Below are 55111 nucleotides of genomic sequence, written 5' to 3' on the forward strand. Positions count from 1 at the left end.
AGATGAAATCGGCCAAGTTAGCCTGCGTTGTCGCCAAGAGCGGACGCACTTCCAACTGCCCATCAGCGCTTAGCCACGCTTCTTCACCGACCTGGAGCGCCCGGGCAAGGTCAATCTTCAAGTCGCGCTCAACAAGCATTCGAATCACGCCCAGCGCGTGACGACGGAGCGCGAACGGGTCCTTGTCGCCGGTAGGCAACTGGCCGATGCCGAACAGGCCGACCAGGGTCTCCAGCTTGTCGGCCAGCGCGACGACCACGCCGACGTCATTGCGCGGCAGTTCGTCACCGGCGAAGCGCGGCTTGTAGTGGTCTTCGATGGCGTTGGCCACCACGTCGCCGAGGCCATCGTGCCGCGCATAGTAGCCGCCCATGATGCCCTGCAACTCCGGGAACTCGCCGACCATGTCGGTCAAAAGGTCCGCTTTCGACAATGTCGCAGCTTCCACTACCCGTGGAACATCAATTCCCAGCTCATACGCAAGCGTGGCAGCGATCCATTTCACGCGCTCGATACGCTCGCCCTGGGTGCCCAGCTTGTTGTGATACACCACCTTGGCGAGGCCGCCGACGCGGTCCTGCAGCGTCTTCTTGCGGTCCTGGTCGAAGAAGAACTTGGCGTCGGCCAGACGCGGGCGCACCACGCGCTCGTTGCCACCCACCACCGCGCTGGCATCGGCCGGGCTGATGTTGGAGACGATCAGGAACTTGCTGGTGAGCTTCCCGGCTGCATCCAGCAGCGGGAAGTACTTCTGGTTGGCCTTCATCGTGAGGATGAGGCATTCCTGCGGCACGGCGAGGAAGGCGTCCTCGAACTGGCCGGTCAGCACATTGGGGCGCTCGACCAGTGCGGTCACTTCGTCCAGCAGGGCTTCGTCGTCGATCGGCTTGAGACCGGCCTTCGCGGCAGCGGCCTGCAGTTGCGCGACGATGTCGGCGCGACGTTCGGCGAAGCTGGCGATCACCGCACCCTCGTCGCGCAGTTGCGCGGCGTAGCTGTCGGCGTCACGCACGGACACCACCGGCGTCTTCGCTTCGAAGCGATGGCCCAGGGTCTCGCGACCGGCAGTGAGGCCCAGCGTGGCGATGGGCACGACGTCGGCGCCGTGCAGGGCGATGAGCTTGTGGGCGGGGCGCACGAAGTTGACGGTGCTCCAGCCGTCCTGCAGCTGGTAGCCCATCACCTTGGGGATCGGCAGTTTGGCGAGCGATTCGTCCAGCGCCTTCTGCAGGCCTTCGGCGAGGGTCGCACCCTTGACGACGGAATCCAGCATCAGCACGTCGGCCTTGCCGTCGGACTGGCGCTTCAGGCCCGGCACGACGCTGGCATCCGCACCCAGCGCGGCGAGTTTCTTCAGCAGCGCCGGCGTGGCATTGCCACTGGCGTCGAGGCCGACGGCCACCGGCATCAGTTTCTGCTGCACGGCTTTGTCGGCCGCTTGCGCAGCCACGCCAGTGACGTGCACGGCAAGGCGACGCGGCGAGGCGTAGGCAGTCACGGCGGCTTCAGCCGTAGCCAGGCCCTGCGCGCGCAGGCTATCGGCCAATACGCCGGAAAAGGCTTCGCCCAGCTTCTTCAGCGCCTTGGGCGGCAGTTCTTCGACGAAGAGTTCGACGAGGAGATTCTTGTTGCTCATGCTCACGCGGCCTTCTTTTCTTTTTCGAGTTGGGCCAGCACTTCCTCGGCCCATTCACGCGGCGCCATCGGGAAGCCCAGGCGGGCGCGGCTGTCGCGGTAGCTCTGCGCGACGCTGCGCGCGAGGTTGCGGATGCGGCCGATGTAGGCGGCGCGCTCGGTCACCGAGATGGCGCCACGCGCGTCCAGCAGGTTGAAGGTGTGCGCGGCCTTCAGCACCTGTTCATAGGCCGGCAGCGCGAGCTGCTGTTCCATCAGGTGCTTCGCGCTGCCTTCGTAGTCACTGAAGTGACGGAATAGCGCTTCCGCATTGCTGTGCTCGAAGTTGTAGGTGGACTGCTCCACCTCGTTCTGGTGGAAAACGTCACCATACTTCAGCACACGGGTGGCACCGTTTTCTTCCCAGGTCGTCCACACCAGGTCGAAGACGTTCTCGACGCCCTGCAGGTACATGGCCAGGCGTTCCAGGCCGTAGGTGATCTCGCCAGTGATCGGCTTGCAGTCGATGCCGCCGACCTGCTGGAAGTAGGTGAACTGCGTGACTTCCATGCCGTTGAGCCATACCTCCCAGCCGAGACCCCAAGCGCCGAGCGTGGGGTTTTCCCAGTCGTCCTCGACGAAGCGCACGTCGTTCTTCTTCAGGTCGAAACCGAGGGCTTCGAGCGAGCCGAGGTACAGCTCCAGGATGTTGTCCGGCGCGGGCTTGAGCACCACCTGGTACTGGTAGTAGTGCTGCATGCGGTTGGGGTTCTCGCCGTAGCGGCCATCCTTGGGACGGCGGCTGGGCTGCACGTAGGCGGCGCGCCAGGGTTCCGGGCCGATGGCGCGCAGAAAGGTGGCGGTGTGGCTGGTGCCGGCGCCGACTTCCATGTCGTAGGGCTGCAGCAGCGCGCAGCCTTGCGCGGCCCAGTAGCGCTGCAGGCGCAGGATGACGTCCTGGAAGCTCGGGACGTCGGCATTGGTACGGGAGGTGTCCGTCATGATGGGTGGTACGAGGTCGACGAAGGCCGGTGGGCGGCACGAAACGCGCCATTTTACAGGGAGTTGCGCGGCTGACACGGTGTGCTGCCACAAGCCGCCCGGGTCTACCCGCAGAGCCGCGCAAACGCCCGGCTTTGTGTGCTACAAACCAGCACCCACATCTATAACAAAGGTTTAGGTCATGGCACGCCGCATCCTCCTCGGGCTGTTGCTGTTGTGCGCCTCATCCTGGGCCCTGGCCCAGACCAGTCCGGCCGTGCGTTTCACCTATCCGCCGCCGGAAACCGCCAACGACCAGCGCCACCTGTATTACTGGCAGGTGCTGGAAGCCGCATTGGCCAGCAATCGCGACAAGTACGGCGATTTCGCGGTGGAGCCCTACGCGACGCCGATGACTTTCCAGCGCGCCGCCGCCGAGGTGGAAACCGGCAAGGGCCGCGTGAACATCGTGGCGCGCGCCACCAATCTCGACCTCGAAACCCGCCTGCGGCCGATCCGCCTGCCGCTGGACAAGGGCCTGCTCGGCGCCCGCCTGTTCCTGGTCACGCAGGACACGGCGGCGAAACTGGAGAAGGTGCGCACCCTGGAGGAGCTGCAGCAATACACCATCGGCCAGAATTCGGCCTGGACCGATGTGAAGATCCTGCAGAACGCCGGTTTCAAGGTGGTGATCGCCGACGACTACGAGGGCCTGTTCCAGATGCTGTCGGCGAAGCGCTTCGACCTGTTCTCGCGCGGCGCCATCGAGATCGACGCGGAATGGAAGGCGCACCGCGACACCTTGCCGAACCTGGTGATCGACCGGAGCTTCATGCTCTATTACCCCTTGCCCCGCTACTTCTTCGTGCCGCGCACGGCCGAGGGCGAGAAGATGGCCGAGCGCATCGAGGACGGCCTGCGACGCCTGCAGAAGAGCGGCGAATTCGAGCGCCGCTACCAGGACTACAAGCGCCTGGTGCTGAAGGACGTGAGCCTCGCCGGCCGTCGCGTGTTCCGCCTGACCAACACCCAGCTGTCCCCGGAGACGCCGCTCTCCGACAAGTACTGGTGGGACGACCTGTCCGCCGAGCTGAACGCCAGAAGCAAACCCTGAGCGTTCTGCACGCACGAAGACAAAGGGCCGCGAAGCAAGCTTCGCGGCCCTTTGTCTTCGTGGCGCGCCTCAGATCATGAAGCCGAGGTTGGCGTTGAAGTTGCCGATGTTGGGCGCCACGTCCACCAGGTCCGTGTTCGATACGCCGAACCAGGTCGCCAGCGTGGCGGCGAGCTGATCCACCGAGGTGGTGGGGATCAGTCGCCCCGAGCCGGAATCCTGCTCGTTGGCCGTCGTCGTGGTGTGCAAGCGGGTCAGCGGCATGGTGCCGTAGATGTCGCCGCCCTTCACCGCGCCGCCGACGACGAAGTGATGCGCCCCCCAGCCGTGGTCGGTGCCGTCGCCGTTGGAGGTCAGCGTGCGGCCGAAGTCGGAGGCGGTGAACAGCGTGACGTTGTTCTGCATGCCCATCGCCGCGGTGGCGTTGTAGAAATACTCGATGGCGCGCGACACCTGGCCGTGCAGCCCTTGGCGACCGGCGGCCGCATCGTCCTGCAGCGCCATCACTTCGTTGTCGTGCGTATCGAAACCACCGATGCTGACGAAGAACACCTGCCGGCGCGCACCGGTGAAGGCGCGCGCCTCGGGGCTGATCAGCCTTGCCACCGCCTGCAGCTGCTGGGCCACCCGGTTGTTGGTGGACGCCGCCGGCAGGGCGATGCCGGTGCTGCTGACGGGCTTGGCGTTGAGCGCATTGGTCACGAGGCCCGCTGCGTTGACGGAGCGCTTCACGACGTCGACGTGATCGCGCTCCAGGTGCAGCGTGCTGGTGCTGCTGGCGTCGGTGATGATGCTGCGCAGGGCGTCCTGGCTGGTCGTGCCGGTGTTGCTCGGGATGCTGTACGGCCGCGAGGCCAGCGCGGCGATGCTGGTCGCGCCGGAGTTGCTGATCTGGTACTGGAAGATGCTGTCGCCCGCCAGGAAAACCGCATTGCCGGAGGCGGAGATGGCGGTGAAGATGGTGTTGCCGTTCTGGCTCGCCAGCAGGTCGCCCATGCGGCCGCCCCAGCCGGTGCGCACGCCTTCCGAGGCATAGGCCTGCCACACCGATTGCTGGTCGTTGTGCGAGAACAGCTTGGGCGGCAGCGCCACGCTGTTGTTGCGGTACTGGGTGCGGTTGGTCGGCGCGATCAGCGGGCCGATGTTGGCCAGCACCGCGGCATGGCCCTGCGCGTACAGGCCGCTCAAGGCCGACATGCTGGGGCAGAAGGCGAACTGCGTGCCGTGGGCCTGCGGCGTCAACGTATTGAACGAGGTCGCCCCCAGCTGCGCGCGCGTGTAGCCGATGCCGCCGGCATCCTGCCCGCCACGCACGGCGAGGTACTCGCCATGCGGCCCCACGTCGTAGGGCATGACCATGTTGAAGTGGTCGTTGCCGCCGAACATGAACAGGCAGACGATGGCCTTGTAGTCGGCGCTCTGCGCGCTGGCCGCGCCGATGCCGGCGAGGTTCAGCGCGAACGGTGCGGCGGTGCCCAGCGAAGACAGTGCGCCCAGGCGCTTGAGGAATTCGCGGCGGGTCTGACGGGTGGGTTGTCTCATGTCGTCGCGCTCACTTCTGGGTCAGGTATTCAGGGGCGGCCATCGCGAGATACACCGCGATGTAGACCCGCTGGCGCCGCGCGGTGTCGGCATTGGTCGCATTGGTGGTGGAGATGGCGATCGGATCCACCGCGGTCTTGATGGCGGTGCGCGTGGAAGGCTTCATCGCCCCGCGCATCAGCAGCAGGTTCACCCGGTCGATCAGCGCGTCGCTGTTGCCGGCCAGGGCGATCTCCGCGCTGTAGTCAGGCCGCACGTCGCGGGCATTGGACACCGTGGCGCCCACGCCGCGGTCCACCACGTCGCGCATGAAATTCAGGTAACCCGCCACCGACGACTCGTGGGTGATCTGCATCTCGGGGGCCACCAGGCCGGCGGTGCCCATGTTGGTGTTGGGCGGCAGGTAGCCGGGGCGGTAGTAATTGAAGACGGAGGGCGAGCGCATCGGCGTCTGGCCGAGGCTGCCGGTCACGCTGTCGGTGTTGCCGATGCGCCAGGAGCCGGACGCGGAGCCGGCGTTGAAGGCCCGCGCCCAGTTGGCCAGACGCAGCACCGGCTCACGCAGCTTGCCCTCACCGGCGGCAGGCGACGCGGGGCGCGCCTCCGGGTCGAGCAGCACGGCGGCGATCACCGCCTTCATGTCGCCGCGCACGCCGTTGCCGAAGCCATGCGCGGTGCCGGTGTTGAAAGCCGCCGCCACGCGGCCGACATACGCCGCCGACGGATTGCTGGTCACCAGCCGCTGGATCATCTGGCGGCCGATGAACGGGCCGACGTTGGGATGGTTGTACAGGCGGTCCAGCGCGGTCTTCAGGTCGCTCTGCATGCTGGCCACCGAGGCCGAGCCCTGCGCGGCAATCGTCGTGCCGAGGAAGCTCTTCTGCGAGATCGAGTGGTATTGCGGATAGCCCTGCATCGGCAGCACGTGGCGATCGGGATCGCGCGCGCTGTTGTTCTCGGTGAAGCGTGCGTTGCTGTTGTCCGGGCCGGCCCAGCTGTAGCCGGTGAACACCCTGGCGAGCCCTGACACGTCGTCGTTGGTGTAGGTCTCGATCGGCCGGCCGCCACTCATCTTGACGGTGCCGTCGGTGTTCAGCTCGTAGAGGCCGATGGAGAACAGCTGCATCACCTCGCGGGCGTAGTTCTCGTCCGGCACGCGGCCCCGGGCCGGGTCTTCCTTCTGGTTGCGCAGGTGGGACAGGTACATGCCCATCGCCGGGTGCAGCGACACGCCCTCCAGCAACTGGCGGTAGTTGCCGAAGGCGTTGCGGCCCAGCATGTCGTAGTAGGACGCGACCGAGCGGTACTTGTCGGAGAGGTTGCCCTCGAAGGACACCACGAAGATCTGCGACAGGGCGAAGGCCACGCGCTGGCGCAACTGGTCGGGACCGGTGACGGCCTGCCCCCACCAGCTCTGGAAGAAGAAGTCCTGGTTACCGCCCTGGCCCGCCGCCGCGGCGCGCGCCAGCTCCATGTCCACGCAGGTGAGGTGCGCGCTGGGCTGCAGCGCGAACTGGTGGTTCAACCAGGAGGCATAGCTGCTCTGGGTCAGGGCATTGATGGAGGCCTCGCGCGGGCCGAAGCTGGCCTGTGCGAGGAAGCGCGCGGCTTCCTGCGCCGTCGGATGGCTGCCGTTGTCGTTGATGGCCGGCTCGGCGCCGGCAACGTAGGTGCAGTTGGGCGGCGGCGGCGCCTGGGGCGCGGCCGTGCCGTCATTGCTGCTGCTGGTTCCGCTGCCTCCACCACCGCCGCCGCATGCCGCCAGCAAGGACATCAGCCCCGCTGCCGCAAGGTTCCTGAACCACATGCCCGCCTCCCCCTCGTCCGCCCTGTTCGTATGTGTCCGACGCGGGTGCCGGAGAGGCACCACGTATTTATCGGTTCTGGGAGTTTAGGAGTTGCGCGGAACGCCGCTGGACCATTGGACCAGAGGCCAGCGCCGATGCCTCAGCGGGCCTGCCGCAAGGATGAACGGCGCCGTATGGTCACTGCTGCAACGAGGATGCAGGCAACCATGGCCAGGAAGGGGGTGTTGCCCCACAAGGCGTAGGGGGTCAGGCCGCGATGGCCCTGCACTTCCACCTCCAGCGCGCCGCGCGTGAAGGCGGGCAACACGGCGCTGACGCTGCCGTCCGGCGCCACCAGTGCGGTCATGCCGGTGTTGGTGGCGCGCAGCATCGGCCGGCCGGTTTCCAGCGCGCGCCACTGGGCGATCTGCAGATGCTGCGGCTGGGCGTGGCTGTTGCCGTACCAGGCCAGGTTGGAGATGTTGAGCATCAGCGTCGCCTCCGGCAACGCGTGCAGCAGCTCCTCGCCGAAGACGTCCTCGTAGCAAATGTTCATCGCGATGCGCTGGTCGCCCAGCTGCAGCGGAGGCTGGGTTGCGCCGCCACGGCTCTGGTCCGCCATCGGGATCTTCGCCAGCGAGAAGAACCAGCGGAAACCCGGCGGCTGGAATTCGCCGAAGGGCACGAGGTGGTTCTTGCCGTAGTGCTGCGCCGGGCTCGAACCGCGCGAGATCGCGCTGTTGAACACGCGCCCCTGCTCGTCGCGGGTAAAGATGCCGAGCACCACGTCGCCCCCCGCCGCACGCGCCAGCGCGCCCAGGTGATCGAGGTAGCCGGCGGGCAACTGCTCGTCGAACATCGGCAAGGTGGTTTCCGGCAGCACCACCAGGCTGCGCGCGTGCTGGCGCACCATGTCGGCGTTGAGTGCCAGCCAGTCCTGCACGCGGGCCATGTCCCACTTCTGGTCCTGCGGGATGTTGGTCTGCAGCAGGGCAACCTTGAGCGGGGCGCCTTCCGGCTGGGTCCAGGCCACGCCGCGCAGGACGACGCCGCCCGCCAGCACGGTGACCACCGCGGCGGCGGCCAGCGGCCAGCGCAGGCGGCCGCGCAGGGTCTGCCCGACCAGCGCCACCACGAACACCAGCAGCATGCTGACGCCATACACGCCGAGTACCGGCGCCCAGCCGGCCAGCGGGCTGGGGGGCGCCTGGGTGTAGCCGATCATCAGCCAGGGAAGCCCGGTGAACAGGTTGCCGCGCAACCACTCGCCCAGCATGTAGGCAGCGGCGGCGAGCGCCGCATCCCACACCGGCCGGCCGCTGCGCAGGCGCAGCATCAGCCACCCGGCCAGCGCGGTGAACAGCGAAAGGTAGGCGCACAGCAGCAGGATGGACAGCGCGGCCAGCGGCGGCGCCATGCCGCCATAGACGTTGAGGGCGACGTACATCCAGCCCAGGCCCGCCGCAAAGAAACCCAGGCCCCATGCGAAACCGGCGGCAGCGGCGCGGCGCGCCGTGCTGCTGCCATCGCACAGGCCCCACAGCACCAGCCAGCCCAGCGGTGCCAGCCAGCTCTGGCCGAAGGGTGCGTAGGCGAACACCATCGCCACGCCGCTGCCGAGTGCCAGCAGCAGCCGGCCTTTCTCGCTACGGGGCCAGAACCGGCTCAGGCGGCCGGCAATCGGAAGAACGGAGGACATGCGAAAAGTATGGACGGGACGGATGACACGCCGATGCAGCGGGTGGCTCAGCCAGCGCCGGTGCCGTCAGTTCTGCGCATCGACGATCACCAGGGGGGCCAGCTGGCGATAGCGGCCGCCGTAGTACAGCAGCGGCTCGCGGTCGCTGCGGCTGCAGCGCTCCACCTCGCCGATGAACACGAGGTGGTCGCCGCCGGCATGGCGGATGGCGTTGCGCACCTCGAAGCTCGCCGCGCAGCCCGGCAGCAGCGGCGCCCCACCGAGGCCCGGCGTCCACTCGACACCGGCAAAGCGGTCCGGCTGCTTGCTGGCGAAGCGCCGCGACACGGCCTCCTGGTCGGCGGCCAGCACGTTGATGGCGTAGTACTCGCAGGCTTCCAGCAGCGGGCGCTGGGCCAGGTGCAGCGACAGGCTCCACACCACCAGCGGCGGCTCCAGCGACACCGAGTTGAAGGAATTGATGGTCATGCCCACGAGGGTGCCGTCGGCAAGCTGCGTCGTCACCACGGTGATGCCGGTGGCGAACTGGCCGAGGCAGCGGCGGAAGGCCAGCGGGTCGCGGGGATCTTCGGGAATGAAGGTGGAGGCGGTCACGGTGTCGGGGGCTTGGCCGGTGCGGCGGGCAGGTACGCCGCACGGTATCGGCGATGTCCCCGGAATCGGGGAAAAGCGGCATTATCCGTGCGCGCCCCGCTTCCGTCGAGGCGGGTTTCAGTTCGAGCGCGCCACCACGCCCGCCCCACATCGCGTCACTCGCGTTACATGAGCAAGTTCGCCGACACCCTCGTTTCCTGGCAACGCCAGCACGGTCGCCACGACCTTCCCTGGCAGCAGACCCGCGACCCGTACCGGGTGTGGCTGTCGGAGATCATGCTGCAGCAGACCCAGGTCGACACCGTCATTCCGTACTACAACCGCTTCCTGCAGCACTTTCCGGACATCGCCAGCCTGGCTGCCGCGCCGCAGGACGCGGTGCTGGCACAGTGGAGCGGCCTCGGTTACTACGCCCGCGCCCGCAACCTGCACAAGGCCGCGCAGATCGTCATGGCGGAGCATGGCGGCCGGTTTCCGCAGACGGCAGCCGGGCTGGTGGAGCTGCCCGGCATCGGCCGCAGCACGGCGGCGGCGATCGCCAGCTTCTGCTTCGGCGAGCGCGCCGCCATCCTCGATGGCAACGTCAAGCGCGTGCTGTGCCGCCATCGCGGCGTGGACGGCTTCCCCGGCGAGCGCGCGGTGGAAACCCATTTGTGGGCACTGGCCGAGGCGCTGCTGCCGGCCGAGGGCATCGACACCTACACCCAGGCGCTGATGGATCTCGGCGCCACGCTGTGCACCCGCAGCCGCCCCACCTGTGCGATCTGCCCGGTGGCGGCCGATTGCGTGGCGCGCGAAACCGGCCGCCAGGCGGAACTGCCCGCCGCCCGCCCGCGCAAGCCGGTGCCCCAGCGCGCGCTGGACGTGCTGGTGCTGCGTGCCAGGCGTGGCAACGCAAGCCGCGTGCTGATGGAGCGCCGTCCGGCCAGCGGCATCTGGGGCGGCCTCTACAGCCTGCCGGAATGCCAGGAAGGCGAGAGCCCGCTGGCCTGCGCACAGCGCCGCTTCGGCATCACGGCCACCGAGGCCGAGGCGCTGCCGCCGGTGCGCCACAGCTTCACCCACTTCACGCTGACCCTGACGCCCTGGCTGGTCGAACTGCCGACGCTGCCCCGCATGGCCAGTGACGACAACCTGTACTGGGCAGATGCCGACACCCTGCCGAGCCTGGGCCTGCCGGCGCCGATCCGGCGCCTGCTGGCGGACGTGCCGGCCCTGCTCGAAACACAGGAATGAACGCCTGGCGGTGAACGAAAAAGGGTGCGCCTCGGCGCACCCTTTTTCATGCCGTCCGGATGTTCAGCCGGGCCCCGGACCCGATCACACGGTGAACTTGCGCACCGCGCCGTCCAGTCGCGTGGCGATGGTCGCCAGTTCGTCGGACAGGCGGCTGGTCGTCTCCGCCACCGTCAGGTTCTCCTGGCTGGCGCTGGAGATGCGCTCCATGTTGCGGGCGATGTCCTGGCTGGCGGCGCTCTGCTCGGTCGCCGCCGAGGCGATGGTGGCGATGTTGTCTGCCGTGCTCGCCGCCTGTGACTCGATGCTGCGCAGCGCCTCGGTGACGGCCTGGGTGCTGCGCACACCTTCTTCCACCTTGCCATGCGCTTCGTCCATGCCCACCACCGCCTGCGCGGTGTCGTGCTGCACGGCGGCGATCTTCTCGTAGATCTCCTGCGTGGCGGAGGTGGTGCGCTCGGCCAGCTTGCGCACCTCGTCGGCCACCACCGCGAAGCCACGGCCCTGCTCACCGGCGCGCGCCGCTTCGATGGCCGCGTTGAGGGCCAGCAGGTTGGTCTGGTCGGCGATTTCCTTGATGACGTTCACGATGCTGCCGATTTCTTCCGAGCGCTTGGCCAGCACGGACACGGTTTCGCTCACGCGGGTCACCGTCTCGGCGATCTGGCGGATGCCCTGGGCGGCGTCATCCGCCGTCGCAGCACCGGTGCGGGCCGCGCTGGCGGCACGCTGGGTTTCGCGCTCGACGCCGTTGGTGGTGTCGGCGATGTGGCTCACGCTGACCGACATTTCCTCGATGGTGGACGCGGTGGCTTCCACCGCCTCGGCCTGGCTACGCGAGGCGTGGTCCACCTGTTCGGCCACGGCGGTGAGCGAACGGGCGGCGTCCAGTTGTTCGCGCACACCCTGGCCGACGTCGACGATCACGGTCTGGATGCGGGCCACGAAGGTGTTGAACCAGTGCGCCACCTCGGCGAACTCGTTCTTGCCACGCGCATCCAGGCGACGGGTCAGGTCGGCGTCGCCTTCGGCGATGCTGCGCAGCGCGTCGCGGATGTGCAGCAGGGGGCGGGTGACGACGACACGCAGGGCGATGACCAGCGCCATCACGATGATGATGTCGACGATGACGATCTGCGCCAGCAGGCGGCCGATGGAGCCGCTCAGTTCGGCATCCACCGCGGTGCGGTTGTAGCCGACGTTGAAGTCGCCGATGACGCGGTCGGCGTCGCCGTCCTTGAAGCTGATCTGGCCGGTGTGGTTGAGCCCGCCGGCCGGCACCTCCTTGGCGTCCTTCAGCTCGTCCGGCTTGCCATCCTTGTCGCGCCCGACCACCAGCGTCCAGCCCTTCGGCGTCTTGATGCCGATTGCATCCACGTTGGCGCTCGCCAGCTCGGCCTTCAGGATGTTCGCCATGGTCGGCGTGTCGAAGGTCCACAGCGGCTGCGACAGGTTGCTCTGCAGGCGCACGGTGGCGGCGTCCAGGTCCTCCTTCAGGCCGCGCTCCAGGTCACTCTTGAGCTTGAGGTAGTTGAGGCCGCCGGAGATCGCCAGCACGGCGGTCACGATGACGAGGAACAGCAGGTTGAGTCGGAAGCTGATGGCGTTCGGATTGAAGCGCAGGGTCTGGTTCATGGCAGGGCTCTCCGGCGTGGGCAACGCAACGGGGGAAACAGGACATCCGGTACATGGCCGGCGTCCGGAAATGAAAACTCGGGATCAGGACCTGGCAGCGGTCTTGACCGGGGCCGCCTTGGCGGGGGCGGGCGTACCGGTCGGGTCGAACCACAGGCCCGGCTCGTTCAGCGGGGTCTCGGGCGGCAGGGTGGCGTTGTCCATGCGGATGACCTTGCGCGACTTGAGCTGGGTGCTCTCCACGAAGCTGCCGAAGTACTTCTCGAACAGCGCGTCGAAGGTGCCGTCGGCCATCATGCGGCGCAGGCCGGTCTCGATGCGCTTGGCCAGCGCCGGGCCGTTGCCGGTCTGGCTGACCATGAAGTAGCGCGGCAGCGGATACACCAGCACCAGGCTGGGCTCCAGCACCAGGTCCGGCATGTCCTCGGCGGTCTTCAGGCTGGGCGCAGCCTCCCACGGGGCGCGGGCGAACATGTCGAAGCGCTCTTCGTTGAGCATGCGCATCAGGCCCGGCGAGTAGTTGCCGCCCACTACGTTGAAACCCGCCTGGCGCAGGATCTTGGTGTCCGGCCACTGCGAGCCCTGACCAACCTTCAGGCGCTGCAGGTCTTCCAGCGAGTTCACGGCGGCGAACTTCGGCAGGTCCTGCTTGCGCACCAGCATCAGGCGCCAGCCCAGCAGGCCGCGGTCCAGCGGGATGCGGACGGGCAGCAGCTTCTTTTCGTCCTCGATGTTGGAGCCGCGGGTGATGACATGCAGCTCGCCGGTGTTGTCGACGATGGCGCTGATGGCGCGCGGGGCGGCCATGGGGCTGGGCGTCTCGGCCAGTTCGTAGGCGCCCATTTCCTTGGTGTGCTCCAGCGCCTCCTGCAGCATGTGCACGAAGTGCTTGGCCTCGTTCTTGTTGTAGATGAGCTTGATGTCCTCGGCGCTGGCAGGCGCAATGAAGACGGGCAAGGCAAGCAGCGGGACGAGCGCCCGCGCAAGGCACGACAAGGGACGACGCATGGGGACACCACCTGGCAAACGATTGACTTCGTCTGCCGGTAACGGTTGTCCGACCCCGCTCTTTAGGGTTTTTCCCTATGAAAATAACAACTTGCCACAAACAACAGAACGCTTGTGGCCGCAGGCGGCCGGCCTTGCCAGGCAGGCCGTTGCGACGGGCCGGCGTCCGGCCCGCCCGTCATCCCGGGGCTCAGGGCGGCCCCGGGTCGCTCAGGGATTGGCCGGCGGCGGCACCGCGGCACGCGGCCACAGCAACCACATGCGGCCCTGCTGGCGCATGCGGCCGGCCTGTGCGCCCGCCTCCGCACCGAAGCCCCAGAAGAAGTCCGCCCGCACGCGGCCACGGATGGCACCACCGGTGTCCTGCGCCATCACCAGCCGGTTCATCTGGCCGCCTTCGGGCTTCGGGAAGCTGATGAACACCGGTGCGCCCAGCGGCACGGTGCGCGGGTCCACCGCGATCGCACGGCCTGCCGCGAGCGGCACGCCCAGCGAGCCCTTGGGCCCTTCGCTGCCGGCCGCCTCCTCGCGGAAGAACACGTAGCTGGGGTTGGCGTTGAGCAGTTCGGACAGGCGCGAGGGGTTGGCTTTCACCCAGTTCTTGAGGCCCTGCATGCTGGCCTGCTCCAGCTTCATCTCGCCCTTGTTGATCAGGTAGCGGCCGATGGAGATGTACGGGTGGCCGTTCTGGTCGGCATAGGCCAGGCGCACCCGGCTGCCGTCGGAGAACTCCGCCTGGCCCGAGCCCTGCACCTGCAGGAAGAAGAGCTCCACCGGGTCCTCCGCCCAGGCCAGCACCTTGGCCTGGAAGCGTTCGCCCTGCGCCTCGATCTGCTCGCGCGACCAGTACGGCAGCACCTTGCGGCCCTCCACGCGGCCACGCAGGCGCAGGCCCTTGGTTTCCGGATACACCGCGGCGAGGTCCAGGTTGAGCATGTCGTCCGGCACGCCATACACCGGCGTGGTGAAGCGCGCGCTCTTCCAGCGGCTGGCGCGGATCAGCGGCTCGTAATAGCCGGTGACCAGCCCTTCCTGCGTGCCATCGGCATTGACGATCTGCCAGGGCTGCAGGTGCGTCTCCATGAAGGCGCGGATGTTGGCGCTCAGCGGCTTGTCGCCCAGCGCACGCGCCGCCTCGCAGGCCACGCTCCAGGCCTCGCGCATCGCCGGCTCGCGGATCGCGCGGCACGAGGCCAGCAACCCGCCCCAGGCCTGCGCCAGGTCGTCCCGCTGCCACTCCGGCAGCGCGCTCCAGTCCGCCGCCTGGAAGGCCGGCACGGCGGGCGGCGGCTCCGGCTTCGCGTCCGGCGTGCGTGGCTCCGGGCACACCGGCGCAGGCGCGACCGGCGGGCACTGCACCGGCGTGGCGGGGCCGGCCACCGGTGCGGCAGGCTGCGTCGGCGTACCCGCGCAACCTGCCAGCAGGGCGAGCACGGAGACGGCACAGAAAGCGGACAGGGCAGGCGAGGCGGACGGAGACTTCATCGGCAGACGGATCATCGGCGAGCGGTACCTGGGCGAACCCGTGAGTGGATCGTGGCTGGATGGGATGCCACCGGCCGGCAAGAGTTCCTGCCCCGGTGCGGCGAACCCGCGGCACCGATGCGACGCGCGCGGGCAGAAGCGCGAAAGTATACTGGCCCTCTTCGCTTCAAGCCCTCCCTGCCCCATGTGGATCCTGCTCCTCGAAGCCCTCGTCGCGCTCACCCTGCTGTTCGCCATCGTCTGGGCCAGCAAGCCGCGCAAGCAACCGCCTGCCGCGCCCGCCAGCAAACCCGACGTCACCCCCACGGCCAACACCCCCGGATCCAACGATGAGCCCCGCTGATCTCGACCGCCTGATCGCCCGCGCCGAACACGTGCTGGCGCGTTTCGAAGCCACCCTGCCGCCGGCCCCGCCGGAGCCCGACTGGAAGGCCCACGCCCACCGCTGGCGCACCCGCAACGGCCGCGGCTGGCTGGAGCCCATCCACAAGCTGCAGGGCATCCGCCCCGCCGACCTGCAGGACGTGGACGCGCAGAAGGCGCGCATCGACGCCAACACCCGCCAGTTCATCGAAGGCCGCCGCGCCAACAACGTGCTGCTGACCGGCGCCCGCGGCACCGGCAAGAGCTCGCTGGTGCGCGCCATGCTGACGGAATACGCGCCACAGGGGCTGCGCGTCATCGAGGTGGACAAGAGCGATCTCATCGACCTCACGCACATCGTGGATCTGGTCACCACGCGCAGCGAGCGCTTCATCATCTTCTGCGACGACCTCTCCTTCGACGAAGGCGAGCCCGGCTACAAGGCGCTGAAAAGCGTCCTCGACGGCTCCTTCGCCGCGGTGCCGGACAACGTGCTGATCTACGCCACCAGCAACCGCCGCCACTTGCTGCCGGAGTACTTCGACGAGAACGCCCGCACCAAGTACGTCGGCGACGAGATCCACCCCGCCGAAGTGGTGGAAGAAAAGATCAGCCTGTCCGAACGCTTCGGCCTGTGGGTCAGCTTTTACCCCTTCAGCCAGGACGAGTACCTCAGCATCGTGCAGCACTGGCTGCGCGAATTCGGCGTTGCGCTGAACGACTGGGAGACGCTGCGGCAGGAAGCGCTGCAATGGTCGCTGATGCGCGGTTCGCGCAGCGGCCGCGTGGCCTGGCAGTTCGCGCGGGATTGCGCGGGACGGCTGGGCAACGCGTGAACACCCTGGTCCGCCCGATGCGTATCACCGACCACCCCGCGCTTCTCGCGTTGTGGCAATCCACGCCCGGCGTCTCCGTGCGGGACGCCGATGGCTTCGATGCCGTCGCAAGCTACCTCGACCGCAACCCCGGCCTGAGCTTCGTCGCCGAGGATGACGGCCGCATCGTCGGCGGCATCATGGCCGGGCACGACGGCCGGCGCGGTTACCTGCAGCACCTGCTGGTGGCGGAGTCGCACCGCGGTCGCGGCATCGGCCGGCAACTGGTGGAACGCTGCACCGCGCAGCTCGCCACGCTGGGCATCCACAAGAGCCACATCGACGTGCTGACCGGCAACGAACCGGCCTTGCAGTTCTGGCAGGCGATGGGCTGGCAGGTACGCAGCGACATCCAGCGCCTGTCCTTCATTTCCGGGGGCGGCAGCAATGTCTGAGCTGCAGCTTTCCGCGAATCAACTCACCGGCCGCGCCAGCACCCACGTGCAGCGCTTCGACCCGCCCGGCTTCACTGCGCACCCGGTCGCCGCCACCGCCTTCCTCGCCATGCGCGCGGAAGCCGCGAAGTCCGGCATCGACCTCACCGTCGCCAGCGCCTTCCGCGACTTCGACGGGCAGATCGCCATCTGGAACCGCAAGTTCCGCGGCGAGCGGGTGCTGTACGCCGCCGACGGCAGCGTGCTGGACCACGCCAGCCTCGACGAGCCCGCGCTGGTCGCTGCCATCCTCGAATGGTCCGCCCTGCCCGGCGCCAGCCGCCACCACTGGGGCAGCGAGTTCGACGTGTACGACCGCGCGGCCCTGCCGCCGGACTACAAGCTTCGCCTGATGCCGGACGAATACGAGCCCGGCGGCGTGTTCGCCACGCTCACCCAATGGCTGGACGCCAACATGTCGCGCTACGGCTTCTTCCGCCCCTACGATGCGGAGCGCGGCGGCATCCACGCCGAGCCCTGGCACCTCAGCTTCGCCCCCGTCTCCGTGCCGGCGCTCTCCGCGATGAGCGTCGCGGTACTCGACGCCGCGCTGGACGACAGCGTGCTGGGCCTCGCCACCGTGCGCGCCGCACTGCCCGCCATCTACACCCGCCAGGTCTGCCTGGTGGCCGACGCGCCCGCGCAACTCACCCAGATCGCCCCCACCGGATTCGCCTGATGGTCAAGAAAGTCGAAGTCGCCGCTGCCGTCATCACCCGCCCCGACGGCAGCTTCCTGCTCGGCCAGCGCGCCCCCGGCGCCATCTACGAAGGCTACTGGGAATTCCCCGGCGGCAAGGTGGAGCCAGGCGAGACGGCTCGCGACGCCGTGGTGCGCGAACTACAGGAAGAACTCGGCATCACCGTGCACGCCGCCTGGCCCTGGCTGATGCGCGAGCACCACTACGAACACGCCCACGTACGCCTGCACTTCTTCGAGATCCCGCACTGGAGTGGCGACATCGCTGACCACGTGCACAGCAAGCTGGTGTGGACGCAGCCCGGCAAGCTCGACGTCTCCCCCATGCTCCCCGCCAACGGCCCCATCCTCAAGGGCTTGTCGCTACCGCGCCTGATGGGCGTGACGCAGGCACATGCCGTGGGCATCGACGCGCAACTGCAAGAACTGGACGCAGCGCTATCGCGCGGCCTGCGCCTGGTGCAACTACGCGAACGCGACCTGCCCGCCGGGCAACGCCCCGCCTTCGCACAACAGGTGCAGTCGCGCTGTAAGGCAGCCGGCGCCTCGCTGGTGGTGAATGAGGATCTGGTGCTTGCGGAGCAGATCGGTGCCAACGGCGTGCATCTGCCCTCGCATCGACTGGCTGCACTGGATGCGCGTCCGGACTTCGAATGGGTGGGCGCGTCCTGCCACGCGCGCGAGGAACTGGAGCGCGTCGCCGCGCTGGGGCTGGACTACGCAGTGCTGGGGCCGGTGGCCGCGACGGTGACGCACCCGGATGCACAGCCGTTGGGTTGGGACGCGTTCAGTGCGATGACGCGGGAATTGCCGATGCCGGTGTTTGCGATTGGCGGCCTGTCACCGGCCGATGACGCCGCGGCGCGCGCGGCGGGGGCGCATGGGGTGGCGGCGATCAGGAGTGTGTGGGGCGGCTGAACCGCGGCTTGCCGTCGTCCCTGCTCGGCACAGCAAGCGACCACGAAACTCTCGTCATTCCTGCGAAGGCAGGAATCCAGTGTCGTTTGTTTTGCCTTGTTGTTCGTGTTCTACCAGCTCCCGCCGTGCGTGCGGTGGTTCATCGTTACGCAGCGCCGGGAATTCGCCCCGGCGGGCGACATACTCTCTGCTGCGCGGCAGAGAGTATGCAGAGAACGCGCCCCGCTTCCGCCGCCACGCTTCGCACGGTCCCCTGCGCTGCTCGCCATGACGAGCGGCTGCGGAACTCGCTTCGCTCAGACAGTCCTCGCCGTCGCGCTGCGCGCGATCCCTCGTCACGGCTGTGCTGCTCGGCGGCTGCAGAGGGGATTGGGGCCGTGCAGACTTGATCCGGCGTGCCTCAACGTTGGAGGTAACCGGACTGCCGAAGGCAGGTCCGGTTGACCGAAAGGTTAGATGCAGTTAACGAGAGCACGATTTACGAACCGATTTTGTTAAATGCAGCACAGAAAAGGCCAAAAGCAAAAAGGCAATGAGCCAAGAGCCAGTTGGAACTTGACCATCAGCCAAACGCTCCGCGAACCAAGGGCCAAAACGATAGAGTTGCAGAGCCGCTGCAACCAAACCCAACCACCATGCCCAAGCGTAACTTCGCCATAGGCCAAAAGCGACAAGAACTCCAACGAACACAGCGATGATCGTTGCGGGACGAGTGAAGCTGTACGTGAGGGTGTAAACGTCGCCCGTGTTAACGAAATGCAGCAATGTGCCGCCCCCAACAACAGCAACGTAGGCAGTGACTAGAAGGCTTGAAATTTTTGATGGTTTAGTCGGCATGGCATCTAACTTGTTTTAGGGAGCAGCTTTGCTGCCTAACATCGGCGCGTGCTCCCTAACATGGCGCCTGCCAGCATCCGGAAAGGCTTGTCACACAAGGGTTTCTGGCTAGTCCGCCTCCGTTCAATACCCACTAACACAATCGACAAAAACCTCACTTCGCAGACAAGGCCGCAGCATACCGTCTGCATGCTTTACATGACGCCACCCATAGAGGCAAAGCGCAGCAATTCAGCACGCCCCCTCCCCCCCTCTGCAGCCGCCGAGCAGCACAGCCGTGACGAGGGATCGCGCGTAGCGCGACGGCGAGGACTGTCTGAGCGCGCAGCGCGAGTTCCGCAGCCGCTCGACATGGTGCGCAGCGCAGGGGACCACGCGTAGCGTGGCGGCGGAAGCGGGGCGGCTTTCTTTGGGTACTTTCTTTGTCCGCACAAAGAAAGTACCTCGCCCGCCGGGGCGAGTCCCGGCTTGGCGTAGCGACTAGTCACCGCACGTACGGCGCGAGCCGGTAGGACAAAGACAAAACCAACGTCACTGGATTCCCGCTTTGCGAGCTTCCGGCATTCGCCGGAATGCCTGCGAAACCCACTACGCGGGAATGACGGGAGTCTGGTGGTAGTTCGTCGCAGCACACACCTGCAGCCGGCAAGGGCCGCAAGACGGCGGCGCTCTCTACTCCCCGCTCTACTCCCCTTTCCTGTCCGCATGCCCCAGGCTGCGCTCCGGCGCCACCACATCCCTCACCCGCTGCTTCAGCTCGGTGATCTCCGGAAAGCGCCCTTTGTCCTTGCGCGACCACACCAGTTCGCCATCCGCCCACACTTCGAACACGCCGCCCGTGCCGGGCCGCAGGGTCAGTTCGGCGATTTCCTGATCGAAGGTGGTCAGCAGTTCCTGCGCCATCCAGGCGGCGCGGAGCAGCCAGCGGCATTGGGTGCAGTAGTGGATTTCGACGCGATGACTCATGACGTTGGCTCCGTGGGCGTTGTCCAGTTGCGTCCGCTTCTCGCAACTTCGTGCCCTGAGCTCGTCGAAGGGCGGGCAGCTCGCTAATAGTTGGCTTCAGCCCTTCCAAATGCTCAAGTGCCGAAGGCCCTGCCCTCTTGCGGCAGGTTGGCTTCGACCCTTCGACAAGCTCAGGGACCGAAGCTCAGCCAACGGCTGTGCTCAACCGTCCCGCAGCTCCCGCCCGGTCAGCTTGAGGAACAGGTCTTCCAGGTTCGCGGGGCGGTGCAGGTAGCGCAGGCCGCCTTGCGCGGACAGGTGTGCCAGCAGGGCGTTCGGGTCGTCGAGGTAGCAGAAGGCGGTTTCGCCGCTGACCTCGAAACGTTTCGCATATGTGCCGGCATGCGCGGCGGCCCAGGCGGTGGCGCCGCCGTCGTGGCCGGCCCAGTCGCCGAAGACTTCCACCACGTGCGGTTCGATGTGCTCGGCGATGAGGTCACGCGGCGTGCCCATGGCGATGATGCGGCCGCGGTCCATCACGGCGATGCGATGCGCCAGGCGTTCGGCCTCGTCCATGAAGTGGGTGGTGAGGAACACCGTGCGGCCGGCGGCGATCTGCGCCTTGAGGCGGTCCCAGATGAGATGGCGGGCTTGCGGGTCGAGGCCGGTGGTGGGTTCGTCCATCACCAGCAACTCCGGGTCCGCAACGAGTGCACGGGCCATGGCGAGGCGGCGCTTCATGCCGCCGGACAGGGTGGGCACCTTGGCGTCGCGCTTGGCCTCCAGGCCGGCGAAGGCGAGCAGTTCCGGCACCCTGGCCCACACCTCGGCGTCCTTGAGGCCGAAGTAGCGGCCGAAGACGACGAGGTTCTCGGCCACGGTGAAGTCGGGGTCGAGGCCGTCGCTTTGCGGCACGACGCCGACGCGCATGCGCGCCTCGCGTGCGCGACCGGGCACCGGCATGCCGCAAAGCTGGATGTCGCCGGCATCCGGTGCGGTGTGGCCCAGCACGCAGCGGATGGTGGTGGTCTTGCCGGCGCCGTTGGGGCCGAGCAGGGCGAAGCACTCGCCCCGTTCCAGCGTCAGGCTGAGGCCGGCGACCACCTCGTTGTCGCCGTAGGACTTGCGCAGGCCGTCGATCCGCAGCGGCATGGCCTACTTCGGCGCCGGCTGCGTCGCGGGCGGTTGCGCGGCGGGCGGCTGGGGCATGGCCGCCTGCAGGCGGGTGCGCAGCTTCGGCTCCAGCGACTGGCCCCAGGCACGACCGGCCTCGCCACCTTCCTTCATCATCCCGGGCATCTCGCCGACCAGCTTGCGGCCGATGGGCGACTCGTAGAAGGCGAGCAGCTGGCGGATCTCGGCGTGGCTGAAGCGCGCCGCATACACCGGCACCATGCGCGACAGGAAGCCGTCCGGCGTATCCACGTTCTCGCGGAAGACGGCGGTCACCTCGCGCTGCAGGATGGCCTTCTGCTCGGCGGTGCACTTGGCGCATTGCTGTTGCAGCAGCGGCATCATGGCGCCGAGCATGCCGTCCACCATGCTGACGGAGCCGGACGACTTGAGCAGGCGCATGACGTCGGCGCGCTTGGCCTCGGTCAGTTCGTCGGCGTGCGCCGGCAGGGCAGCGAGGCAGGAGAGCGCGATGAGGCCGCCCAGGATGCGGTTACGCATGAAAGCTCCTTGTTCAGGCAAAGGGAATGGTGGCGGCGAACGCCGGGCGCCGGACGATCCGTTCGGCATAGGCGGTCAACTGCGGCCGGCTGGCGCGCCAGTCCAGCGAGGGATGGCGGAAGTCCAGGAAGCCCAGCGCACACACGGCGGCCACGTCGGCCAGGCCGTAGCCGCTGCGATGCAGCCACTCCTGCCCTGTCGCGAGTTGCTCAAGCTTGTCCAGGCCACGCTCCGCCTTGCCACGCTGGCGGGCGATCCATTTCGCATCCTGGCGCTCCTCGGGCCGCTGGGCGTCCACCCGCCAGGCCACGCCGGCATCGACGATGCCATCGGCGAGCACCGCGAGCTGGCGCACTTCCACGCGCGCCAGCGGGTCGGCGGGCAGGAAGGCGGGCGCGGCGCCCAGCGTCTCGATGTACTCGGCAACCACGGTGGAATCGAACCAGATGCGGCCGTCGTCGGCGACCAGCGCCGGCACCTTGCCCAGCGGGTTGTAGTCGGGCACGTGGGTCGTGGGTTCCCAGGGCTGTTCGGCGACGAACTCGTAGGCCAGGCCCTTCTCTTCGAGCAGGATGCGCACCTTGCGCACGTAGGGACTGGTGGTGGAGCCGATGAGCTTCATGCTGTGGCCTCGCTGAAGTTGAAGCGTTGCGTGATGATGTCGCGGAGTATGTGCAGGCGGCCGTGGAAGAAATGGTCCGCCCCCGGCACCACGATGACCGGCAGCTCCAGCGGCTCGGCCCAGGCCAGCACGTTGTCCAGCGCGACGGTCTCGTCCTTCGAGCCGTGGATGACGATGGCGTCCTTGCCCACGGCTGCCGTGTCGTACTGGCGCGCGCCCTCCACGTGGCCGGCGGCGGTGCCGACCAGCACCAGGCGCTCGGCGGGCGTGCCGGCATCCGCCAGCTGATGCGCCACGCGGGCCTGCACGTAGGCGCCGAAGGAGAAGCCGGCGATGATCACCGGGTCACTGGCGGTGAAGCCGAAGCGCTGCTGCCCCCAGGCCAGTACCGCCAGCATGTCTTCCGTCTCGCCCTTGCCGTTGTCATGGGTGCCGGCGGTCTTGCCGACGCCGCGGAAGTTGGGACGGATGGCCGCGTAGCCGAGGTCGCGCAGCGTGCGCGCCAGCGTGTGCGCCACCTTGTTGGTGTTGGCGCCGCCGAACAAGGGGTGGGGGTGCGCCACCAGCGCGATGCCGCGCGGCGACTCCGGCGCGTCCACCAGCACGTCGATGGCACCTGCCGGGCCGTCGACCAGGGCCTGCTCGTTGTTCACCGCGCTCATAGTTTCAGGCGCTCCACGACGCGGCCGTTCTGCAGGTGCTCGCTGATGATCTCGTCGATGTCGCTTTCATCGACGAAGGTGTACCAGACGTTGTCGGGATACACGACCAGCACCGGGCCGTCGTCACAGCGGTCCAGGCAGCCGGCCTTGTTGACGCGCACCTTGCCCTTGCCCTTCAGGCCCAGCTTGCCGATGCGGTCCTTGGCGTAGGCCTGCATCTTCGAGCCACCCTGGTTGTTGCAGCAGGCCTCGCCCTCCGGGCGCTGGTTGCAGCAGAAGAAGACGTGGTGCTTGAAGTAGGAACTCATGACTGCTCCGGGTTTCATGGAATGACCGCAAAGGCCAGCGCCAGATTATAGTTCCGCCCATACCTTCCCCGCGGACGAGACCGGCGCATGCGCATACTGCTGGCCGAAGATGACGAACTGATCGCCGACGCACTGGCCCGCGCCCTCAAGCGCCACGGCTATGCGGTCGACCACGTGGGCAACGGCCGTGATGCCGACAGCGCGCTGAGCACCCAGACCTACGACCTGCTGGTGCTCGATCTCGGCCTGCCCAGGCTCTCTGGCATCGAAGTGCTGCAGAAGTTGCGTGCCCGCAAGGTGGCCACGCCGGTGCTGATCCTCACCGCGCGCGATGCCGTGGAAGACCGCGTCGCCGGGCTGGATGCCGGCGCCGACGACTACCTCACCAAGCCTTTCGCCCTGCCCGAGCTGGAGGCCCGTGTGCGTGCGCTGACCCGCCGCGGCACCGGCCAGGGCAAGACCATCACCCTGGGGCCGCTGCAGTTCGACCAGAGCGACCGCTCGGTGAGCGTGTCCGGCGAATTCGTCGAGCTGTCGGCCCGCGAGGTGGGCGTGCTGGAAATGCTGTTGCTGCGGGCCGGTCGCCTGGTGAGCAAGGAACACCTGGTCGATCACCTGTGCGGCTGGGGCGAGGAAGTCTCGATCAATGCCATCGAGGTGTACATCCACCGCCTGCGCAAGAAGATCGAGCCGAGCGGCCTGCGCATCGCCACGGTGCGCGGCCTGGGCTATTGCCTGGAGAAGCCGGATGCCGTGGCGCCGACGGCGCGCTAGGGCGCGCGCGGAAGGCGAAAGCGGCCGCGGCAGCTACTCGCTGTTCGGCGAGATCCTCGACTGGATGCTGGCGCCGCTGCTGTTCCTGTGGCCCATCTCCATCATCGCCACCTACGACGTGGCCTCGCGCATCGCCAACCAGCCCTATGACAACGCGCTGTCCGAGCAGGTGCTGGCACTGTCGCACCTGCTGCGCAGCGATGCCGACGGCCGCCTGCGCGTCGACCTGCCGCAGTCCACCAGCCGCCTGCTGCGTGCGGACGCCGAGGACACGGTGTACTACCAGATCGTCTCGCCGGACCACAGCCTGCTGGCGGGTGACACCGAGATTCCCGCGCTCGACGGCAGCGGCCGCCTACCCAGCCGCGAGGTGTTCTTCCGCGACGGCGAGATCGGCGGCGAGGACGTGCGCATCGCCTACATGGCGGTGCATGACCAGCCGGACAGCGACGGCAGCTTCACGCTGATCCAGGTGGCGGAGACGCGCCACAAGCGCAACAGCCTGTCGGCACGCATCGTCTCCGGCGTGCTGCTGCCGCAGTTCGCGATCATTCCGCTGGCGGTGCTGCTGGTGTGGTTCGGCCTGTCGCGCGGCATCGCGCCGCTGGGGCGGCTGCAGGGCCTGATCCGCAGCCGCAGCCCGGGCGACCTGTCGCCGGTGGACCCGGGCACGGTGCCGGAGGAAGTGCGTCCGCTGGTCAACGCGTTCAACGACATGATGGCGCGCCTGGAGGACAACCTGCAGGCGCAGCGCCGCTTCATCGCCGACGCCGCCCACCAGATGCGCACGCCGCTGGCCGGGCTGAAGATGCAGACCGAGCTGGCGCTGACCGAGACCGACCCGGAGCAGGTGCGCATGTCGCTGTCGCGCGCGCTGACGGGGGCCGAGCGTGCCACGCGCCTCATCAACCAGTTGCTGTCACTGGCGCGCGCCGAGGCCAGCTCGGACAAGGTGCACGCCTTCGAGATCATCGACATCGACGAACTGGTGCGCACCGCGGTGGCGGAGCACGTACCGGGCGCGCTGGCGAAGAGCATCGACATCGGCGTCGACAGCGCGGGGCAGCGCCTCACCATGCCGGGGTCCCCGGTGCTGCTGCACGAGATGGTGTCCAACCTCGTCGACAACGCCGTGAAGTACACGCCGGAAGGCGGCCACGTCACGGCGTCGGTACGGGCCAGCGACGACGGCCAGCAGGTCGTCATCGGCGTGCTGGACGATGGCCCGGGCGTGCCGGCGGAAGATCAGGACCGGGTGTTCGAACGCTTCTACCGCGTGCTGGGCAGCAGCGTCGCCGGCAGCGGACTGGGGCTGGCGATCGTGCGCGAAATCGCCGCGCTGCATGGCGGCACCGCCTTCATGGAAGCGCCGGCGGACGGCCGCGGCACCTGTGTGCGGGTAATCCTGCAGCGCGGCAAACCGCCCTCCTTCTACACCCACGGGTAATCCCCTACGCCCGCGGAAAGCCTTGCAGCACAACGCTTTCCGGTTGATGCCAAAAGCATTTTTCCTTCTTGCTGCGCGCGCAGCCACATTGCGTAAGCACATCGTAAGTGCGCGTAAGTGACTCGTCAGAAAGCGGGCATAGCCTCCCGGCGCAGTTGGCCCCGGTCCGTCCTGCCGACAGTGCTGGCCCAGCCGACACATACCCACAAGAGGAGGAGATATGAACCAAGCATCCGCAACTGCAGCGGGCGCCACCAGACAGGGGATCACGAAGGAGGAGAAGAAGGTCATCTTCGCCTCGTCGCTGGGCACCGTGTTCGAGTGGTACGACTTCTACCTGTACGGCTCGCTGGCGGCGATCATCGCGAAGCACTTCTTCGCCGGCCTCAACGAGACATCGGCCTTCATCTTCGCGCTGCTGGCCTTCGCCGCCGGCTTCGCGGTACGTCCCTTCGGCGCCATCCTGTTCGGCCGCCTCGGCGACATGATCGGCCGCAAGTACACCTTCCTCGTCACCATCCTCATCATGGGTGTGTCGACCGCCATCGTCGGCATGCTGCCGACCTACGCCACCATCGGCGTGGCGGCGCCGATCATCCTCATCACGCTGCGTCTGCTGCAGGGCCTCGCGCTCGGCGGTGAGTACGGCGGGGCCGCCACCTACGTGGCGGAGCATGCTCCTCCGGGCAAGCGGGGCCTCTTCACCAGCTTCATCCAAACCACCGCGACCCTGGGCCTGTTCCTGTCGCTGCTGGTCATCCTCGGCACGCGCATCGCGCTGGGCAAGGAAGCCTTCGAAGAGTGGGGCTGGCGGATTCCCTTCCTGCTGTCCATCCTGCTGCTGGTGATCTCGGTGTACATCCGGATGCAGCTCAACGAGTCGCCGGTGTTCCAGCGCATGAAGGCGGAAGGCAAGGCCTCCAAGGCGCCGCTGACCGAGTCCTTCGCCCGCTGGGGCAACCTGAAGATCGTGATCCTGGCGCTGGTCGGTGCCACGGCCGGTCAGGCGGTCGTCTGGTACACCGGGCAGTTCTACGCGCTGTTCTTCCTGTTGCAGACGTTGAAGATCGACGCGCAGACCGCCAACCTGCTGATTGCCGGAGCACTTGCGCTGGGCACGCCGTTCTTCATCGTGTTCGGGTCACTGTCGGACAAGATCGGTCGCAAGCCGATCATCATGGCCGGCTGCCTGATCGCCGCGCTGACCTACTTCCCGATCTTCAAGGCGCTGACCCAGTACGGCAACCCGGACATCTTTGCCGCGCAGGAGAAGAGCCCCGTGACTGTGGTGGCCGATCCGGCCCAGTGCTCCTTCCAGTTCGACCCGGTGGGCAAGGCCAAATTCAACAGCTCCTGCGACATTGCGAAGAGCGCGCTGGCCAGGAAGGCCATCAGCTACAGCAACGTCGCCGCCGCCCCGGGCACGGTGGCGGAGATCCGCGTCGGCGACGTGGTGGTGGCGAGCTACGAAGGGGCCAACCTGTCGGCGGACGACGGCAAGGCGAAGGCCGCGGCCTTCACCAAGTCGCTCAACGACACGCTGAAGACCGCGGGCTACCCGGACGCCGCCGATCCGGACAAGATCAACTACGTGATGATGGTCGTGCTGCTCACCATCCTGGTCATCTACGTGACCATGGTGTACGGACCCATCGCCGCCTGGCTGGTCGAACTGTTCCCGGCGCGCATCCGCTACACCTCGATGTCCCTGCCGTACCACATCGGCAACGGCTGGTTCGGCGGCTTCCTGCCGACCACCGCCTTCGCCATGGTGGCCGCGACGGGCGACATCTATTACGGGCTCTGGTATCCGATCGTCATCGCGGTGATCACCCTGGTGGTGGGTACGTTCTTCCTGCCCGAAACCAAGGACCGCGTGCTGGAGCACGGCTGAACCGGTTCCTCGCAGTGCCTGAGGGCGTGCAGGGGCGCTGTGCCCCGCCGCCCGCCATCACAGCCCCCGGTCAGCCGGGGGCTTTTTTCACGGAGATCCTCATGTCCACCATCCTGCAAAGAACCTTCCGCACCGCCACTGCGGTTTCGCTAGCCACCGTCGGCAGCCTCGCACTGGCCGCAGGCGGCGATACCGGCACCGGTGGCGTGGCCGACATGGAGATGAGCGGCGGCCAGTTCATGCTGCTGATCGGTGGCGCCGTTGCCATCGGCATCGTGCTGTGGCTGGTCGTCAAGCTGATGAACCGCTGAGCACGCCAGTCCCCCCTGCCCTCCCCGCAGACCGGCCGGCAGCCGCCGACTTGCGGGGGTAGCCCGCTACCGCTATCGTCGCCGCATCCTCACTGGGAGACACGACGATGGCAAGCTGGCTGTTCCTCGCTGCACTGGGCGTTGCGCTGATCTACGCGATCATGCTCTACAACGGGCTGGTCAGCCTCAAGCACAACGTGGCGCAGGCCTGGGCCAACATCGACGTGCTGCTGAAGCAGCGTCACGACGAACTGCCCAAGCTCATCGAGGTGTGCAAGCAGCAGCGCGATTTCGAATCCTCCACGCTGGAGCGGGTGATCGCCGCCCGCGCGCAGGTGGCGGATGCGCGCGAGCACCAGGACGTCGCCGCACTGGGTGACGCCGAAGGCAGCCTGCGCGCCAGCCTGGGCCGCCTCTTCGCGGTGGCCGAGGACTATCCGGAGCTGCGCAGCAACGAGAACTTCCTGGCCTTGCAACAGCGCATCAGCAGCCTGGAAGACGCCATCGCCGATCGCCGCGAGCTGTACAACGCCGCCGTGAACATCAACAACGTGCGGGTCGAGCAGTTTCCCGACCTGATCGTCGCCCGCATGTTCCGCTTCGACGAGAAGCCGCTGCTGGAATTCGCCGCCGCCGAGAAGGCCGACGTGGACGTCGCCGCGCTGTTCGCGCGCTGAGCCGCGTCGCGGCACATCCATGCAGCTGCGCTACACGCTGCCCGAGTGGGGCGGCATGCTGGCCTTCGTCAGCATGGCCGTCCTGGCCCTCTGGCGCGACGGCTCCATGCCCCTGGGCATGGCCCTGGCAGGTGCCGGCATCGCGCTGTGCGGCTGGGTGTACTGCCACCGCCTGCACCGCCGCATCGCCGATGCCCCGCTGGTGCCGATCGCCACCGCGCCGCAAGGCTTCGTCAGCATTGCCGGGCGCGGCCGTGAGCTGCAGGGCGTACCGCTACGCTCGCCGCTAACCCACCTGCCCTGCCTCTGGTATCACTACAAGGTGGAGGAACGCGACAACAACGACCGCTGGGTCGGTCGCAGCGAGGAATGCAGCGACAGCAGCTTCGTGGTGGCCGACGCCACCGGCGAGGCCTTCGTCGACAGCCACGGCGCCAAGGTGGTGTGCAGCCAGGAGCACGTGGAGACCGACGGGAATTTCCGCCACATCCTGCGCGTGCTGGCCCCCGGACAGCAGCTGTACGTGCAGGGTCACCTCAGCTCGCGCAGCGCCAGCGTGGACGGTCCCTCGGCGCGCGCCCGCCTCGGCCACAAGCTGGCCGCCTGGAAGCAGAACGGCGAGGCGCATGCCCGCTTCGACCTCGACCGCAACGGCGAGCTGGACATGCAGGAGTGGGAGCTCGCCCGCGCCGCCGCGCAACGCGAAGTACGCGCCGAGCAGCGCGAGGACCTGCGCACCGCCCCCACGCACTACCTGCAGCACAGCCCGGATGGCCGCGTGCTGCTGATCAGCGACCTCGACCCGCGCACCCTGTCGCGCCGTTACCAACGTCATGCCTGGGCATGCCTCGCCGCCTTCTTCGCGCTGGTCGCGTGGGCCTGGCAGCTGTACCACCATGCATCCTGAACCCCCGCCGACGCGACACACCATGACGCTCCGCCCCCTGCTCGCCCTGTTACTCTGCTTTGTCACCAGCGCCAGCCCGGCGCAGGACAGCATTGCCGACCGCCTCGGCCTCGTCGGCTTCGGCAGCGAGACGAAAGCCGGCCTCGACGGCCGCATCGTCCGCGTGACCAATCTCGACGCCCGCGGCCCCGGGTCGCTGCAGGCCGCGCTGGACGAGAAGGGTCCACGCGTCGTGGTGTTCGAGGTCGCCGGCATCATCGACCTCGGCAAGGGCAACCTCGACATCCGCGAGCCCTTCGTCACCATCGCCGGCCAGACCGCCCCCAGCCCCGGCATCACCCTGATCCGCGGCGGCCTGGACATCCGAACCCACGACATCCTGATGCAGCACATCCGCTTCCGCATGGGCGACGCCGGCGAGCCGAAGTACACCGAGCCCGGCTTCACGAAGGGCTGGGACGTCGATGCCACGACGCAGGGCAAGAACGCCTACAACATCGTCATCGACCACTGTTCCTTCGCCTGGGCGGTGGACGAGAACCTGTCGATCTCCGGCCCCCGCCACGATGGGCCTGAGGGCACCTCGCGCCGCGTCACCCTGTCGAACAACATCATCGCGGAGGGCCTGCAGCACTCGGCGCACTCCAAGCGCGAACCGCATTCCAAGGGCACGCTGGTGCATGACGACGTGCGCGACGTCGCGATCATCGGCAACCTGTACGCGCACAACGACGAGCGCAACCCCTACTTCAAGGGCGGCACCACCGGCGTGGTGGCCAACAACCTCATCTACAACCCGGGCCGTTCCATCGTGCGGGCCGGCTGGTGGGCACCGGAATGGGAAGGCCGCAGCCTGCCCGCCGTGCCGCGCATCGCGGTGGTGGGCAACGAGTTGATCCGCGGCCGCGACACACGCGACGTCGCCTTTTTCACGACCAATGTCGCCGGCCGCAACACCAGCAAGGCCGAGGTGTATGCCAGCGACAACATCACCGGCGGCAACTACCTGCTTCGACCGGTGCCGGAGGTCGGCCCGTACGTGGAGCGACTGGCGGCCCCGCCGGTCTGGCCGGCGAACTTCAAGGCCATCGCGGCCAGGGATGTGCGGGAAAACGTACTCGGCAACGCAGGCGCCCGCCCGCTGGACCGCGACAGCGTTGACCGCCGCATCGTGGCGGACGTGCGCAATGGTGCTGGCCGCATCATCGACAGCCAGAACGATGTGGGTGGCTACCCGCAGGCGACACCCGTGCGCCGCAAGCTGGAGGTGCCTAAGGAGGATGTGGCCGGCTGGCTGAAGCGCTTGTCGGACGAGCTGGTCGCACCGGCGCGCTGACGCCCGGCACGTTGAAAAAGACGGGACGAGGGCAGCCCATGCAAGGCGTCATCTTCGACTTCAACGGTGTGCTGCTGTGGGACGCGGCGCTGCACGAGGAAGCCTGGCAGGCCGCGGCCTTGCGCCTGCGCGGCCGACCGCTGGACGCCCACGAGTTCGAGCACCACGTGCACGGCCGACCCAACGCCAGCATCCTGGCTTACCTGCTGGGGCGGCCCGTGGCCGGCGCCGAGCTGGAAGCGCTCGCGCAGCAGAAGGAGTCGCTGTATCGCGAGCGCTGCCTGCAACGGCCGGACATCTTCGTGCTGTCGCCGGGCGCCACCCGGCTGCTCGACACGCTGGTGGCAGCCGACGTGCCGCGCACCATCGCCACCTCGTCGGACCGGCGCAATCTCGATTTCTTCATCGCCCACCTTGGCCTGGCGCGCTGGTTCGACGTCACCCGCATCGTGCATGACGACGGCAGCCGCCCCGGCAAGCCGGCGCCGGACTGTTACCTGCAGGCCGCCGCGAACCTGGGGCCGGCCGCGCAGGACTGCATCGTCGTCGAGGACGCGGTGTCCGGCTTCCGTGCCGCGCGGGCGGCAGGGGTCGGCTGCCTGATCGCGCTGGCGGACCCGTCCCGCGCTGCGCAACTCGGGGCGGACCACGGCGTGGACCAGGTGATCGCCAGCCTGGCTGACTTCCCGCTGGCCCTGCTGGCAGGCTGAGCACCGTTGCGGCTCGCCCGCCGGCGGCGCTACGGGCCTGCACGACCGCGGCGGGTTCGCATCACACATCTCGCAGGTTCACATTTCTTTACCTGCCAGAGAAAGACCAGCAAGCACGGCCCCCCAGCATCCTGTCCATGCCAGTTCCGGCATCCCCCGGAGTCACGCCATGAGCCAACAGGACCACGAAGCCGACCGTCCCGCCGCACCGGCCCCGGTCGCAGCAGCCCCGGTCGCAGCCGATATCCCGCCCCAGTACCCGCCCCTGCGCCGCTTCGACGACCGTCACCCGCGCGCCCGCCGCAGCGGCTGGCTGCTGGTCATCAGCGCACTCGCACTGGGGGCCGGGCTGTTCGCCTGGCAGGCCAATGCGGCGGACATCCCCTGCCCCGCCCGCGACGGCGCGGCCGCGACCAGCACCGACAGCAGCGACCCCCTGATCGCCGCGCATCTGGCCAGCCGCCAGACGGGGGCCGACGCCGTGGGCCTGGGTACGCTGAACAGGGCGCGCCAGGACAGCCGCCTGCTGGCCACGCTGGCCGATCTCGGCGAGCCCTTGAGCCCGGCCCAGCGCCCCTTGTGGCGCGGCAACCCGGAGCCACGCCCGTGAGCGCGGTGCTGGACCAGCCCTCGCCGGCACGCGGCACGCTACGCCAGGTCTGGCCGCAGACCCGCGTCGTCGCGCCACTCCTGTGCTGCCCGGTCTGCGGCGACAGCCGCTCGCTGCACGCCGCCGACGAGCTACCCGCCGGCCTGACGCGTATCCTTACTGCCTGCCCGGACTGCGCCGAGGACGTCGGCACGGATTCGCTGTTCGTCTTCGAGGATGGCCGCAGCGTGCGCGAGGAAGCGCCTGCCGCCCTCCGGCCGTCTTTCCACCATCCTTCCCAACCTCCCCAGGACTGCACGACATGACGCTTGCCTCCCTGCGACCGCACACCCTCGGCCTCGCCGTCTCCCTGCTGGGCCTCAGTGGCCTCAGCGGCCAGGCCATCGCCCAGACACCGCCGGCCAGCCAGACCTCCATCTCCGCCGGCTACGTCGGCATGAGCGAGGCCGATCTCGACGCCGGTGGCACGGCCAGCGTCGACAGCGCCATCCTGTCGATCAACCACAGCCGCAACCTGGCGCGTGGCTCCTCGCTGGGCCTGCAGTTCCGCGCCGAGCAGGACAACTGGAAGTTCGACGGCAGCAACCGTTTCGGCGGCGCCCCCTGGGGTGACATCCAGCGCTACTCGATCGGCGTGCCGTTCACGACGCCGCTGAACAACGACTGGCGCCTGATGGTGACGCCGCGCGCCGAATGGGCGATGGAAGACGGCGCCGACGAAGGCGAGGCGCTGACCTGGGGCCTCACCGCCGGCGCGATGCGCAGCTACGGCCCCAACCGTCGCCTGGGTATCGGCCTGGCCACCTTCGCTGGCCTCGACGACGAAGTGAAGGTCTTCCCCTTCTTCATCGTGGACTGGCGATTCAACGACCAGTGGCGCCTGTTCAACCCGCTGGGTGTCGGCCCCAGCGGCCCGGCCGGCCTGGAGCTGGCCTACCGCTTCAACGACCAGTGGGAACTGGGCCTCGGTGGCTCGTGGCGCAGCAGCGAGTTCCGCCTGGCGACCGACAACGTCCGCGCGCGCAATGGCATCGGCGAGGTGAACTACATCCCGGTGTTCGCGCACGTGTCCTGGAAGCCGACGCCGATGATCGGCGTGGACGCCTACGCCGGCATGGCCTTCGGCGGCGAGCTGAAGCTGCGCAACGCCAACGGCGACGACATCGTGCAGGACGACCTCGGCAGCGCGCCGATCTTCGGCGTCACCGGCTCCCTGCGCTTCTGATCCCTGTCACGGCAACAGCCATCGCCCGGACGGCGCAAGGTCGCGCCGTCCCACCCGGAGTAAAGCAAGCGTGAGCGAACGCCTGTTGATGATCGACGACGATGCCTCGCTGGCAGCCATGGTGGCCGAGTATCTCGGCGGCCGTGGCCTGCCGGTGACGGTCGCGCCGACCCTGGGCGATGGCGAGCGCATGCTGCGCGAGGCGCACTACGACGCGCTGATCCTCGACGCCATGCTGCCGGACGGCGACGGCTTCGAGTTGTGTCGCCGCCTGCGCGAGCGCAGCAGCCTGCCCATCCTCATGCTCACCGCGCGCGGCGAGGACGTGGACCGCATCGTCGGCCTGGAACTCGGCGCCGACGACTACCTGCCCAAGCCCTTCAACCCGCGCGAGCTGCTGGCGCGCCTGCGCGCCCTGCTGCGCCGTGCGCAGACCAATGGCAACGGCCACGGCGGCGGCACGGCTCACGGTGGCGGCCATGGCGATGTCAGGCGGGTGCTGCGCTTCGGCCGGCTGGAGATCGACGAGGCCGCGCTGGAAGCCCGCCTCGACGGCCAGGCCGTGGCGCTGACGTCTCACCAGTTCGCCCTGCTGCTGGCGCTGGCCAGCCACCCCGGCCGCGTGCTGTCGCGCGAGGCCCTGCTGGAGCTGGCACGCGGCGATGCGCTGGAGGCCTTCGACCGCTCCATCGACGTGCACATCTCGCGCATCCGCGCCGCCATCGGCGACGACGCCAAGAACCCGCGCCGCATCGTCACCGTGCGCGGTGCCGGTTACGTGTTCGCCCAACGGCAGGACGAACAATGAACACCCCGCGACACGAGACCACTGCCGGCCCGGGCAAGGCTGCGGAGCCGGACTGCCGCCCCTTCGCCCTGTTCGCCGCACGCGCCTGCAAGCGGCCGGTGGGCGCGCGCCGCAGCTACGTGCGCCACCGCCTGTACCGCCAGATCTACGTCGGCCTCGTCTGCATGATGCTGCTGGCATTCCTGCTGGTCGGCAGCGTGTTCTGGCTCATCGGCAACGTCGTCGGGCCGTACTTCGGCACCGAATCCTCCGGCGCGCTGAACCGCAACATCGTGGACCCGCGCAACAGCCCGGACCTCACCGATCTGCTGGCACGCCTGCTGCCGGCCACCGACAGCCCGGACGAGCTGGACCGCACGCTGGAGCAGATCGACCGCATCGTGCCCGGCGACATCGCCCTGTACGACGCCCAGGGCCAGCGCATCGCCGCGTCGGAACACGACATGCCGATGCAGCTGGACACGCAGGCCAGGCACCGCCACCAGTACGTCCTGCCGGACGACCGCCAGGTGCTGATCTACTTCGGCTGGCAGACCAAGCGCGAAGTCCTCGCCTGGCTGGCGGGGTTCGTCCTGCTGCTCGGCGTCGCCGCCTGGCCGGTGTCACGCCGGCTGACGCGCCGCATCGAACGCCTGCAGGCGCAGGCCGATGCCTGGGGCGAAGGCAGGCTGTCGACGCGCATGGCCATCGACGGTTGCGACGAAGTGACCGAACTCGCCGCCCGCTTCAACCAGGCAGCCGATCGCGTGGAAGCGCTGGTGAGCAGCCAGCGCGCCATGCTGGCCTCCGCCTCGCATGAACTGCGCTCGCCGCTGGCGCGCATCCGCATGGCCATCGACCTGATCGGCGAGGAGCGCCCCGACCTGCAGGCGCAGATCGCCCGCGACATCGCCGAACTCGACGCCTTGATCGGCGACCTGCTGCTCGCCAGCCGGCTGGCCGACGAAGCGCCGCGCCTCAACCTCGGCACCGTCGACCTGCTGGGCCTCGCCGCCGAGGAAGCCGCGCGTGCCGACGCCAGCGCCGGCGGAGAGCCCGTCAGCCTGCAAGGCGATGCGCGCCTGCTGCGCCACCTGGTGCGCAACCTGCTGGACAACGCCCGCCGCTATGCGCCCGGCTCGCCCATCGAGGTGGAGGTGGTGCGCGACGGCGGCCGCGCCCTGCTGCGCGTGCTGGACCGTGGACCCGGCGTGCCGGACGAGGAATGCGAGCGGATCTTCGAGCCTTTCTACCGCATCGCCGGCAGTGCGGAACGCGGCGAAGGCAGTGGCTACGGCCTGGCGCTGGTGCGCCGCATCGCGCGGCTGCACGGCGGCGACGCCGGCTGCTCGCCCCGCCCCGGCGGCGGCGCCTGCTTCGAGGTCAGCCTGCCGCTCTGAGGCCCCGCTGAACGGACGGGCAGGCCACCCCGTCACGGTGACGAAGCACCTGCCACACGCTCTATAGTGTGTGCCCCCATCGTTCCACCGCAGGAGCGCAGCATGTCCATCGAACGCAAACCCCTGGGCCGCGGCGGCATCAAGTCAGCCGGCTACGACCGCGGCGCCCGCGTGCTGGAGATCGAGTTCGAAGGCGGACGCACCGTGCAGCACACCGGCGTCGGCGAAGAGATCGCCCGTCGCTTCCTCGGCAGCGGATCGCCGGCCAGCTACTACCGTGACAACATCGAGGACGAGTTCCCGCAGAGGCGCGTGTCATGAAGTCCTGCTGGCCGCTCGCCACCCTCCTCCTGCTGTGTGCCTGCTCCACCACACCACCGGTCGCCGGAACGCCAGGCAAAGAAAGCTCGATCGGCATGAAGTTCGTGCGCGTACCCGCCGGTGAGTTCCTGATGGGCAACGACGAATCGCCCGAAACACTGGCGCGCGACTTCCCGCAGTACGAAGCCCGCCGCTTCACCCTGCTGGCCGACGAAGCGCCGGTGCACCGCGTGCGCATCACCCGCGACTTCGAACTCGGCCAGCACGAAGTCACCGTCGGCCAGTTCCGCCGCTTCCTCGAAGCCAGCGGCTACGTACCCGAGTCCATCGCCGACGGCACCGGCGGCTACGGCTTCAACCGCGACTACGACCCCGCCACCACCCCGCGCGGCGACGCCTTCGAAGGCCGCGACCCCAAGTACTCCTGGCGCAACCCCGGCTTCGCGCAGGACGACAACCACCCGGTCACCAACGTCACCTGGGGCGATGCGCAAGCGCTGGCGAAATGGCTCAGCGAACGCGAGGGCCGTCGATACCGCCTGCCCACCGAAGCCGAATGGGAATACGCCTGCCGCGCCGGCACCCGCACCCGCTTCTCCAGCGGCGACGCCCCGCAGTCGCTCAACGGCTTCGCCAACCTCTTCGACACCGACACCGCGCGCGACTGGCCGAAGTGGACCGCCTTCGCGCAGTCGGCCGATGGCTACGCCTTCACGTCCCCCGTCGGCAGCTTCAAGCCGAACGCCTTCGGCCTGTACGACATGCACGGCAATGTGTGGGAATGGGTTTCGGACTGGCATGACGACAACTACTACGCGCGCTCGCCGGTGGACGACCCGCAAGGGCCGGAGAGCGGCGACGTTCGCGTGCGACGCGGTGGCTCGTGGCACACCTGGGCCTTCTACACGCGCTCGGCGTATCGCAACTGGAATGCGCCGAGTACGCGGTATACGTTGGTGGGGATGAGGTTGGTGCGGGAGGTGGGGGCGAGCGCTCCGGCGGCACCGCTCAAACCTTAGGGCGATCCTGTCGCACCTCTGGCGGGAAAAGAGCCTCCGTGCTGGCGTCGTAGCGCGGACTACCGAGCCACCCGCGAAACTCCGTCATTCCCGCGAAGGCGGGAATCCAGCGACGTTGGTTTTGCTTTGTTGTTGTTCTTGTTTTTCCGGCTCCCGCCGTAAGTGCTGTGCTTTCTCGTTAAGCCGCGCCGGGAGTTCGCCCCGGCGGGCGACATACTCTCTGCTGCGCGGCAGAGAGTATGCAGAGAACGCGCCCCGCTTCCGCCGCCACGCTTCGCGTGGTCCCCTGCGCTGCGCGCCATGCCGAGCGGCTGCGGAACTCGCGCCACGCGCTCAGACATCCTCGCCGTCGCGCTACGCGCGATTCCTCGTCACGGCTGTGCTGCTCGGCGGCTACAGAGGGGACGTAAAGCCGTGCTGGCCTGTTACTCCGTGCTTCTAAGCAGAAGAAACACCCTTCGGTTGTCGCACTTATCGCGCAGGGTGTACGTAGGCTGTGTTACCCGATTCATTTGGTGAACACCGATGGAACCTGAGGCAGTCCGCACCATTCAGCAATCCGGTTGTACTTACCAGCAAGTCTCTGCACCGCGTCAACAGCGCTTCCCGTAGCCTCGATCACCCCTCTCAACTCGCTTGATGACTCACGGGCCTTCTCTAAAAAAGCTCGGAGCTTCTCAAGGGCACTGCTAGCTTGAACCTTTGTGGGATCTTCTTCCCGCTCGATTGTCTCCAGCGATTGCTGGACTTCGTCCAGCGCCAATTGAGCAGGACTCGCGACAGGCAGCAAATCCTTGAGCTCTTCTAGCGTTTCTATCGCGCTAGATACCACACGGTCTGTCTGGACGTTTGATAGAGCGATGCGTGGCTTGAAGTCTATGGTCACTACAGATGGCTTCGCCAAGCCCGCGCCGATAATTTCTAGCAAATGGTCAATCCGACCTTCCTGTAAGGAAATGATGTCCCTTTGAGATTCGATGCGAACTTGCGCAATTCTGATCTCTTGCCGCAGCTCCAAAATAAGTCGTGGATCTGCAACGACGCTTTCGGGAGTCTTAGCCTGAGAAACCACTAGCTCGTACTCTTGCAGCGCCTTCTCCACGACCTCCTTTGCTCCATCTTTGCCCTGGACAATGAGCCGCACCTTCAAGCCATCTTGCTCTATGCGGACCACTGCATCGGCGCGCGGATACCGTTCTCGAAGATAGGTTCCGAAGAAGCTAAGTATTCCGATCCCTGCTTGGTGGTACTCGGGAGGAAATTCGATGGATCTTTCGAACAAGCGATTTTGTTCGGTGAAGTAAGAAGTCAATTCGTCCACTTCCGGACTGACTAAGTCTGGCATGTCTGAGTACCCCAGAATCAGGAACGGGGTGCTATGGCTCAACGGGACCAATGCGTCTAGCTGCTTCTTCACACTCTCAAAGGGCACCCTCGACATGAACCGGTTTGAGAGGCGGCGTGCGTACTCTGTCGTAGGAAGAAGCAGGATTGGCATACGCACGATCTGGAGGCGCACAGCCAGACTGCTTCGCTGAAACAGCCATCTACCCAAAATGTCTATGGTCGTTGCTGGTGTTGCAGCAACACCATCCTTCCATGGACCCAACGCGGCGAAGCTTGTACGCACACCATTGGTATACACAGTGCGACCTCCGGACTCCCAGCCAAGAGAGGTAAGCGCAGCCCCCCAAGACTCACGAGGAAGTTCAAAGTCAGTCTTGGTCAAAAACTCATCGTGAAACGTATTGAGGGCAGTTTGTATATCTTGAAGTTGTGACTTGAACTCGACATTCGCGACATGCCAAGAATTCAAGAAACTTACTACTTTATTGATATGCATTGCATGCGCCTTTCGTGTTCTCAGGTTTGACGCCTATTGCGGAAATGAGGTGGCAGCCGCCGCGCGAAACTCAAGTTAGGTGAAATAGCCAAAAGGCATTTGCCCGGATGATATAGCACACATGAAGTATGGCTCGGCAACCCGGCGAGGACTGTTTGAGCACCGAGCGTAGCGAGGGCGAGTTCCGCAGCCGCTCGGCATGGCGCGCAGCGCAGGGGACCATGCGAAGCGTGGCGGCGGAAGCAGGGCGCGTTTTTGGGTTACCTTTTGCCGCGCAGCAAAAGGTGACTCGCCCGCTGGGGCGAACTCCCGGCCAAGCGTAACGAGCAAGCAATGCGCTTACGGCGGGAGCCGGTAGAACAAACCAGGGCGCGTGGGCTCGCTGAGCCCACCCTACAGCGGTTACAGCGGCTTCGACCGCTTCGATCCCTTCGACAAGCTCAGGGAACGAAGCTCACGTAGCGCGCAGGAATGGCGGACACATGCTGCGTGGCATCCACGCAGGTCGCGCGCACTCTTCACCGCGACAAAATCAACGCCGTCCCCAACACAGTAAGCCCTGCCCCCACCCACGCCCCCGGTGCGGGCGCTCGCCCCAGCCGCCACCACAGCAAGGGCAACACCACCACCGGCGACACCGAGGACAGGACCGCCACGGTGCCCACATCGCCGTAGCGCAACGCCCACAGCAGGCAACTCATCCCCAGCCCCATGCCGATGAAACCGTTGAGCGCGGTCTGGCCGAGCATCCGCGTGGTCAGCGGCTGATGCGCACGCGCGCCGGCGAAGCCGACCCACAGCAATGCGAAATGCGCCGCGCAGGACACGGTGGTGCGGATGGCGGAGGCCACCAACGGGTCCATGCCGGCGGCCATCACCGGCTTGGCGATGAAGGTGCCGACCGCCTGGCACAGCGCGGACAGCAGGCCGAGCGCGACGCCGATGGCGATCGGCCCGCGGTCGGCTTCCCAGGCGTGGTCCTCCTCGCGACGACGGCCGAGCAGTACGGCGGTCATCACGCCGGATACGGTGAGCGTGGCGCCGAGTGCGGCCTGGGCGCCCATGCGCTCGTCCAGGAACACGAAGCCCAGCGCGGCGCTGAATACGGAGTGCAGTGCGAACAGCACGCCGGCGCGACGCGGTCCGAGGCGGTTCATGGCGGCGAACAGGGCGCTGTCGCCGACGAAGATGCCGACGAGGCCACTCAGCGCCATGGTCGTCAGCATCCACGGCGATACGACGCCCAGCCCGCCACCCAGCAGGGTGACCGTCCACAGCATCAGCGCCACCGAGAACATGCGCCAGCGGTTGAAAGCGAAGGTGCCCAGGTGACGCGCGGGCGTCACCGACAGCATGGCGCCGACGGCCCAGCAGGTGGCGGCGGCTAGCGCGAGGAAATCGTGGGGAACAGGCATGGTGTGATGCGGGAGACAACGTGTGGTGCAGGCAGGATGATGACATCCGTATGTGACCGGGCGCGGCGGAAAGCGGACTCTGTCTACATGATGCGGCTGCTCACCCCCCGTCCAGCCGCAATTGCTGTTGCTCGGGTTGCGGGAAGTCATCTTCGGACGCGGGGGTCAGCGTGCTGGCACGTACGCCGAGCAGCCGCAGGCGCTGGTTCAGTTCGACGCGCTTTAGGCACTCCCCCGCAGCACGGCGGATCGCCGCACCGTCGTCGATGCCCACCGGCAGGCTGAGGTCGCGCGTGACGGTGCGGAAGTCCTCGAAGCGCAGCTTGATGCCGATGGTGCGCGACACATAGCCCTTGCGGCGCAAGTCATCGGAGAGCTTCATGCACAGCGCGGTGAAGATCTCGGTCAGTGCCGCGCGGTCGTGCCGCACGTGCAGGTCGCGCTCGAAGGTGGTCTCGCGGCTGATCGACTTGGGTTCGGATTCGGTGACGACCTCGCGCTCGTCCTGGCCCTGCGACACGCTACGCAGCCAGGTGGCATAGCTGAGGCCGAAGTGTTCCTGCAGCAGCTCCGGCGCAGCCGCGGCCAGTTCGCCGATGGTGTGGATGCCCAGCGCCGCCAGCTTCTCGCCGGCCTTGGGGCCGATGCCGTTGATCTTGCGCACCGCCAGCGGCCAGATGCGTGTGGGCACGTCGTCCATGCCCAGCAGGGTGAGGCCGTCCGGCTTCTGCAGGTCGGAGCCGATCTTCGACAGCAATTTGTTGGGCGTGATGGCGATGGAACAGGACAGGCCGGTGGCCTCGCGCACCGCTGCCTTGAGGCGTCGTGCCAGCGGCTCACTCGCTTCATCGATATCCGTGAGATCGATGTAGATCTCGTCGATGCCGCGGTCCTCCACCTGCGGCGCAATGGCGCGCACCGCCGCCTTGAACAGCCGCGAGTAATGGCGATAGGCATCGAAGTCAGTGGGCAGCAGGATGGCGTCCGGCGCGAGTTGCGCGGCCTTCATGACGCCCATGGCGGAGAACACGCCGAGCGCGCGCGCCTCGTAGGTGGAGGTGGTCACCACGCCACGGCCGGCGTAGTCGCGCAAGCGCGCGAAGCGTCGCGTGCCGTCCGCCTGCATGACCGGCTGGTGGTCGCGCCGGCCGCCGATGACCACCGGCTGGCCGCGCAGCTCCGGGTACTTCAGCAACTCGACGGAGGCATAGAAGGCGTCCATGTCGAGGTGGGCGATGCGGCGCGGCGGGTTGCTCATGATGCGTACTGCGGCGAGGGCTCAGCGATGTGAAGGATGCTTCGCCGGCTTGGCGGGCAGGCCCAGCGCGGCGCGCGCCAGGGTGTCGGCGTCGCTGTTGCGGTGGCGTGGCACCCACAGCAGTTCGGCCTGCGTGAACTGCGCAAGCGTGTCACGGACTTCGGCGAAGAGTGCGGCGAGTCGCGGCACGGCGGTGCTCGCGCTGCCGGCGACATGCTGGACGAGCACGTCGCTGTCGCTGAGTACACGCAGGTGCTGTGCGCCCAGGCGTTGCGCTTCTGCGAGCGCCAGCAGCAAGGCACGTGTCTCGGCCTCGTTGTTGCAGCCGCTGCCCTGCGTACGTGACAGGCGATGCTCGCTGCCGTCCGGCGCGCGCAGCAATACACCGATGCCGATGCGGCCGGGGTTGGGCAGGGCCGTGCCGTCGCAGTGGATGAGCCAGCAGTCGGGCGGCAGCGGTGTCGTCGCGCGGGAAGTCATGGGCGCGTGAGCTTAGTGCAGGGCGATGTCCGGATACGTCAGGAGGCGCACGTGCCTCCGGGCTCCGACATGCCCGCATGGCTCCTGAAGTTCGATGGCTCCGATCAACGGGTACGGCTTCGGCAGGTTGGCTTCGACAAGCTCAGCCAACGGCAGAACCGTGCCCTGAGCCCGTCGAAGGGCAAGCGCCGCTTGTGGCCTGGCTTCTACTCGCTCAGCCAACGCAACTGCCTTGAACATGTCGTGCAGAACGACGTCACGTCATCTCCCCAGCGCCACACCCGCCTGCTTCAGCAAAACGACGATCTCCTCGTGCAGCGGCACGCCGTCGCGCAGGTTGCGCGCGCAGTCCTGCCAGCCGCGCTCGCCGGGATACAGGAAGGGTTCGTTGTCGCTGGCCTCGGCGCGCAGGTAGTCGATGAAGGCATCGATGCGCGGCGCGAAGTCGTTGCCGGCGCCGAAGGCCTCTACGTTCAGCGCGATGAAGATCTTGCTGGCATTGGTCTCGATGCCGCCGGGCGGCACCACGATGTCGTCGCAGAAGTCGCCGCCGCCCAGCGCGGCGGTCATCATTTCCATCATCAGCGCGAGGCCGCTGCCCTTGTGCCCGCCCATCGGCGACACCGCACCGGACAGGATGGCCTGCGGGTCGCTGCTGGGGCGGCCCTGCGCGTCCACGCCCCAGCCTGCCGGCAGCGGACGGCCTTCGCGCAGCCAGGTCGTCACCTTGCCGACCGCGGCCTGGCTCATCGCGATGTCCAGCACCAGCGGCTCGGCCTCGCCACGCGGCACGCCGATGGCGATGGGGTTGTTGCCGATCACCGGCTTCGTGGCGCCCCAGGCCGCCATGGAGCGCACCGCGTTGGTGGTGCAGAAGCCGATGCAGCCGGCCTGCGCCGCACGCAGCGCGTAGGCATGGGCACGGCCCCAGTGGGTGGTGCGCTTGGCCACGCACACGCCGACACCGAACTGCTTCGCGCGTTGCACCGCGGTCTGCATGGCGGTCAGCGCGACATGACGGCCGATGCCGTTGTCACCATCCAGCACGCAGATGGCGCCGAAGTCGGTAACCGTGCGGATCTGCGGGTCGGCGCTGGCCAGCCCGCTGTCCAGCGCGCGCAGCAGGGCCGGCAACATCTTGACGCCGTGCGAGGGCGTGCCGTGCAGGTCGGCCTCGGCCATGATCGCGGCCTCGGTCGCGGCGAGAGCCTCCGGCACGCCGTGCGCACGCAGCGCCGTGGCGACGGCGGCGCTCAGTTGGTCGTAGGGAATGCGGAACAGGCTGTCGGTCGTCACGGTGTCTCTCGCTGGAATGGATGCGGATCGGATGGAGAAAGGCTCAGGCAATCAGGGGCAGGTCGGGCAGGTTCGCGGCCACGTCCTCGACCGTCTCGCTGGCCTGCAGGGCCGCGACGACCACCGCCAGCGGCTCGGCCCAGACCTCGGGAAGATCACGTTCGTTGCGCTCCCGAATCGCGAAGGCTAGTGACTCCTGCGGTGGCGTGAAGGCCGCCGCCACACCGGGCTTGTTGCCACGCGCGTCCAGGCGGTACCAGCCGTGATCCTGCAGGAAGACGGCGTTGAGCCCGTGCAGGCAGTAGGGCGCTCCGGCCTCGCCCACTGACAGGCGCTGGTAGCACAGGCCGGTGGGCACGCCGTTGGCGCGCAGCAGCGCGGCCAGCAGGTGGCTCTTGGCGTAGCAGAAGCCGGTGCGATGCTGCAGCACCTCGGACGCGCGACAGGTCACCGGGTTGAGGCGATGGTCCCAGCTATGCCGGATCTCGTCGCGCACGAATTCGAAGCAGCGGCGCACCAGCGCATGCTCGCCATCGGCGTCGCGAGCAAGCGCACGCGCCAGCGCAGCCACGTCGGGGGCGTCGAAATCGATATACGTGCTGACGGCGAGATAGGGCTGCATGCGGAGGCGGGACGGCCGAAGACGATGACGGAGCGTGACGCGTGGAACGCGGCGGCGGGAGCCTGATTATCCCGCGCCTGCAGCACGGCCGCGCAGGGCAAGGCGGTAAAATCGCGTCATGCCTGCTGCTTCAAGCCCTGCCCTGCCTCCACGCCGCCTGTCCGTCGCGCCCATGCTGGACTGGACGGACCGCCACTGCCGCCACTTCCACCGCCTGCTGTCGCCGCACGCCTGGCTGTACACCGAGATGGTGACCACCGGCGCGCTGCTGCATGGCGACGTGGCGCGCCACCTGCGCTTCGACGCGGCGGAACACCCGCTGGCGCTGCAACTGGGCGGCAGCGAGCCGGATGACCTGGCGCGCTGCGCGAAGCTGGCGGACGAGTGGGGCTACGACGAGGTGAACCTCAACTGCGGCTGCCCCAGCGAGCGGGTGCAACGCGGGGCCTTCGGCGCCTGCCTGATGGCCGAACCGGAACTGGTGGCGGACTGCGTGCGCGCAATGCGCGAGGCGACACAGCTACCGGTGACGGTGAAGCACCGCATCGGCATCGACCGCGTGGAGGACTACGACTTCGTGCGCGGCTTCGTCGCCACCGTGAGCGCAGCCGGCTGCAGCACCTTCATCGTGCATGCACGCAACGCCTGGCTGAAGGGCCTGTCGCCGAAGGAGAACCGCGAGATCCCGCCGCTGCGCTACGACATCGTGGCGCAACTGAAGGCCGAGTTCCCGCAGCTGGAGATCATCGCCAACGGCGGGCTGGCCACCACCGAGGCGATGGCGGCGCAACTGACGTATGCCGACGGGGTGATGATCGGTCGCGAGGCCTATCACAACCCCTGGGCACTCACCGGATGGGAGCGCGCGTTCTTCGACCCGCAATGGGCGCCGTCGCGCGACAGCATCATCGATACGCTGGTGGACTACGCGGCGCGCGAGCAGGGCGAGCACGGCACGCCGCTGCGGGCCATCGTGCGGCACGTGCTGGGCTTCGCCAACGGCCTGCCTGGCGCGCGGCGCTTCCGCCAGATGCTGTCCGACCCGGCCCTGCTGCGCGACGCGAAGCCGGAACTGATCCGCCAGGCCTGGGCGCAGGTCGGTGCCAGGCCCGATGCCGAGGCCGCCTGAGTCCGCCACAGCCATCACGACAAGAACGACCACTACAAGAAAACCAATCATGCACAAGACCGCCCTGCCCTTGCTGTCCCTGCTGGCACTCTCCGCCTGCAGCAAACTCACCCTGGCCAACTACGACAAGGTGCAGCTCGGCATGTCCTTCGACGAAGTGAAGGCGCTGATCGGCGAGCCGGGCGAATGCAGCGATGCGCTGATGGTGCGCAACTGCGTGTGGCGTGAGGGTGAGGCCAGCGTCAGCGTGAGCTTCGTCGGCAACAAGGCCACGATCTTCACCGCCGACAAGCTGAAGTAAGCCACAGCGAGGGCGGGGCTCAGGCCTCGTCGAGCAGGGTGGCGGCGTAGCGGGCGACCAGCAGGTCGCTCTCGGCCAGCGGGTCGTCGTCCTCCATGAACCAGGCGGCCGACAGGCCTGCATAGGCCAGCACCCATTGCAGCAGGCGCCGCCGCTCCAGCTCCGCCGCGGCGCTCACTACATCCACCTGCTGACGCAGGCGTGCCGGCTGCGTCACGATGGGCAGGTCCGGGTTGCAGAGGATGTTGGCGTAATCGAAGCCACGCTCGCCGATGACCCACTTCGGATCGATCGCCAGCCAGCCACGCGGCCCGAAGTCGAGGACGTTGCAATGATGGATGTCGGCGTGCAGCGGGACCTGGTCGCGTGGCGAGGCCAGCAGGTCCTCGGCGGTGCGCAGGCAGCGTGACAGGATGCCGCCGTGAATGGCAGCGGCCGGTCGCAGCGCGGTGAACCACTGTTCCAGCGGCAGGAGTTCCGGCGGGGGCTTCACCCGGGGCGCATGCAGGCGTGCGACGGTCGCGCACAGGATGCGGCTGGCCTCGTCATCGCGTCCGTCCAGCGCCATGTCGAACAGCGAACCCGTGCCGACCGCGCGCTCCATCAGCAGCACGTTGCCATCGTGCGCGAACACCTGCGCGGCCCCCTCGCCTTCCCACCAGTGCATCAGGCGGGCGCCGTTCTGCTCCTCGGCATCCAGCGCCATCTTCAGCATGGCCGGCGCCCCGTCGTGGCGCACCGGCATGAGGTGGCTGCCGCGCGTGGAGAAAGGCTCGCCGTCGGGGCTCAGCCGCCAGCGCCGCAGCCAGGGTGCGAACACCGCTTCCAGCCCGACAGACGCATGCGACGGGCTGGCCACGATGCGCCGTCAGAACTTGGCGGTAACGCCGGTGAAGATCGTCAGGTCCGACTTCTTCTGGTTCGGCAGCACGTTCTCGCGGTACTTCTGCAGGGCGCTCAGCTGCAGGCCCAGCTTGTCGACGATCTTGGTGCTGAGGTCGATCTGGAACGCATAGCGCGCACCGCCCTGACCCACCGACTTCGGCACGACGATGAAGCGCTGGGTGATCTTGCTGGAGTCGGTCAGCGCGTACGCGAAGTCCTCGCCGAACTGGAGCTCCAGGCCGCTCTCGTTGGGCTTCACATCGTTGTCCTCGATGACGTAGCCCACGCCGGCATACAGGTTGAGCTGGTTGCGGTCGGTGCGGACCAGCCGGTAGCCAAGACCCGTACTGTAGGACTGGCGCAGCTCCAGGTCCTGGCGGGCATCGCGTTCGAACAGGATGTCGCCGTAGCCGAAGGTCTGTTCGCTCATGTTGCGTTCGTAACGGCCGCCAAGGTTGGCGTTGTCGTCGGTGGTCTGGCCCTTGTTGGAGTTGCGCACCGCCAGGCCACGGAACACCGCGCGGTCCTGCTCGCGCGAACGCGTAGCATCACCGAACAGGCTGCCCTGCGTGGAGTTGTTGTTGCCGCGGTTGATGGTGAAACCCAGGCCGAGAGACCCGTTCCAGGTGCCATCGCCACCCAGTGAGGGCGTCCTCACATAGCGGCCGATGTCCTTGTCGGTGGGCTGGGCGGCGCCAGCAAGGGGCGCCAGGCAGGCAGCCAGAACGGCCGCACGCAAAAGAATGCTCTCTCTCATGATCGATCCAGAAGTCGCAGGGGGTGGGGTGCCTCTTGGCGGGCAGCCTCGTGCTGTTAGTGGGTAATCCGCGCCGGTTGTTCCGGCCAGGGCACAACGCGCGGCAGGTCTGGCCTCCTCGCCCCCTCGACCTGCGGTTTTCGCCACTATCGACAGTCGTTCATGACGCCGACAATACGCGTCTGCGCGCCGCGGCTGTATCGGCGCCTTCCTACAACGCTGTCCGGAGTCCTCATCCCATGCATGTCCGCTTTGTCTCTTCCCTCATCCGGAACGTCCTGCTCGGCATCGGTCTGACCAGCTTGCTGGCCGCCCCCGCGCAGGCGCAGACCTGGCCCAGCCGTCCGCTGCGCTTCGTGGTGCCCGCCCCGGGCGGCAGCTCACCCGACATCGTCGCGCGGCTGATCGCCGACAAGCTCAAGGACTCCCTGGGCCAGCCCGTGGTGGTCGACAACCGCGTCGGCGCGGGCGGCACCATCGGTGTGGACAACGTCGCCAAGGCACGCGACGGCCACACCATCCTGCTCGGCTACAACGGCCCGCTGACGGTGGCGCCGTCGCTGTTCTCGAAGCTGGCCTACGATCCGGCGCGTGACCTAGCGCCCATCATCCTGGCGGCCACCCAGCCACAGGTGCTGGTGGTGCGCAGCACACTGGGCGTGAACAACTTCAAGGACTGGGTGAGCTACGTGAAGGCCCGCCCCGGCAAGCTCAACTACGCTTCGGTCGGCAACGGCTCGCTGTCGCACCTCACCATGGAGACCATGAAGGTCGACGCCGGTGTGTTCAGCGTGCACATCCCCTACCCCGGCGGCCCGCAAGCCGCCCAGGCCATCGCTGCCGGCGAGGTGGACATGGGCTTCATGGCGCTGTCCAACGTGCAACCGCTGGTGGCCGCCGGCAAGATCAAGATCCTCGCCCTGTCCAACGGCAAACGCTCCGCCGCCATCCCCGACGTGCCGACGATTGCCGAACTCGGCTTCAAGGGTTTCGACGCCACCACCTGGAACGGTATCCTCGCCCCCGTCGACATGCCGCGCGAACACGTGACGCGACTCAACAAACTGATCGCCGACATCCTCGCCATGCCCGACGTGCGCAGCAGGATGCTGGCCGCCGGCGCCGAACCGGCGGGTGGCTCGTCCGAAGACTTCGCCGCGCTGCTGAAGAGTGAGTGGGCACGCTGGCCGGCGGTGGTGAAGCGGTCGGGGGCGAAGGTCGACTGAGCCGCAAGCGCAATCGCACACAGGGGCCGCCATCGCGGCCCTTTTTTCTGGGTCTGTCGTTGCACCGTTGTCATGTTGAGCCAAATGCAACATGGGTGCCCACAGGGGCCTGACATCGTGGCAGGACCCGACCGGTAGAATCCGGCATCCCTTGATCCGCTCCGCGAAACACCATGATCGTCGGTATCGACCTCGGCACCACCAACAGTCTAGTAGGCGTATGGCATGAAGGCCGCGCCCAGTTGATTCCCAATGCCCTCGACGAGTTACTGACGCCGTCCGTCGTGGGCGTCGATGACTCCGGCGAGATCCTTGTCGGCAAGGCCGCCCACGAGCGCTTGATCACCCATCCCGAGCTCACGACCGCCGCATTCAAGCGCTACATCGGCAGTCAACGGATCGTCACGCTGGCAAACCACAGTTTCCGCCCCGAAGAGCTGTCTGCACTCGTGCTGCGCAGCCTGAAGGCGGACGCCGAGGCGTTTCTCGGCGGGCCCATCACAGAGGCGGTCATTACCGTACCGGCCTACTTCAACGACGCACAGCGCAAGGCCACGCGCACCGCCGGCGAGCTGGCCGGCCTGAAGGTCGAACGCCTGCTCAACGAACCGACAGCGGCTGCGCTGGCCTAAGGCCTCAACGAGGCTGCCGCGGAAAGCCGTTTCATGGTGCTGGATCTCGGCGGCGGCACCTTCGACGTGTCAGTCCTGGAATGGGTCGAGGGTGTCATGGAGGTGCGGGCCAGCGCCGGTGACAACTTCCTGGGTGGCGAGGACTTCATCGAGGCATTGGTCGCGGGATTCCTTCGCGACGCCGCTCCTGCCGCCTGGCGCGAGGACGAATCGCCGCAGCTGCGCAGCCGGCTGCGCAGCGCGGCCACGCAACTCATGCATGCGCTGTCCGACGCCAACGAAACCACGGTCGGCGTCTCCCACGGCGGCGAGCAGATCGAGTGGCAGCTGGACAACACACGCTTCGAAAAACTGGCAGAGCCACTGCTTGAACGTCTGCGCGCGCCCATCGAACGCGCCCTGCGCGACGCGCGCTTCAAGCTCGCCGAACTGGACAACCTGCTGCTGGTAGGCGGCGCGACCCGCATGGCGGTAGTACGCCAGGCCGTCACGCGACTCTTCGGTCGCTTCCCGACCAGCCACATCAACCCCGACAAGGCCATCGCCCAGGGCGCCGTCGTACAGGCCGGACTCAAGGCCCGCGATGCAGCTCTGGATGATGTCGTTCTGACCGATGTCTGTCCCTACTCGCTAGGCACCAACAGTTCGCGCCAGATCGGACCAGATCGCTTCGAACACGGCCTGTTCACCCCGATCATCGAGCGCAATACGCTGATCCCCGCCAGTCGCGTCAGCAGTTTCTCGACAATCGCCGACAACCAGCGACAGGTCCGCTTCGGCATCTACCAGGGCGAGAACCGTCTGGTGCAGAACAACGTGTTCTTGGGTGAAGTAACGGTCGATGTTCCGCCTCGGCCGGCCGGCGAAGTCAGCGTCGACGTACGCTTCACTTATGACACCGATGGTCTGCTGGAAGTCGATGTCGCAGTGCCCGGAACCAACGAGCGGCACTCATTGGTCATCGAGGGTCGCGGCCACCACTACACGCCCGAGCAGCTGAGCGAGCGCCGCCAGTTCCTGGCCGGACTCAAGCAGCATCCACGCGAACATGGCGAGAACCGCGCACTGCTGGCACGCGCAGAGCGCATGTATGAAGAGCATCTCGGCCAGGCACGCGACTACCTGCAACAGTGCATCAGCGCCTTCAACGCTGCGCTGGAAACGCAGGACCCGCATCGCATTGCGCGTGAGCGCAAGGAGTTTGCACAGCGTCTGGCCAACATAGACAGCAACCCGCTGGCCTGAGATCCAGTATGAACATCTGGCACACGCTCGACATCGCCCCGACGCGCGACGAACGCGAGATCCGCCGCGCCTACGCGCGCCTTCTCAAGACGCGCCAGCACGAAGACGATGCGGCCTACTTCGAATCACTGCGCCAGGCATATGAGCAGGCTCTGCAGCTCAGTCGGGCGGAGGATGCCGCCCCCCTGCCAGGTTCGTCCCCCCAGACCACGGATGCTGCCGAAGCGGGCCCGGGTCATCACACGGCAGGCAGCAAGGACGAGGCTCCGCGGAAACAGTATGCCGAGCCTAAGGGCGCCGAGTACGAACCGTCGCCGGAAGAGCTCGCCGAACGCTCCCGCTTTGACGCGCTGAACGCGGCGCTGCGCGCACTTAATGAGCAGCTCGCGGTCGAAGGACACAGGAGCAACGAAGAGCACATCCTCGCCGCCTGGCAGGCCCTGGCCCAACACGAACTGCTCGAGCGTCTGGACATCCGGGAACAGGTGTCCGACGTCATTGCAGACATGGTTGCACGCTATTGGTCGGCCAGCTCGCCGGTATGGGCACTCGCAGAACGATACTTCGCCTGGGAGCCGCCCACCACGCAGGACAACAGCCGGCTGGGCCATGCACTACGCTGGCTTTACGACCGCCAGGAAAGCGCCGGAGCGCGCTGGCAGAACCTGCAGGATGCCTACAGCCAGGAAGACCCTCACCCTGAGACCATCCTTGCCAGACAGCAATCCTCTTTCAAGCGCTATATCCGCTTTGCCTGGAGCCGTGCCGAGCGCGTCCTGATGCGCCGGTTCGTCACAGACGTTGACACCCTGGAGTTGGCGGATCGCTTCTCCTCCCAGGCAGAAACCCTGGTGTGGTGGCGAAAGTCGCTGAGCAAACCGATGCTGACGAAGCGGTACCTGCTCACGTTGTGCTTGCTTTGCTGCCCCGCGTTATTCGCCGACAGCATCGGCGTTTTCATGCTCTGGATAGTCATGGCCGCGTCGCCCATTGGGCTCTGGTACGCACTGGAGCTCGGCTGGTACCGCTGGCGCAAGGACCGCGGGCCCCTGCTCGATGCAACGCACCCAGTCAGCGGGCTTGGCGCGCCCGTCCTCCTCGCGGCAGGTTTGCCACTGTGCGCGCTGGCAGCACTCTGGACCTCGCTCCCGTTGCTATGGGCAGGCACTCTGCTGGTCGGTGCGTCGGCAATATGGGCGTGGATGCTCGCCGCTCCGGATAGCCATCTGAAGTATCTCAACGACCAGCGCATTTTCTGGTTTGGCTTCGTATTCGTGGTTGTCTCATTCGGCTTTGGCAGCCAGCTCGCGACAGCAAAACAGTTCGATACGCCCGCGCGACTTGTGCTGCAGGTCGTTTACGGCTGCAGCCTCGCAAGCTGGCTGCTGCTCACTGCCGCGCCCGCACTCCGATTTTACGAGGCGCGCTTCCCATCACTCGCCGAAGTGCCGGCGACGCTCGGCGTCGCCAGCGCGAGCATGCTGTTGCTAGGCCTTCACCTTGCCATGCGCGACTCTTCCGATGCCCAGATCATTCTCGGCGTGGCAGACACCATTGTGGTTCTCCTCTGCTGGGCGTTCCGGCAGCAGCAGGACTGGACAAGCCTGGACAGCGACTATTCGCCCTACATCGCGATCCTCATCTACGTGCTGACGATGGTTTTCATCACCAATGGCATGACCGAACTCGGTTTCGGCAGGACGACCGTGCCCCCGCACGGCATGGCTGGCCTGCTGGGCGTCGCGCTGTCGATGTCCCTGTTCCATCTCTGGCATCGCCGCCGATATGCCTGACCCGGCTCCTATGGTCAGACGGCGCTTCAACCGTTCCGACAAAACGCGCGGCTTCAGCGATCCGTGCGGATCGGCCCGAAGTCCACAGACATCCAGGCGTGGTCCCTTGCTCTCGTGGCATACCTGCTTAAGGCCGGGGAAAGGCAGGTGCGCGCCGCCTAGCCAGATCGGCGCCGTGATGGGCGTGGCGCTCACCATCCTGCTGCTGGGCCATGCGGGCCTGACGGTCGCGGACTTCCAGCCCTTCTACCTGGCCCACATCGGCCTGTCCCTGCTCACCGCCCTGCTATGCCTGGCGGTGGAAACGCGGCCGCCCACGCGCCCTGTTACGGGCACCGCTCTGGTATCCGCAGGATCATCGAAATGAAACAGTGCGCTGCAACAAATTTATAAGCCAAACGTAAGCGTTCTGTTGCATGATCGGGTTACAGACCGCCCGAGCAGGCTGTATCGCTCGAAGGGTGGCTCACCCGATCGAGAGCGTCGAACAAGCGCACTGCACGCCCCATTGCACGCCCACAAGGCACTGCGGGGGCGAGTCCGGAATGGCAAACCATCGTCAGCCGGAACTAGCCGATGCTCTCGGAAAGCCTTCACCCCCCGGCCCAGAGAAAGTGAGCTCATCATGAACCACCATCCCCACAGCACCGGCACCGCACAGGACGCCAAGGCCAACCTGAGCCCTTCCGAACAGGAAGAGCTGGAGGGTTACCTGAGCGAAGTGGTCGGCACCAGCACCCAGTTCGGCGTCGGTCACTACGACCCGGAAGACAATACCGACTGGTTGCTGCGCTGAACCATGGCGACGACAGCGGTGGGCGCCCGGCGCCCCCGCATGTCGTCGTGACCGGGCTCAGTTCGTCGGCTCGACGCTGATCATCCAGCCCAGCCCGAACTTGTCTTCCAGCATGCCGAAGCAGGGTGACCAGAAGGTCTTGTCCAGCGGCATCGTGACCTTGCCGCCTTCCGACAGGGCCTTGAAGCAGCGCTCGGCCTCCTGCTGGTCGGCAACCGTCAGCGACAGCGAGAAGTTCTTGAACTGCGCCTGCGGACCACAGCCGTCGGAGGCCATCACCATCGTCTTGCCGATGGTGAAGCTGGCGTGCATCACCTTGTCGTCCCAGCCCTCCTGCACCATGCCGGGCGGGTGCTCGGTCGGACTCTCCCTGAAGCGCATCAGCATGTCGGGCTTCGCGCCGACCGCCTGCTGGTAGAACTGGATGGCCTCTTCACAGCGGCCGTCGAAGAACAGATAGACGTTCACTTCCATGGTGATCTCCTTCACTCGGGGGTAGAGCGAGTCGTGCAAGGCCACTCAGGCGGCGTCCTTCGCCGGCCCGGTGGCAGGGGTTGGCGCCGCGCCATGCGGATCTGCATCCGCAGACACGGCAACCGGCTTCAACAAGAGGGCAGAGGCCAGCACGGCCACCGCACCGAAGATCGAGCCGACCACGAAGGCCGCCTGGTAACCGCCGGTCAGCGCCGCGAGCTGGTCGGCCCCGCCTGCCAGCATCTCGCTGGTGCGCGACCCCGCCAGGCTGGCGAGGATGGCCAGACCCAGCGCGCCGCCCATCATGAAGCTGGTGTTCACCACACCGGAGGCGAGGCCCGACTCGCTGGGCGCCACGTCACCCATCGCCGCCAGCAGCACCGGGTTGAGCGCCATGCCAGCCCCCACGCCCAGCAACAGCATGCTGGGCAGCACGTCGATGACGAAGCTGCCTTCCACCGGCGCGCGGATGAACAGCGCGAGCCCGACGGTGACCAGCAGCATGCCCACCGTGATGCAGTTGCGGATGCCGTAACGCATCACCAGCTTCGCCGACAGGCCCAGCGAGAAGGCGGCCATGATCAGGTTGGCCGGCAGGAAGGCCAGGCCCACCTGCATCGGCGTGTAGCCCAGCACCAGCTGCATGTACAGCGCCGACAGGAAGAACCAGGCGAACATCGCCGCCGCCCACAGCACGCCGATCAGGTTGCTGACCGACAGGTTGCGGTGGCGGAACAGGCCCAGCGGCATCAGCGGCGCCGTGACGCGGGACTCGATGACGATGAAGGCCGCCATCAGCACCGCGGCCACCGCCAGCAAGCCCAGCGTCTGCAGCGAGGCCCAGCCCGCCTCGTTGCCATTGACGATGGCATACACCGCCAGCAGCAGCGAGCCGGTGACCGTCAGCGCACCGGCCACATCCAGCGAAGGATGGGCCGGCGGCTTGTGGATGGCCGGCAGCAGGCGCGCGGACAGCAGGTACACCGCGATGCCCACCGGGATGTTCACCAGGAAATTCCAGTGCCAGGACAGCGTGCTCGTCAGCAAGCCTCCCAGCAGCACGCCCACCGAGCCCCCGCCGGCGCACACGAAGCCGTAGACGCCCATGGCCTTGGCGCGCTCGGCCGGTTCGGTGAACAGATCCATCATCAGCGACAGCGCCACGGCCGACACCACCGCGCCGCCCATGCCCTGCACCGCACGCGCGGTGATCAGGAAGCCCTGCGTGGTCGCCACGCCGCAGGCCAGCGACGCCAGCGTGAACAGCACCAGGCCGATGAGGAACAGCTTCTTGTGGCCGTACAGGTCACCCAGGCGCCCGCCCAGCAGCAGGAAGCCGCCGAAGGTGAGCATGTAGGCATTGACCACCCAGGCCAGCGCGGACTCGGAGAACTGCAGGTCCTCGCGGATGGAGGGCAGGGCGACGTTCACGATGGTCGTATCGAGCACGATCATCAGCTCGCCCAGGCACAGCAGGATCATCGCCAGCCAGCGGCGGTCGTCGGAAATCTTGTCGGTCATGTTCGGAGGTGATCAGTGTTGATGGACCTGCGCAGACGACAGGCCACGCCTGTACCGGCATGGGCTCCCGTCTGCACAAGTGCCTTGGTCATGAGCCGCCTCAGCCACGCAGGCGCTGCAGGTGGGCCGCCAGCCGGTCGAGGGTCTGCTTGCCGCCTTCGACAGCGCCGAAGGCCTTGACCTTCTCGGCCGCCTCGACGCTATCGAAGATCAGGCGCAGCACCAGCCGCGTCTTCCCCGCCTCTTCGATGAATGTCACCTCGGCATGGAAGCTCGGCGTGAACGCGTCACCGCCGTCGTCATCGCCGTGCGCGTAGAAGATGCGACGCGGCGCATCGATCTCCTTGAACACGATGCGGTTCGGATAGTCGGTGCCGTCCGGCCCGTGCATGATGAAACGCCAGTTGCCGTCCACCCGGACGTCCATCTGGTGAATGGTGTTGGTGAAGCCATTCGGCCCCCACCACTGCGCAACATGCTGTGGCTCGGTCCACACGCGGAACACCAGTTCGCGCGGCGCATCGAGCAGGCGGGTCAGCACGATCTCGCGATCCGTGTGTGCACCCACCCCGCTGTCATCAAGACTCATTGTGTCGTTCCTCTTCGCGTCCATGACGCCTTGTGTGTCGTTTGTTCAATCCACCAGCGAACCGCAGTTGAGGTTCGCGATCACGCCGGTCATCGCACCGCCTCGCGTCGAGGCCGCGAAGGCGGCGAACTCGGCCACCTCGTCCAGGGTCGGCAGCCGCCTGAGCAGCGGCGCGCTGGCGGCGCGGCCGTCCAGCATCGCCTCCACGCTGATGCCTGCCGCGGCGGCGGCCTTGCGGAAGACCTCGCGGGCATGCGAGCCGGCCTCCAGCGCCTGCGGGATCGCATCCGGCCGCAGGCATACGGTGCGGATGCCCCGTTCCCCCAGCTCGCCCGCCAGCACGCGGCTGATCGCCTCGACCGCCGCGGACGCCACCGCGTTGCCCATGAAGCCGCTGCC

General features: G+C 67.3%; 56 protein-coding genes and 1 pseudogene (2 of these 57 only partly in view). 29 read left to right on the plus strand and 28 right to left on the minus strand.

What is annotated here, in order from left to right; all coding sequences use genetic code 11:
- Both glyS and glyQ read right to left on the minus strand, forming a co-directional pair.
- Nucleotides 1-1636, minus strand: the 5' portion of a protein-coding gene (gene glyS, locus VVD47_RS10540; protein WP_327603420.1) for a glycine--tRNA ligase subunit beta. 488 nt of this gene lie to the left of the window's left edge; 1636 of the gene's 2124 nt are visible here — the first part of the coding sequence; the start codon lies at nt 1634-1636; its stop codon lies off the left edge, out of view.
- 2 nt (nt 1637-1638) lie between these two features.
- Nucleotides 1639-2616, minus strand: coding sequence for a glycine--tRNA ligase subunit alpha (gene glyQ, locus VVD47_RS10545; protein ID WP_327603421.1), 978 nt, complete (start codon nt 2614-2616; stop codon nt 1639-1641).
- A 181-nt stretch (nt 2617-2797) separates the two neighbouring features.
- On the opposite strand from glyQ, the gene VVD47_RS10550 reads away from it, so the two are divergent.
- A complete protein-coding gene (locus VVD47_RS10550) occupies nt 2798-3709 on the plus strand; it encodes a hypothetical protein (protein ID WP_327603422.1) in 912 nt (303 codons plus the stop codon).
- A 69-nt stretch (nt 3710-3778) separates the two neighbouring features.
- Here VVD47_RS10550 and VVD47_RS10555 read toward each other — a convergent pair whose 3' ends face one another.
- From VVD47_RS10555 to VVD47_RS10570, 4 genes are all read right to left on the minus strand, one after another.
- Nucleotides 3779-5251 carry a DUF1501 domain-containing protein gene (locus tag VVD47_RS10555; RefSeq protein WP_327603423.1) on the minus strand — a complete coding sequence of 491 codons (1473 nt, stop codon included), beginning with the start codon at nt 5249-5251 and terminating at the stop codon, nt 3779-3781.
- Between the two features lie 10 nt (nt 5252-5261).
- On the minus strand, nt 5262-7058 hold the full coding sequence (locus VVD47_RS10560; RefSeq protein WP_327603424.1) for a DUF1800 domain-containing protein: 1797 nt from the start codon (nt 7056-7058) through the stop codon (nt 5262-5264).
- Between the two features lie 140 nt (nt 7059-7198).
- The gene (gene lnt, locus VVD47_RS10565) at nt 7199-8737 is read right to left on the minus strand and encodes an apolipoprotein N-acyltransferase (RefSeq protein WP_327603425.1); all 1539 of its coding nucleotides are present in this window, start codon (nt 8735-8737) and stop codon (nt 7199-7201) included.
- Between the two features lie 66 nt (nt 8738-8803).
- Nucleotides 8804-9331, minus strand: coding sequence for a flavin reductase family protein (locus tag VVD47_RS10570; protein WP_327603426.1), 528 nt, complete (start codon nt 9329-9331; stop codon nt 8804-8806).
- Between the two features lie 168 nt (nt 9332-9499).
- On the opposite strand from VVD47_RS10570, the gene mutY reads away from it, so the two are divergent.
- Nucleotides 9500-10567 (plus strand): A/G-specific adenine glycosylase, encoded by a 1068-nt coding sequence (gene mutY / locus VVD47_RS10575; RefSeq protein WP_327603427.1) that lies wholly within the window; start codon nt 9500-9502, stop codon nt 10565-10567.
- Nucleotides 10568-10651: 84 nt separating this feature from the next.
- Here the strand turns inward: mutY and VVD47_RS10580 are convergent, their stop codons facing one another.
- From VVD47_RS10580 to mltA, 3 genes are all read right to left on the minus strand, one after another.
- Nucleotides 10652-12202 carry a methyl-accepting chemotaxis protein gene (locus VVD47_RS10580; protein WP_327603428.1) on the minus strand — a complete coding sequence of 517 codons (1551 nt, stop codon included), beginning with the start codon at nt 12200-12202 and terminating at the stop codon, nt 10652-10654.
- A gap of 84 nt (nt 12203-12286) precedes the next feature.
- Entirely contained in the window at nt 12287-13159 is an 873-nt protein-coding gene (locus tag VVD47_RS10585) for a substrate-binding periplasmic protein (protein WP_327603429.1), read from the minus strand.
- A gap of 261 nt (nt 13160-13420) precedes the next feature.
- Complete coding sequence (gene mltA / locus VVD47_RS10590; protein ID WP_327603430.1) at nt 13421-14695, minus strand: murein transglycosylase A; 1275 nt, start codon at nt 14693-14695, stop codon at nt 13421-13423.
- A gap of 184 nt (nt 14696-14879) precedes the next feature.
- On the opposite strand from mltA, the gene VVD47_RS10595 reads away from it, so the two are divergent.
- Genes VVD47_RS10595 through VVD47_RS10615 form a run of 5 tightly spaced genes read left to right on the plus strand, consistent with a single transcriptional unit; the run spans nt 14880 to nt 17984 of the window.
- Nucleotides 14880-15038, plus strand: a complete 159-nt coding sequence (locus tag VVD47_RS10595) for a hypothetical protein (protein ID WP_327603431.1) — start codon at nt 14880-14882, stop codon at nt 15036-15038.
- Nucleotides 15025-15894 (plus strand): ATP-binding protein, encoded by an 870-nt coding sequence (locus tag VVD47_RS10600; RefSeq protein ID WP_327603432.1) that lies wholly within the window; start codon nt 15025-15027, stop codon nt 15892-15894. The genes VVD47_RS10595 and VVD47_RS10600 overlap by 14 nt, the downstream gene beginning before the upstream one ends.
- Nucleotides 15891-16328, plus strand: coding sequence for a GNAT family N-acetyltransferase (locus VVD47_RS10605; protein ID WP_327603433.1), 438 nt, complete (start codon nt 15891-15893; stop codon nt 16326-16328). The genes VVD47_RS10600 and VVD47_RS10605 overlap by 4 nt, the downstream gene beginning before the upstream one ends.
- On the plus strand, nt 16321-17046 hold the full coding sequence (locus VVD47_RS10610; protein ID WP_327603434.1) for a M15 family metallopeptidase: 726 nt from the start codon (nt 16321-16323) through the stop codon (nt 17044-17046). The genes VVD47_RS10605 and VVD47_RS10610 overlap by 8 nt, the downstream gene beginning before the upstream one ends.
- On the plus strand, nt 17043-17984 hold the full coding sequence (locus VVD47_RS10615; protein ID WP_327604639.1) for a Nudix family hydrolase: 942 nt from the start codon (nt 17043-17045) through the stop codon (nt 17982-17984). Before VVD47_RS10610 ends, VVD47_RS10615 begins: the two co-directional genes overlap by 4 nt.
- 462 nt (nt 17985-18446) lie before the next feature.
- Here the strand turns inward: VVD47_RS10615 and VVD47_RS10620 are convergent, their stop codons facing one another.
- The 7 genes from VVD47_RS10620 to VVD47_RS10650 form a co-directional block, all read right to left on the minus strand.
- The gene (locus tag VVD47_RS10620) at nt 18447-18821 is read right to left on the minus strand and encodes a hypothetical protein (RefSeq protein ID WP_327603435.1); all 375 of its coding nucleotides are present in this window, start codon (nt 18819-18821) and stop codon (nt 18447-18449) included.
- A 684-nt stretch (nt 18822-19505) separates the two neighbouring features.
- Nucleotides 19506-19787 (minus strand): SelT/SelW/SelH family protein, encoded by a 282-nt coding sequence (locus VVD47_RS10625; protein WP_327603436.1) that lies wholly within the window; start codon nt 19785-19787, stop codon nt 19506-19508.
- Between the two features lie 201 nt (nt 19788-19988).
- Nucleotides 19989-20918, minus strand: coding sequence for an ATP-binding cassette domain-containing protein (locus tag VVD47_RS10630; RefSeq protein WP_327603437.1), 930 nt, complete (start codon nt 20916-20918; stop codon nt 19989-19991).
- 3 nt (nt 20919-20921) lie between these two features.
- Nucleotides 20922-21440: a DUF2059 domain-containing protein gene (locus VVD47_RS10635; protein ID WP_327603438.1), complete on the minus strand. Its 519-nt coding sequence runs from the start codon at nt 21438-21440 to the stop codon at nt 20922-20924.
- Between the two features lie 13 nt (nt 21441-21453).
- Nucleotides 21454-22062 carry a glutathione S-transferase gene (locus VVD47_RS10640; protein ID WP_327603439.1) on the minus strand — a complete coding sequence of 203 codons (609 nt, stop codon included), beginning with the start codon at nt 22060-22062 and terminating at the stop codon, nt 21454-21456.
- The gene (locus VVD47_RS10645) at nt 22059-22724 is read right to left on the minus strand and encodes an alpha/beta hydrolase (RefSeq protein ID WP_327603440.1); all 666 of its coding nucleotides are present in this window, start codon (nt 22722-22724) and stop codon (nt 22059-22061) included. The genes VVD47_RS10640 and VVD47_RS10645 overlap by 4 nt, the downstream gene beginning before the upstream one ends.
- A complete protein-coding gene (locus VVD47_RS10650) occupies nt 22721-23032 on the minus strand; it encodes a (2Fe-2S) ferredoxin domain-containing protein (RefSeq protein ID WP_327603441.1) in 312 nt (103 codons plus the stop codon). The genes VVD47_RS10645 and VVD47_RS10650 overlap by 4 nt, the downstream gene beginning before the upstream one ends.
- Before the next feature lie 87 nt (nt 23033-23119).
- On the opposite strand from VVD47_RS10650, the gene VVD47_RS10655 reads away from it, so the two are divergent.
- The 15 genes from VVD47_RS10655 (at nt 23120) to VVD47_RS10725 (ending at nt 36450) form a co-directional block, all read left to right on the plus strand.
- Nucleotides 23120-23806, plus strand: a complete 687-nt coding sequence (locus VVD47_RS10655; protein ID WP_327603442.1) for a response regulator transcription factor — start codon at nt 23120-23122, stop codon at nt 23804-23806.
- On the plus strand, nt 23781-25253 hold the full coding sequence (locus VVD47_RS10660) for a sensor histidine kinase (RefSeq protein WP_327603443.1): 1473 nt from the start codon (nt 23781-23783) through the stop codon (nt 25251-25253). Before VVD47_RS10655 ends, VVD47_RS10660 begins: the two co-directional genes overlap by 26 nt.
- A 220-nt stretch (nt 25254-25473) precedes the next feature.
- Nucleotides 25474-27147: an MFS transporter gene (locus VVD47_RS10665; RefSeq protein WP_327603444.1), complete on the plus strand. Its 1674-nt coding sequence runs from the start codon at nt 25474-25476 to the stop codon at nt 27145-27147.
- A 101-nt stretch (nt 27148-27248) separates the two neighbouring features.
- Nucleotides 27249-27458 carry a hypothetical protein gene (locus VVD47_RS10670; protein WP_327603445.1) on the plus strand — a complete coding sequence of 70 codons (210 nt, stop codon included), beginning with the start codon at nt 27249-27251 and terminating at the stop codon, nt 27456-27458.
- Nucleotides 27459-27565: 107 nt separating this feature from the next.
- Entirely contained in the window at nt 27566-28135 is a 570-nt protein-coding gene (locus VVD47_RS10675; protein WP_327603446.1) for a LemA family protein, read from the plus strand.
- 19 nt (nt 28136-28154) lie between these two features.
- Nucleotides 28155-29042 carry a hypothetical protein gene (locus tag VVD47_RS10680; protein ID WP_327603447.1) on the plus strand — a complete coding sequence of 296 codons (888 nt, stop codon included), beginning with the start codon at nt 28155-28157 and terminating at the stop codon, nt 29040-29042.
- 22 nt (nt 29043-29064) lie between these two features.
- Nucleotides 29065-30378, plus strand: coding sequence for a pectate lyase family protein (locus VVD47_RS10685; RefSeq protein WP_327603448.1), 1314 nt, complete (start codon nt 29065-29067; stop codon nt 30376-30378).
- A gap of 38 nt (nt 30379-30416) precedes the next feature.
- The gene (locus VVD47_RS10690; protein WP_327603449.1) at nt 30417-31088 is read left to right on the plus strand and encodes an HAD family hydrolase; all 672 of its coding nucleotides are present in this window, start codon (nt 30417-30419) and stop codon (nt 31086-31088) included.
- A gap of 169 nt (nt 31089-31257) precedes the next feature.
- Nucleotides 31258-31698: a hypothetical protein gene (locus VVD47_RS10695; RefSeq protein ID WP_327603450.1), complete on the plus strand. Its 441-nt coding sequence runs from the start codon at nt 31258-31260 to the stop codon at nt 31696-31698.
- The gene (locus VVD47_RS10700; RefSeq protein WP_327603451.1) at nt 31695-32003 is read left to right on the plus strand and encodes a hypothetical protein; all 309 of its coding nucleotides are present in this window, start codon (nt 31695-31697) and stop codon (nt 32001-32003) included. Before VVD47_RS10695 ends, VVD47_RS10700 begins: the two co-directional genes overlap by 4 nt.
- Complete coding sequence (locus VVD47_RS10705; protein WP_327603452.1) at nt 32000-32923, plus strand: hypothetical protein; 924 nt, start codon at nt 32000-32002, stop codon at nt 32921-32923. The genes VVD47_RS10700 and VVD47_RS10705 overlap by 4 nt, the downstream gene beginning before the upstream one ends.
- A 70-nt stretch (nt 32924-32993) precedes the next feature.
- Nucleotides 32994-33731 carry a response regulator transcription factor gene (locus VVD47_RS10710; protein ID WP_327603453.1) on the plus strand — a complete coding sequence of 246 codons (738 nt, stop codon included), beginning with the start codon at nt 32994-32996 and terminating at the stop codon, nt 33729-33731.
- The gene (locus tag VVD47_RS10715; protein WP_327603454.1) at nt 33728-35110 is read left to right on the plus strand and encodes a HAMP domain-containing sensor histidine kinase; all 1383 of its coding nucleotides are present in this window, start codon (nt 33728-33730) and stop codon (nt 35108-35110) included. The genes VVD47_RS10710 and VVD47_RS10715 overlap by 4 nt, the downstream gene beginning before the upstream one ends.
- 102 nt (nt 35111-35212) lie before the next feature.
- Nucleotides 35213-35431, plus strand: a complete 219-nt coding sequence (locus VVD47_RS10720; RefSeq protein WP_327603455.1) for a KTSC domain-containing protein — start codon at nt 35213-35215, stop codon at nt 35429-35431.
- Nucleotides 35428-36450: a formylglycine-generating enzyme family protein gene (locus VVD47_RS10725; protein ID WP_327603456.1), complete on the plus strand. Its 1023-nt coding sequence runs from the start codon at nt 35428-35430 to the stop codon at nt 36448-36450. Before VVD47_RS10720 ends, VVD47_RS10725 begins: the two co-directional genes overlap by 4 nt.
- Before the next feature lie 508 nt (nt 36451-36958).
- Here the strand turns inward: VVD47_RS10725 and VVD47_RS10730 are convergent.
- From VVD47_RS10730 to VVD47_RS10755, 6 genes are all read right to left on the minus strand, one after another.
- The gene (locus tag VVD47_RS10730; RefSeq protein ID WP_327603457.1) at nt 36959-38293 is read right to left on the minus strand and encodes a hypothetical protein; all 1335 of its coding nucleotides are present in this window, start codon (nt 38291-38293) and stop codon (nt 36959-36961) included.
- Nucleotides 38294-38811: 518 nt separating this feature from the next.
- A complete protein-coding gene (locus VVD47_RS10735; RefSeq protein ID WP_327603458.1) occupies nt 38812-39708 on the minus strand; it encodes a DMT family transporter in 897 nt (298 codons plus the stop codon).
- Nucleotides 39709-39808: 100 nt separating this feature from the next.
- Nucleotides 39809-40966, minus strand: a complete 1158-nt coding sequence (gene dinB / locus VVD47_RS10740) for a DNA polymerase IV (protein ID WP_327603459.1) — start codon at nt 40964-40966, stop codon at nt 39809-39811.
- 21 nt (nt 40967-40987) lie between these two features.
- The gene (locus VVD47_RS10745; protein ID WP_327603460.1) at nt 40988-41446 is read right to left on the minus strand and encodes a reverse transcriptase-like protein; all 459 of its coding nucleotides are present in this window, start codon (nt 41444-41446) and stop codon (nt 40988-40990) included.
- A gap of 261 nt (nt 41447-41707) precedes the next feature.
- Complete coding sequence (locus VVD47_RS10750) at nt 41708-42742, minus strand: Ldh family oxidoreductase (protein ID WP_327603461.1); 1035 nt, start codon at nt 42740-42742, stop codon at nt 41708-41710.
- Nucleotides 42743-42785: 43 nt separating this feature from the next.
- A complete protein-coding gene (locus VVD47_RS10755; protein ID WP_327603462.1) occupies nt 42786-43364 on the minus strand; it encodes a transglutaminase-like domain-containing protein in 579 nt (192 codons plus the stop codon).
- 118 nt (nt 43365-43482) lie between these two features.
- Here VVD47_RS10755 and dusA point away from each other — a divergent pair, with 118 nt between their 5' ends.
- Complete coding sequence (gene dusA / locus VVD47_RS10760) at nt 43483-44493, plus strand: tRNA dihydrouridine(20/20a) synthase DusA (RefSeq protein WP_327603463.1); 1011 nt, start codon at nt 43483-43485, stop codon at nt 44491-44493.
- Nucleotides 44494-44542: 49 nt separating this feature from the next.
- Nucleotides 44543-44794: a hypothetical protein gene (locus VVD47_RS10765; RefSeq protein ID WP_327603464.1), complete on the plus strand. Its 252-nt coding sequence runs from the start codon at nt 44543-44545 to the stop codon at nt 44792-44794.
- A 19-nt stretch (nt 44795-44813) separates the two neighbouring features.
- Here the strand turns inward: VVD47_RS10765 and VVD47_RS10770 are convergent, their stop codons facing one another.
- Together VVD47_RS10770 and VVD47_RS10775 are read right to left on the minus strand one after the other, a co-directional pair.
- Nucleotides 44814-45653, minus strand: a complete 840-nt coding sequence (locus tag VVD47_RS10770; RefSeq protein WP_327603465.1) for an aminoglycoside phosphotransferase family protein — start codon at nt 45651-45653, stop codon at nt 44814-44816.
- A gap of 9 nt (nt 45654-45662) precedes the next feature.
- A complete protein-coding gene (locus VVD47_RS10775; RefSeq protein ID WP_327603466.1) occupies nt 45663-46436 on the minus strand; it encodes a DUF481 domain-containing protein in 774 nt (257 codons plus the stop codon).
- 239 nt (nt 46437-46675) lie between these two features.
- Between VVD47_RS10775 and VVD47_RS10780 the strand changes: the two genes are divergently transcribed.
- From VVD47_RS10780 to VVD47_RS10800, 5 genes and pseudogenes are all read left to right on the plus strand, one after another.
- A complete protein-coding gene (locus VVD47_RS10780) occupies nt 46676-47662 on the plus strand; it encodes a Bug family tripartite tricarboxylate transporter substrate binding protein (protein WP_327603467.1) in 987 nt (328 codons plus the stop codon).
- A gap of 173 nt (nt 47663-47835) precedes the next feature.
- A pseudogene (locus VVD47_RS10785) lies at nt 47836-49539 on the plus strand (Hsp70 family protein).
- An 8-nt stretch (nt 49540-49547) separates the two neighbouring features.
- Nucleotides 49548-51332: a J domain-containing protein gene (locus tag VVD47_RS10790; protein ID WP_327603468.1), complete on the plus strand. Its 1785-nt coding sequence runs from the start codon at nt 49548-49550 to the stop codon at nt 51330-51332.
- Between the two features lie 184 nt (nt 51333-51516).
- Entirely contained in the window at nt 51517-51699 is a 183-nt protein-coding gene (locus tag VVD47_RS10795) for a hypothetical protein (RefSeq protein ID WP_327603469.1), read from the plus strand.
- 258 nt (nt 51700-51957) lie between these two features.
- On the plus strand, nt 51958-52128 hold the full coding sequence (locus VVD47_RS10800) for a hypothetical protein (RefSeq protein WP_327603470.1): 171 nt from the start codon (nt 51958-51960) through the stop codon (nt 52126-52128).
- Nucleotides 52129-52185: 57 nt separating this feature from the next.
- Here VVD47_RS10800 and VVD47_RS10805 read toward each other — a convergent pair whose 3' ends face one another.
- The 4 genes from VVD47_RS10805 to VVD47_RS10820 form a co-directional block, all read right to left on the minus strand.
- A complete protein-coding gene (locus VVD47_RS10805; RefSeq protein ID WP_327603471.1) occupies nt 52186-52602 on the minus strand; it encodes a VOC family protein in 417 nt (138 codons plus the stop codon).
- A gap of 45 nt (nt 52603-52647) precedes the next feature.
- Nucleotides 52648-54123 (minus strand): MFS transporter, encoded by a 1476-nt coding sequence (locus VVD47_RS10810; protein ID WP_327603472.1) that lies wholly within the window; start codon nt 54121-54123, stop codon nt 52648-52650.
- Between the two features lie 100 nt (nt 54124-54223).
- The gene (locus VVD47_RS10815; protein WP_327603473.1) at nt 54224-54712 is read right to left on the minus strand and encodes an SRPBCC family protein; all 489 of its coding nucleotides are present in this window, start codon (nt 54710-54712) and stop codon (nt 54224-54226) included.
- Between the two features lie 45 nt (nt 54713-54757).
- On the minus strand, nt 54758-55111 hold the end of the coding sequence (locus VVD47_RS10820; protein ID WP_327603474.1) for an SDR family NAD(P)-dependent oxidoreductase. 441 nt of this gene lie beyond the right edge of the window; 354 of the gene's 795 nt are visible here — the last part of the coding sequence; its start codon lies beyond the right edge, outside the window; it ends in the stop codon at nt 54758-54760.

The sequence above is a fragment of the Uliginosibacterium sp. H1 genome, from assembly GCF_036017065.1.
In the GTDB taxonomy this organism is placed as follows: domain Bacteria; phylum Pseudomonadota; class Gammaproteobacteria; order Burkholderiales; family Rhodocyclaceae; genus Uliginosibacterium.

What these genes read in the sequence shown, in the direction of transcription:
- glyQ (WP_327603421.1), bottom strand. Translation starts at nt 2,616, where the DNA reads ATGACGGACACCTCCCGTACCAATGCCGACGTCCCGAGCTTCCAGGAC.
- VVD47_RS10550 (WP_327603422.1), top strand. Translation starts at nt 2,798, where the DNA reads ATGGCACGCCGCATCCTCCTCGGGCTGTTGCTGTTGTGCGCCTCATCC.
- VVD47_RS10555 (WP_327603423.1), bottom strand. Translation starts at nt 5,251, where the DNA reads ATGAGACAACCCACCCGTCAGACCCGCCGCGAATTCCTCAAGCGCCTG.
- VVD47_RS10560 (WP_327603424.1), bottom strand. Translation starts at nt 7,058, where the DNA reads ATGTGGTTCAGGAACCTTGCGGCAGCGGGGCTGATGTCCTTGCTGGCG.
- lnt (WP_327603425.1), bottom strand. Translation starts at nt 8,737, where the DNA reads ATGTCCTCCGTTCTTCCGATTGCCGGCCGCCTGAGCCGGTTCTGGCCC.
- mutY (WP_327603427.1), top strand. Translation starts at nt 9,500, where the DNA reads ATGAGCAAGTTCGCCGACACCCTCGTTTCCTGGCAACGCCAGCACGGT.
- VVD47_RS10580 (WP_327603428.1), bottom strand. Translation starts at nt 12,202, where the DNA reads ATGAACCAGACCCTGCGCTTCAATCCGAACGCCATCAGCTTCCGACTC.
- mltA (WP_327603430.1), bottom strand. Translation starts at nt 14,695, where the DNA reads ATGAAGTCTCCGTCCGCCTCGCCTGCCCTGTCCGCTTTCTGTGCCGTC.
- VVD47_RS10595 (WP_327603431.1), top strand. Translation starts at nt 14,880, where the DNA reads ATGTGGATCCTGCTCCTCGAAGCCCTCGTCGCGCTCACCCTGCTGTTC.
- VVD47_RS10600 (WP_327603432.1), top strand. Translation starts at nt 15,025, where the DNA reads ATGAGCCCCGCTGATCTCGACCGCCTGATCGCCCGCGCCGAACACGTG.
- VVD47_RS10610 (WP_327603434.1), top strand. Translation starts at nt 16,321, where the DNA reads ATGTCTGAGCTGCAGCTTTCCGCGAATCAACTCACCGGCCGCGCCAGC.
- VVD47_RS10620 (WP_327603435.1), bottom strand. Translation starts at nt 18,821, where the DNA reads ATGCCGACTAAACCATCAAAAATTTCAAGCCTTCTAGTCACTGCCTAC.
- VVD47_RS10625 (WP_327603436.1), bottom strand. Translation starts at nt 19,787, where the DNA reads ATGAGTCATCGCGTCGAAATCCACTACTGCACCCAATGCCGCTGGCTG.
- VVD47_RS10630 (WP_327603437.1), bottom strand. Translation starts at nt 20,918, where the DNA reads ATGCCGCTGCGGATCGACGGCCTGCGCAAGTCCTACGGCGACAACGAG.
- VVD47_RS10635 (WP_327603438.1), bottom strand. Translation starts at nt 21,440, where the DNA reads ATGCGTAACCGCATCCTGGGCGGCCTCATCGCGCTCTCCTGCCTCGCT.
- VVD47_RS10640 (WP_327603439.1), bottom strand. Translation starts at nt 22,062, where the DNA reads ATGAAGCTCATCGGCTCCACCACCAGTCCCTACGTGCGCAAGGTGCGC.
- VVD47_RS10645 (WP_327603440.1), bottom strand. Translation starts at nt 22,724, where the DNA reads ATGAGCGCGGTGAACAACGAGCAGGCCCTGGTCGACGGCCCGGCAGGT.
- VVD47_RS10650 (WP_327603441.1), bottom strand. Translation starts at nt 23,032, where the DNA reads ATGAGTTCCTACTTCAAGCACCACGTCTTCTTCTGCTGCAACCAGCGC.
- VVD47_RS10655 (WP_327603442.1), top strand. Translation starts at nt 23,120, where the DNA reads ATGCGCATACTGCTGGCCGAAGATGACGAACTGATCGCCGACGCACTG.
- VVD47_RS10660 (WP_327603443.1), top strand. Translation starts at nt 23,781, where the DNA reads ATGCCGTGGCGCCGACGGCGCGCTAGGGCGCGCGCGGAAGGCGAAAGC.
- VVD47_RS10665 (WP_327603444.1), top strand. Translation starts at nt 25,474, where the DNA reads ATGAACCAAGCATCCGCAACTGCAGCGGGCGCCACCAGACAGGGGATC.
- VVD47_RS10670 (WP_327603445.1), top strand. Translation starts at nt 27,249, where the DNA reads ATGTCCACCATCCTGCAAAGAACCTTCCGCACCGCCACTGCGGTTTCG.
- VVD47_RS10675 (WP_327603446.1), top strand. Translation starts at nt 27,566, where the DNA reads ATGGCAAGCTGGCTGTTCCTCGCTGCACTGGGCGTTGCGCTGATCTAC.
- VVD47_RS10680 (WP_327603447.1), top strand. Translation starts at nt 28,155, where the DNA reads ATGCAGCTGCGCTACACGCTGCCCGAGTGGGGCGGCATGCTGGCCTTC.
- VVD47_RS10685 (WP_327603448.1), top strand. Translation starts at nt 29,065, where the DNA reads ATGACGCTCCGCCCCCTGCTCGCCCTGTTACTCTGCTTTGTCACCAGC.
- VVD47_RS10690 (WP_327603449.1), top strand. Translation starts at nt 30,417, where the DNA reads ATGCAAGGCGTCATCTTCGACTTCAACGGTGTGCTGCTGTGGGACGCG.
- VVD47_RS10695 (WP_327603450.1), top strand. Translation starts at nt 31,258, where the DNA reads ATGAGCCAACAGGACCACGAAGCCGACCGTCCCGCCGCACCGGCCCCG.
- VVD47_RS10705 (WP_327603452.1), top strand. Translation starts at nt 32,000, where the DNA reads ATGACGCTTGCCTCCCTGCGACCGCACACCCTCGGCCTCGCCGTCTCC.
- VVD47_RS10715 (WP_327603454.1), top strand. Translation starts at nt 33,728, where the DNA reads ATGAACACCCCGCGACACGAGACCACTGCCGGCCCGGGCAAGGCTGCG.
- VVD47_RS10720 (WP_327603455.1), top strand. Translation starts at nt 35,213, where the DNA reads ATGTCCATCGAACGCAAACCCCTGGGCCGCGGCGGCATCAAGTCAGCC.
- VVD47_RS10725 (WP_327603456.1), top strand. Translation starts at nt 35,428, where the DNA reads ATGAAGTCCTGCTGGCCGCTCGCCACCCTCCTCCTGCTGTGTGCCTGC.
- VVD47_RS10730 (WP_327603457.1), bottom strand. Translation starts at nt 38,293, where the DNA reads ATGCATATCAATAAAGTAGTAAGTTTCTTGAATTCTTGGCATGTCGCG.
- VVD47_RS10735 (WP_327603458.1), bottom strand. Translation starts at nt 39,708, where the DNA reads ATGCCTGTTCCCCACGATTTCCTCGCGCTAGCCGCCGCCACCTGCTGG.
- dinB (WP_327603459.1), bottom strand. Translation starts at nt 40,966, where the DNA reads ATGAGCAACCCGCCGCGCCGCATCGCCCACCTCGACATGGACGCCTTC.
- VVD47_RS10745 (WP_327603460.1), bottom strand. Translation starts at nt 41,446, where the DNA reads ATGACTTCCCGCGCGACGACACCGCTGCCGCCCGACTGCTGGCTCATC.
- VVD47_RS10755 (WP_327603462.1), bottom strand. Translation starts at nt 43,364, where the DNA reads ATGCAGCCCTATCTCGCCGTCAGCACGTATATCGATTTCGACGCCCCC.
- dusA (WP_327603463.1), top strand. Translation starts at nt 43,483, where the DNA reads ATGCCTGCTGCTTCAAGCCCTGCCCTGCCTCCACGCCGCCTGTCCGTC.
- VVD47_RS10765 (WP_327603464.1), top strand. Translation starts at nt 44,543, where the DNA reads ATGCACAAGACCGCCCTGCCCTTGCTGTCCCTGCTGGCACTCTCCGCC.
- VVD47_RS10775 (WP_327603466.1), bottom strand. Translation starts at nt 46,436, where the DNA reads ATGAGAGAGAGCATTCTTTTGCGTGCGGCCGTTCTGGCTGCCTGCCTG.
- VVD47_RS10780 (WP_327603467.1), top strand. Translation starts at nt 46,676, where the DNA reads ATGCATGTCCGCTTTGTCTCTTCCCTCATCCGGAACGTCCTGCTCGGC.
- VVD47_RS10790 (WP_327603468.1), top strand. Translation starts at nt 49,548, where the DNA reads ATGAACATCTGGCACACGCTCGACATCGCCCCGACGCGCGACGAACGC.
- VVD47_RS10800 (WP_327603470.1), top strand. Translation starts at nt 51,958, where the DNA reads ATGAACCACCATCCCCACAGCACCGGCACCGCACAGGACGCCAAGGCC.
- VVD47_RS10805 (WP_327603471.1), bottom strand. Translation starts at nt 52,602, where the DNA reads ATGGAAGTGAACGTCTATCTGTTCTTCGACGGCCGCTGTGAAGAGGCC.
- VVD47_RS10810 (WP_327603472.1), bottom strand. Translation starts at nt 54,123, where the DNA reads ATGACCGACAAGATTTCCGACGACCGCCGCTGGCTGGCGATGATCCTG.
- VVD47_RS10815 (WP_327603473.1), bottom strand. Translation starts at nt 54,712, where the DNA reads ATGAGTCTTGATGACAGCGGGGTGGGTGCACACACGGATCGCGAGATC.